Source organism: Amycolatopsis sp. NPDC051102, from assembly GCF_040682815.1.
Classification (GTDB): domain Bacteria; phylum Actinomycetota; class Actinomycetes; order Mycobacteriales; family Pseudonocardiaceae; genus Amycolatopsis.
Window position 1 is genome coordinate 396,662 of the sequence record NZ_JBFBBT010000001.1, and the last position, 55,457, is coordinate 452,118.

Sequence of the window (55,457 nt, forward strand, 5' to 3'; positions counted from 1 at the left end):
GGACATCGTGATCGAGGAGCGGGCCGCGAGCGAGGTGACCGGCTACGGTGGCCTCGCGGTCGCGCCGGCCGGGACCGGGGCGTTCAACCCCGCCTTCGACGTCACCCCGGCCGAGCTGGTCACCGCGGTGGTCACCGAGTCCGGCCTGTTCCACCCGCAGGAGACACTCGGAGAGCTGGCCTCATGAGCACCGACGGCATCGCACTGGCCCGCACGGCTGCCGCGCTCTACGGCCGCGGGTGGATGGAGGGGACCGCCGGGAACATCTCGGTCCGGCTGCCCGGCGCGGAAACCGCGCTGATCACCGCGAGCGGGGTCAGCAAGGGCTCGATGACCGCGGCGGACGTGGTCGAGGTGCGGGTGGACGACGCCCGCCCGGTCCGGGAAGGGGGGCCGCGGCCGTCCGCCGAGACCACCATCCACGCCGCGTTGTACCGGTTGTCCTCCGACGTCCAGGCGGTCGTGCACGCGCACCCGCCGTACGCCACCGCGGTCGCGATCCTGGCCGCCCGCCGGGGAGCCGGCACCGTGCCGTTCGCGGACCTGGAGATCATCAAGGGGCTCGGGCTGCCCGATCCGTCCAAAGTGGTCGTCCCGGTGTTCGACAACCACGCGCACGTGCCCCGGATCGCCGGTGACGTGACGGATCGGCTCACCGCGGACGCGCCGCCGGTCATGCTGATCGGCAACCACGGCGCGACCACCTGGGGGCCGAGCCTGGACGTCGCGCGCAACCGGATGGAGTGCCTCGAGGCGTTGTGCCAGCTGACCCTGTTGCTCGAAAAGCCATGAAGCGAAGGAGGACGCCATGACCTTGCTCCAGGTCATGCCGGCGGACGACGGTGCGAACGTGGTGCTGCGCACCGAGGACATCACCGAGATCGCCGCCGAGCTCGCCCCGTACGGCATCCGGATGGAGCGGTGGGCGACGGTCCCGCTGACCGGCGACGCCGGGCAGGAGCAGGTGCTCGCCGCCTACGCGTCCGAAGTGGAGCGTGTGTCGGCGGAGGGGTCGTACCCGATCGTCGACGTGGTCCGTCTGGTGCCCGACGACTCCGACCCGGAGTGGCCGGCCAAGGCGCAGGCGGCCCGGACGAAGTTCCTCGAGGAGCACACGCACGACGAGGACGAGGTGCGGTTCTTCGTCGAGGGCAGCGGATGTTTCTACCTGCACCTGGACGGCAAGGTCTACGCCGTGGTGTGCACCGAGGGCGACCTGATGTCGGTGCCGGCCGGCACCACGCACTGGTTCGACATGGGCACCCGGCCGTACTTCTGCGCCATCCGGTTCTTCCAGGAGGCGGACGGCTGGGTGGCCGGCTTCACCGGTGACCCCATCTCGAACCGGATGCCGACGCTCGACGAGCTGCTCGCTCCGGCGCCGAGCTGATGACCGGCGCGGTCGTCCTGGACATCGAGGGCACGGTCAGCCCGCTGTCCGCGGTGCACGACGTGCTGTTCCCCTATGCCCGCGACCGGATCGAGGCCTGGGTCCGGCAGGGCCGGGCGGAGACCGTGGTGGCCGAGGTGCTGCGGCAGCTCGATGGGGACGCCGGCCTGAACCACGTGGTGCGTACCCTGCTCGGCTGGCACGACGGCAACGCCAAGCACAGTCCGCTGAAGACGCTGCACGGGCTGATCTGGGAGCAGGGCTTCCTGTCCGGTGAGCTCACCGGCGAGGTCTACCCGGACCTGCCGCCCGCGCTGGTTTCGTGGACCGAGCGCGGGCTTCGGTGCTGGATCTACTCGTCCGGCTCGGTGCTCGCCCAGCGGCTGTGGTTCTCCCGCACGAACTCCGGCGACCTGACCGGGTACCTGTCCGGCCACTTCGACACGGTTTCCGGTGGTCCCAAGAAGGAACCGGCCTCCTACCGGCGGATCGCCGGCGAGATCGGCATCCCGCCCGGCGAGATCCTGTTCTACTCCGACGCCCGGGCCGAGCTGGACGCAGCACGGACCGCGGGCTGGCGGGCCGTCGGCGTCCGCCGGCCCGGCTGCGTGACCGAATTCGGCGCGCACCCGGTGGTCGCCGACCTCGCCGAGCTTGATGTGGCAACGGAGGTGGCCTAGGTGAGCGATCCACTCGTGCCGCGGTTCGCGGGCTTCGGCAGCACGATCTTCACCGAGATGACCCTGCTGGCCCACCGCACCGGCGCGCTCAACCTCGGCCAGGGCTTCCCGGACACCGACGGGCCGCCCGAGCTCCTCGCCGCGGCGGCCGACGCGGTGCGTGCCGGGCACAACCAGTACCCGCCGCTGCCCGGGGTTCCGGCCCTGCACACCGCGATCGCCGAGCAGCGGTCGGCCGACTACGGCACGCCGTACGACCCGGACACCGAAATCCTGGTCACCGCGGGCGCGACCGAGGCCATCGCCGCCGCGATCGCCGCTCTGGTGCCACCGGGCGACGAAGTCGTGGTGTTCGAACCGTTCTACGACTCCTACGGCGCCGCCATCGCCCTTGCCGACGCGCACCGCCGGACCGTGCGCCTCCGGCCCGTGCACGACCGGTTCACCTTCGACCCCGACGAGCTGGCCGCCGCGATCACCCCGCGCACCCGCGCGATCCTGGTCAACACCCCGCACAACCCCACCGGCACGGTGTTCACGGCTGACGAACTGGCTCAGATCGCCGCGATCTGCGTGCGCCACAACCTGATCGCCATCGCCGACGAGGTCTACGAGCACCTGGTCTTCGACGGCGTCCGGCACGTCCCGCTGGCGTCCTTGCCCGGGATGGCCGACCGCACGCTCACGATTTCGAGCGCCGGCAAGACGTTCAACGCCACCGGCTGGAAGGTGGGCTGGGTCTGCGGTCCGTCGCGGATGATCGCCGCGGTGCGCACCGTCAAGCAGTACCTGACCTTCGCCGGCGGTACCCCGTTCCAGCACGCGGTCGCCGCCGTGCTGCCCGACCGGCACGCCTGGCTGGACGACCTCCGCGCCCGGCTGTGCCTCGCCCGGGACACGTTGCGGGATGCGCTGTCCGCCGCCGGCTGGCACTGCTTCTCCTGCCAGGGAACGTACTTCCTGCAGGCCGACGCCCGGTCCGTCGGCTACCGGGACGGCACCGGACTGTGCCAGGATCTGGCGGTACAGGCCGGGGTGGTCGCCATTCCCAGCGCGGCGTTCTACGCCGACCCCGAGGCCGGGCGGGAACTCGTCCGGTTCGCGTTCTGCAAGACCCCCGCGGTGATCTCCACCGCGGCCAGCAGGCTGGCCGCCTTCGCGGCCGACCGCCAGGAAGGAGCTTCGCGATGGAGGCCAGCACGCCGGTCGGCGTAATCGGCGGCAGCGGGCTGTACTCGCTGCTGGAGGACGCTGAGCAGGTCAGTGTCGAGACTCCGTACGGGGAGCCGTCGGATCTCCTGGTGCGTGGCACCGTCGGCGAGCGCGAGGTGGTCTTCCTGCCCCGCCACGGCCGCAACCACCGCCACCCCGCCCACGTGATCAACTACCGGGCGAACCTCTGGGCCCTGCGGTCCCTCGGCGTGCGCCAGGTTCTCGGCCCCTGCGCCGTGGGTTCCCTGCGCCCCGAACTCGGCCCCGGCACCTTCGTCCTCCCGGACCAGCTGGTCGACCGCACCTCCAACCGCGTCGCCAGCTACTTCGACACCGGCGCCGTGCACGTCGGCTTCGCCGACCCCTACTGCCCCGACGGCCGCGCCGCCGTCGTGAAGACCGCCGCCGCGGCCGACCAGTCCCTTGTGGACGGTGGCACCATGGTCGTCATCAACGGCCCGCGGTTCTCCACCCGCGCCGAGTCCCAGTACTACGCCGCCCAGGGCTGGTCCCTGATCAACATGACCGGCCTGCCGGAGGCGTCCCTCGCCCGCGAACTGGCCATGTGCTACACCTCCATCGCCCTCGTCACCGACCTCGACGCCGGCCTGGAAGAAGACCACGGCGTAGCCCAGGACGAAGTCTTCAAGGTCTTTTCGGAGAACATCGAACACCTCCGCAATCTGGTGTTGCGCACCGTCGCCGAACTCGGCCCCCAGCGCGACTGCCGGTGCGCCCACGCCCACGACGGCCTTACCATTCCGATCGAACTGCCGTAAACGTGCGCGGCCGACCTGGAGGAGAAGCGTTGGACTACCGAGAGTTCGTCAAGGCACTCAACGTGCCGGCCGACCACCCGGTGCCCGAGAATCTCAGCTACGAAGACGTGGAAATCCGCGCCATCTCCCGCGCGGACCTGACGGAAGACGTCCGCGGCATCAACGCCAGCCTGGACCTCATCCGCCGCACCCGCGGCGGCGACTGGCCCACCGACCCCGTCACCGAAGACCACAACTACGTCGACCTGGTCTGGCACGAATGCGAATTCCGTGACGGCGGCTCATACACGTACGCGATTTATGACGCCGATAATCGCTACCTGGGCTGCGTCTACCTCTACCCGATGGGCCGCCGCACCCCCCTCACCGAGGAGTTGGTGCACCACGACGTCGACGTCAGCTGGTGGGTCACCCCACCCGCCTACGACGAGGGCTACTACGGCAAGCTCCACCGCGCCCTCCGCCACTGGCTCACCAACGACCTGCCCTTCACCGCCCCCTACTTCTCCAACCACGAAATCCCCACCGGCTGACCAAGCTCGCAGCGACCGGTGATCACGGTTGCCCGGTCCGCCTGCGGTCCTTGGTCCGCACCCGGCCGAGCGAAGGGGCGGCGCGGATCGCTTCGGTGGCCCGCTGCCACGCCGGGTGGCCGTCGTGCAGCGCGGACCACAGGTAGGCCCACGTCATGCGCTGGGTGACCGCCAGCCGTTCGGGGTCTTCGTCGTCGGTCTCGGCCAGGCTGTAGCCCATGACGCCGCCGAGGTAGTGCTTCGCGCCCGGGAGGACCAGCAGCGCGTCCGCGCCGGGGCTGAGGTGGTAGGGCTCGGCGTGCCAGCCGGAGCCTCGGGTGGTGGCGACGGGGTTGTCGTCTTCGTCGCCGTAGACGACGAGAGTCCGCGTGGCCAGGTGGGAGAAGTCGGTTTCGAGTTCGGGGTACCGCGTGCGCATGGTTTCGGTCATGCCCTCGGCGCTGCCGGGCGAGGCGAGCAGCACTCCGGCCTTGATGCGCGCGTCACGCAGGTCGACGCCGGCCCGGGCGCCGAGCAGCGCGCTGACGGTGTTGCCGCCGGCGGAGTGCCCGACGGCCGCGACGCGCGCCGGGTCGAGCCGTCCGGCGACGACTGGCGCCTGGGCCTCGATGGCGGCCAGGTGGTCGAGGATCAGCACGAAGTCGTCGATCCGCGAGCGCCGGAACAGCGGATGGCCCGGTGCGGCCTCGTCGAGGCCGAGCCCGCCGCTGGGCGAGCTCAGGTGGGTCGGCTGGAGGACGGCGAACCCGTGGCTCGCGTAGAAGTCGGTCAGCGGAGCGTAGCCGTCCTTCGACTTCAGGTAGTGCGAGCTCCCGCCGCCGTGGGACAGGAGCACGATCGGCAGGGCGTCACCCCGCAGGGGCGCCGTGACCCGCAGCTCCAGCGGGAGGCCGCGGCCGGGCGCCGGGAGGGTGACGGGGTTGACCGAGACGGCCGGGACCGCGTCGGGAACCGGGATGCGCCGGGCGAGCCGGACGTAGTTGTTCTCCATGGGGTCAGCTTGTGGCCGGAAACCGGGTTCGGGCAGGGCCGGTTCATCCGGGACCGACCCGGTCCTGGACGCGGCCTCGGCCGGGCGAGCATGCTGGGGCCATGATCGACCGGCCCGGCCTCGCCGAATTCCTGCGCCGGCGGCGGGAAGGGCTCTCGCCGTCGGAAGTGGGCCTGCCGGAAACGGTGCGCCGACGGACACCCGGCCTCCGGCGCGAGGAGGTCGCGGTGCTGGCGGGGTTGTCGAGCGACTTCTACGCCCGGCTGGAACAGGCACGCGGTTCCAACCCCTCGGAGCAGGTGGTGGTCGCCCTAGCCCGCGCGCTGCGGTGCACCCCCGACGAGAAGGACCACCTGTTCCGCCTCGCCGGCGTGCCCACCCCGCCGCGCCAGGTCGGACGCCGGCTCGACCCCGGTCTGCGTCAGCTCGTCGCGCACCTCGACGACCTGCCGGCGTGCGTCTGCAACGAGGTCGGCGACGTGCTCCACACCAATGCCCTCGACGACGCGGTGGCGTGCCGTACCGAGCTTCGCCGCGGCGGGGAAAACAACGTCTACCGGCGCTGGTTCACCCGCGAGGAGTCCCGGGCGCACGTTCCGGAGGCCGATCGGGCCCGCCTGTCGGCGGCGCACGTCAGCGACCTTCGCGCCACGTACTCCCGCCGCGGCGAGGACGACGAGATCACGAGGCTGGTCGAAGACCTCGCCGCGCACAGCGAGGAATTCCGCACGCTGTGGGAGCGGCACGACGTCGCCGTCCGGCACGCCGACCTCAAGGACGTCCACCACCCCGCGGTGGGGGTCATCCGGTTGCGGTGCCGGCTGCTCGTGCTGCCCGAGGCGGGGCTGAGGATCCGGATCCTGCTGCCGCTGGAGGGCACGGACGCCGCGGAGAAGCTCGAGCTGCTCCGCGTGATCGGCACCCAGCAGTTCCTCGAGGCCGAGTGACGGCCGGTCAGTGGACGTCGGCGGTGGTGCGGGTGGGCCGTGCACTGCGGAACCGGCCCGGCGAGACGCCGTACTCGCGGCGGAAGGCGGCCGAGAAGGCGAACTCGGTCGAGTACCCGACCCGCGGGGCGATGCTCGCCAGCGAGGCGTCGGTTTCCCGCAGCAGCCGGGCGGCGTGACCGAGCCGCCAGCCGGTCAGGTAGCTCATCGGCGGCCGGCCCACCGCGGTGGTGAACTGCCGGGAGAAGGCGGTGCGGGGCATCCCCGCGACCTCGCTCAGCCGGCCCACCGTCCACGGCCGCTGCGGGTTTTCGTGGATCTCGCGCAGCGCGGCGGCGATCCCGGGGTGGGTGACCTCGGGCCACCCGGCCGCGGTGTCCCGCTCGTGCCACTGGCGGAGGACCTGGACGAGGATCAGGTCCAGCAGCGCCCGCCGCGTCGCGCCGGAACCCGGCCGGGCCGCGGCGACGTCGGCGAGGAGGAGGTCGATCAGGGAGCGCAGCTCCGGGTGGCGGTCGTAATCCGGCGACAGCGCGATGAGGTCGGGCAGCGCGCGCAGGTACTGGGGCGCCTGGCCGTGGTCGAGCCGGTAGGCCCCGCACAGGAACTCGAACGACGCGGGCTCCGGGCCCGTCGGGTGCGCGCCCGGCTCGAAGAGCGGGATGTCCGCCAGCGCGCGGGGCGTGTGGCTGAGCCCGTGCTCGGCGCCGGACGAGGTGAGCACGACGTCACCCGGGCGCAGGGCGACGGGCTCGTCGTGGCCGATCAGCCAGCAGGTGCCGCGCGTGATGATGTGGAACCCGCTGCCGTCGAACGCGGCGAACCGCAGGCCCGCCGAAGGGGGCCGCCCGATCAGGCGAGCGCCGGCGCTCCCGACCCGCACGGTGCGGATCACCTCGCTGATCAGGTCCATACCGGCGATGCTACCGGCGCACAACCGCGTATGAACCGGGGCCGCCGGCGCATGGCACGCCGCGCGCGCCCGGTGATTGAGTCGGTGGAGTGATCGAATACGCGAACGCCGGAACCCTTGACGTCCTGCGCGCCCACGCCGGGAAAGCGGAAGAGAACGAGCGGCCGGCCGGCGAAGGCCTGGCCGCTCTGCGCGAGGACGGCGTCTTCGCCTGGCGGACCCCGCACGCGCACCACGGGGAATGGGCGGACGCGGAGACCGTCGCGCGCCGGCTGACCGGCCTCGGGCGGGCCTGCCCGTCCACCGCGTGGATCGCCGGGACCTGCGTCACATCCAAGAACCTCGCCGCCCGCGCCTTCACCGGTTCCGTGACGTCGGAGTTCTTCGCCGATCCGGATGCGCTGTTCTGCGGGTCGGGGGTGCCCGGCGCGCGGGGCGAGCGGGTACCGGACGGGGTGCGCGTCACCGGCCGCTGGCCGAACGTCTCGGGCTGTGAAGACGCGGTCTGGGCCACGCTCGCGGTGCTGGTCGACGGCGAGTTCTCCTTCGCGCTGGTGCCGACGGCCGACCTCGTCGTCGAGCGCACCTGGGACATGGCGGGCATGCGCGGCACCGGCAGCCACACCTTGGTCGCCGACGGCGTCTTCGTGCCGGCCGAGCGGATCGCGGCGGCGTCACCGTTCCCCCTGGGAGACGCGATGCTGTACGCCAGCACGGTGCTCGGACCGGTGGTGGGTGCCGCCCAAGGGGCGTTCGACGCCGTCACCGCGATGTTCGCCTCGGACCGCAAGCCGTTCATGACGGCGTACTCGCGCATGGGGGAGTCGGCGGGGGCCCGGCATTGGCTGGCGGAGGCCGGCTACCTGGTGGACCGCGCCGAGAAGACGATGCTCGAGGTCGCCCGCGAGGCGAGCTCGGCGGAGCTGTTCCCGGCGGACGGCCCGCGGCTGCGCATGGCCCTCGCCGACGCCGGGCGGGACTGCCGGGCCGCCGTCGAGCGGATGCTCGACCTGCACGGTCCGAGCGGTTTCGCGACGTCGAACGTGCTGCAGCGGTTCTGGCGCGACGTGGCCGTCGGCAGCAGGCACCCGCACCTCAACCCGTACCTCGCGGTGGAAAACCTGGGCACGGCCCTGGTCCCGGCGGACCACTGACCGGCGCGGTCAGCCGGGGATCCTGCCGAACAGGTGCGTCGCGGGGGCGCTCGGGTCTTCGCCGTAGAAGAACTCCATCAGTGCCTGGTGGAATTCGGCTCGATCCAGGCCGCCCGAGCCGTCCAGGTCCAGTGCGGTGAAGACCGCGGCACAGTCCTCCGGGGACACATTGCCCGCCTGGCCGAAGATTTCCGCGAACTCGGCCCGGTCGATCCGGTCGTCACCGTCGAGGTCGATCAGGTCGAAGTAGCAGTCGGCCACCGGGCCGACCTGCTGTGAGTACAGGGCGGGGTCGGCCAGCGCCCGCCGGAACCCCTCGGTCATCTCCCGCAGATCGACTTGGCCGTCGCCGTCCTGGTCCATCGGCGCGATCACGTTGGCCCAGAACGTGTCCAGGCCCTCGGTCAGCCGCCGGGCGGTCGCGGCCTCCGGCACGGCGCCACGGGCGGCGATGTAGCGCTCGCCCATCAACCGGACGTCCTGACGCGTGATCACCCCGTCGCCGTCGACGTCGGCGCCCCTGAACCACTGGCGGTACTTGAGTTCCCTGACTTCGGTCATGGCCACGAAAACTAGGCACGCCGGCAAGTGATGTCCAGCGTTGGACCCGAAGGTGAAAGCGGGTCACGCGTTCGGGTGGCTCCTGGGCGGCACGAGACGTGGGGGTGCGAAGGCGAGCACATCGGGAAGGGGGCCGTCGTAGCGCTCGACGTCGACCAGCGCGCTGAGGGCACTCGGTCCTTGGGACAGCCGCGAGCACGGCCGGTCCGCGGTGAGGACGTTCGGGTTGCCGTGGCGGTCCAGCGTTCCGCTCTGCCCCGGCTGGACCGGATCCCACCACGCCCCGGTGGACAGCTGCACGACACCCGGCATGACGTCGTCCGACAGGATCACGCCCGCGAGGCAGCTTCCCCGGTCGTTGTACACGCGCACGATCATGCCGCTTTCAATGCCGCGCGCCGCGGCGTCCGAGGGATTGATCGTCGCCGGCTCACGGCCGTGGATCTTCGAACCGAGGCTGTGACCCCCGTTGTCGTACTGGCTGTGCAGGCGCGACGCGGGCTGGTTCGAGATCAGGTGCAGCGGGAACCGGTCCGACAGATCGGCACGCAGCCACTCCGCCGGCTCGAACCACTTCGGGTGCCCGGCGCAGTCGTCGTACCCGAACGAGTCGATCTCTTCGGAGAAGATCTCGATCCGGCCTGACGGCGTCGTGAGGGGGAACTGCCGCGGATCGGCGCGCAGGGCTTCGAAACTGCCGGGATACGGTCCGGTAGACGCCGGCAGCTCAGCGGTGGAGCTTCGCCAGAAGTCTTCGAAGCCCGGTAAAGCGGCATCGTCGCCGAGTTTTTCCCGCGTCTGCTCGTAAAGGTGCCGGACCCATTCCATTTCCGAGCGCGACTCCGTGAACTCCCGCTCGAACCCGAGCCGGGCGGCCAAGGCCGCGAAGATCGCGTGATCGGTGCGCGACTCGCCCGCCGGCTCGCGGGCTTTCGGCATCGCGATGAGGTGGGGGTCGGAAAACCCGGCGGCGAAGTCGTCCCGCTCCAGGCTGGTGGCGACGGGCAGGACGATGTCGGCGAACTTCGCCGACGTGTTCCACCAGGCTTCGTGCACCACCACCGTGTCCGGGACCTGCCAGGCGCGGGCCAGCCGGTGGAGGTCCTGGTGGTGGTGGAACGGGTTCCCGCCGCACCAGTAGATCAGGCGGAGCTCGGGCAACGTGAGGCGACGGCCGTCGTAGTCGATCACCTCGCCCGGATGCAGCAGCGTGTCGGCGATCCTCGCGACGGGGATGAAATCCGGGACCGGGTTGGCCACCTCCGGTACCGACGCGACGAAGGCGCGGTCCTCGGCCACGCCGGTCGCGTCCATCGTCGCGTAACCCGTGCCCCAGCCGCACCCGGGCCGCCCCAGCGAACCGGCCATGGCGGCCAGCACGACCGACATCCAGACCGGTTGTTCGCCGTGGTGTCCCCGCTGCACCGCGTAGTTGACCATGACGAGAGAACGTCGGCTGGTGAGACGCCGGGCGAGGTCGACGAGCGCGTCGCGGCCGATGCCCGTGATCTCCGCCGCCCAGGCCGCGTCCTTCCGGACGCCGTCGAGCTCGCCGGTCAGGTAGGCGGCGAAGCGGTCGAACCCGGTGCAGCAGCGGTGCAGGAAATCCTCGTCGTGCCACCCGTTGACCAGCATCGTGTGGGCGATGCCGAGCATCGCGGCAGTGTCGGTGCCGGGGACGACGGGCAGCCACTCGGCGTCGGCGAAGCCGGCGACGTCGCTGCGGAGCGGACTGATGTTCACGAACCGCACCCCGGCCGCGCGGCACCGGCGCAGCAGTTCCTGCGTGCGGTGCTTGACCAGCCCGCCGGGGTTGATCTGGCTGTTCTTCAGGGCCAGGCCGCCGAACGCCACCACCAGTTCACAGTTTTCGGCGATGGCGTCCCACATCGGCATCCGGCTCTGGTAGCTCCACGGATGACCGCCGATCACGTGGGGGAGGATGACCTCCAGCGCCGCGGTGCTGTAGGTGTTGCGGGAGTCGGTGTAGCCGCCGCCCAACGCCAGGAACCGGTGGAGCTGCCCCTGCGCGTTGTGGAACCTGCCCGCACTCGCCCAGCCGTAGGACCCGCCGAACACCGCGCTGTTCCCGTGGCGGTCACGAACTCGGCGGAGTTCCTCGCTCACCAGCGTGATCGCCTCGTCCCAGCTCACCTCCACGAAGGCGTCCGCGCCCCGGGCCGCGCCGTCGGCGCGAGGCTCACCGTTCAGCCAGCCCCGGCGCACCGCGGGGCGCAGCACGCGAGCGTTGTCGTCGGCGGCGGTCACCATTCCGGGACCGATGGGCGACGGCGCGGGGTCGTCGTGCCTCGGCTCGATGCGCACCAACCGGCCGGAGTCGACGACGGCGACGAAACTACCCCAGTGCGTCGCCACCGACACGCGTCGTTCCATCACGCATCAACTCCATTCCCGCCGGAGTGGTGTGTCCCAACGGAAGATACCCCGGCCGGGACGCGGCAGCGTTACTCGTTGCGGCTTCGGACATCACTCGGTCGTGGCGGCTCGGGACCCGTTCGGTGCTTGTCCGGCGGCTCGCGACGGCGGCACCCTGAATGCCGTCCGCCTCCACCGACCACGCCGGGAGAGTTCGTGCCGGTCACCGATCTGCTGAAAGCCAAGATCGAACACGGGTTTTCGCACCTGGACGTCGACGGCGACGGGCTGCTCACCGAACGGGACCACGTCCTGATGGGCCGGCGTGCCGCCGAAGCCCTCGGCCATGGCCCCGGCTCGCCGCAGGAGCAGACCATCATCGACGCCTACCTGCGCATCTGGCGCGAGCTGCACCTGCCCCACATCCCCGGCGGCGGCGACGCCATCTCCCGCGAGCAGTTCATCGCCTCGACCGGTTCGCTGGCCGACGACCCCGATGCCGCGCAGGCCGGCCTCGGCGCGCTCGCCGAGGCGTTCCTGGCCATCGCCGACACCGACGCCGACGGTCGCGTCACCCTCGCCGAATTCCTGGTGTTCCAGCGCGGGCACTTTCCCGGGCTGACCGAAGCCGAAGTCGGCGAGGCGTTCGCGCACCTGGACACCGACGGCGACGGCCACCTCACCGCCGGGGAATTCACCCGCGCCTGCGTGGAATTCTGGTCGAGCACCGACCCGGACGCCCCCGGCAACTGGTGGATGGGCCGCTCCTTCACCTGACGTCGAAGCCGCGTCACGCGCCAACTCCCGGAGACCGGCGGTGGGGTCAGGCCTTGTCCTGCATGCTCGACCGGGCCGGGTTGCCCTGGTCGGCGGCTTTCGGGTCCTTCTCGTCCTGCTTGGCCCGGACACCGGACTCGATCCGGTCGCCGAGGTCCTTGTCGACGTTGCGCCAGTAGCCGAACGCCCGCGTCAGCACCGGCTCGGACACGCCGTTGAGCAGGTGCCCGACGATGTTGTCGACCAGCCGCTCGCGCTGGTCGTCGTCCAGCACCTCGCGGACCATCGTGCCGGCCTGGCCCCAGTCGTCGTCGTCCTCGCGCAGCGTGTACGCCGTCCGGACCATGTCGCCGTCGGTGTGCCAGCCCGCGGGGGTCCCGTACCGTGCCGTGTCGGCGCTCGGGCCGCCCTTCGAGTTCGGGGCGTACACCGGGTCGGAGACCTTGGTGTGGCGCATCGCGCCGTCCTTGCTGTAGCTGTGCACGGGCGCGACGGGGGCGTTGACCGGCAGCTGCTTGTAGTTGGCGCCGATCCGGTAGCGGTGGGCGTCCGGGTAGGAGAACAGCCTGCCCAGCAGCATTTTGTCCGGGCTGGCGCCGATCCCCGGCACCAGGTTGCTCGGCTCGAACGCGGCCTGTTCGATCTCGGTGTGGTGGTCGGTCGGGTTGCGGTCGAGCGTCATCCGGCCGACGTCGATCAGCGGGTAATCGCCGTGCGGCCACACCTTTGTCAGGTCGAAGGGGTTGAAGCGGTAGGTCTTGGCGTCGTCGAACGGCATGACCTGCACCTTCAGCGTCCAGCTCGGGTGGTCGCCGCGCTCGATCGACTCGTACAGGTCGCGGGTGTGGTAGTCGGTGTCGGCCGAGGCCATCTGGTCGGCTTCGTCCTGGGTGAAGCACTCGACGCCCTGGTCGGTCTTGAAGTGGTACTTCACCCAGAAGCGTTCACCCGCGGCGTTGACCCACATGTAGGTGTGCGAGCTGTAGCCGTTCATGTGCCGCCAGGTGCGCGGGATCCCGCGGTCGCCCATCAGCCACGTCACCTGGTGCGCCGACTCCGGCGACAGCGTCCAGAAGTCCCACTGCATGTCGTGGTCGCGCAGGTTGTTGTCGGCCCGGCGTTTCTGCGACCGGATGAAGTGCTGGAACTTCAGCGGGTCCCGGACGAAGAAGACCGGGGTGTTGTTGCCGACCATGTCGTAGTTGCCTTCGCTGGTGTAGAACTTCACCGCGAAGCCGCGCGGATCGCGCCAGGTGTCGGGGCTGCCGCGCTCGCCGGCGACGGTGGAGAACCGCACCAGCAGGTCGGTCTTCGTGCCCGGCTGGAACACCGCCGCCTTGGTGTACGGACTGACGTCGCCGGTCGTCTCGAACCGGCCGAACGCGCCACTGCCCTTCGCGTGCGGCTGCCGCTCGGGGACGCGTTCGCGGTTGAACTGCGCCATCTGTTCGATGAGGTAGTTGTCGTGCAACAGGATCGGGCCGTCGGGACCGACGGTCAGGGAGTGTTCGTCGCTCTCGACGGGGATTCCCGCGTCGGTGGTGGTCGGTTCGGGGCGACTCTGGGTCACTGTGCTCCTCTTTCGCGGCAAGCGTAGGGCGACAGCCGTGCCAACTGCCCAGTTGATCGCGTACCCGATCCCGCCCGGCCGAAACGCTTTGCCCTGTCGACGAACCACAGGTGGCTGACCGTCGCCGTCATGCGGTGCGCTGGTCCGGCTCCAGCAGGACGTCGGCCAGTGAGCGCCGCGGCGTCCACGCCACCGGCCTGCCCCGGCCCAGGCGCAGGACGATCTGCGGCCACAGCCCGCTGCCGAGGAGGTCACGCAGTTCGTTGCGGACGTCGGGGACTTCGACCGGCTGGGAGATGACCGACGCGTCGAGCCCGGCGGCGGTGGCCGTCAGCAGGACTCGCTGCATGGCTTGCCCGGCCCGGATCCGGTCGAGCCGGGTGTCGTCGAAGGAGCCGATGATCACGACGAGCGGGTCGGCTTCGTCGATCCGGCCGCGCGGGGGCGTGGCCTGGGTGCCGAAGTCCCGCAGGATCCAGCCGCCGTCGTCGGCGGGCATCGCGCCGGCGGCGTAGTCGGGGACGCCGCCGCGGCTGGTGCAGTCGCGTCCGGTCCAGTACCGCCACTCGGCGACGAAGGCCGGATCGGCGAGCTGGGCGTGGTGGCTCTTGTTGACCAGTTCCCGGAGCCGGTGCAGCTGGACCGCGTCCATCCGGGGTAGCCAGGCCTGCTCGAGCTCGGCCGCGTGGCGGAGCCTGGTGACCGTGGCGGCGGGGATGACGGCCCTTTCGAACGGGGTGCGGTTGGTGTGCCGGCGGGGGATGGCGTCGGCCAGTTCGACGAGCCGCGGGTCGGGTTTGCGTGCGGAGAAGGGCCGGACGACGGCCAGCAGGTTCGGCTGGTCACGGCGGGGCAGCAAGGTCGTGGCCGGGTGAGCGCCCAGCGCCTGGATGGCGGTGCGCAGGTTGAACAGCGCGGCGCCGCAGGACAGCAGCAGCTCCCGCTGGTCCGCGTCGACGACCGGGAGCGCTCGCTCCGGGTCGGCGTGCAGCTCGAGGCCCACGGGCGTGCAGCGGAACCGCCACGGCTGCGTGTTGTGCGTCGACGGGGCCAGCGCCGCGGCACCGATCACGGATTTCACCTGGTCGGAGTCCAGCAGGCCGATCGGTGTGATGGCTGACGTCATGTTCCCCCCTGCGCCGCGGCGCGGCGCACTGTGGATCAGATGGCTCAGAGGCGAGGATCCGCCAACGGCGCAGGGCACGGAAAGAGCACAAGGTCACCAAGGTGGGCGACGGCCCGGACTCCCCGGCGGCGGGGTGAGGGAACACACCCGTCCCCGCCTGTGGCCGGGGAGGACCAACAGCCCTCCGGAAGAGGACCAACGGCCACCCGTACGACTTCGCCGAGGGCAACCGGGCCATGGCGGACCTGCTCGGCGGCAAAGGCGCGAACCTCGCCGAGATGACGGTGATGGGGTTGCCGGTGCCCCCGGGGTTCACCATCACCACCGAGGCGTGCCGGGCCTACCTGACCACCGGCGCGCCGCCCGAGGGGCTGGCCGCGGAGGTGGGGGAGCACCTGCACGCGCTGGAACGGGCGATGGGCCGCAAGCTCGGGCAGGTGGACGAGCCGCTGCTGGTCTCGGTCCGCTCCGGCGCGCGCATCTCGATGCCCGGGATGATGGACACCGTCCTCGACATCGGGCTGACCGACGACTCGGTGGCCGGGCTGGCCGCGTGGTCGGGGGACGAGCGGCTGGCGTGGGGCTCCTACCGGCGGCTGGTGCAGATGTTCGGCACGACCGTGCTGGGCGTGGCCGACGAGCACTTGAGCGGCGCGCTGCGGGCGGCGAAGCAGGCCAAGGGCGTCACCGGTGACCTGGACGCCGAAGACCTGCGTGCGCTGACCGCCACGTTCAAGGACATCGTCCGCGAGCAGGCGGGCCGGGAGTTCCCGCAGGACCCGCGCGAACAGCTGGACCTGGCGATCCGGTCGGTGTTCGAGTCGTGGAACACCGGCCGCGCCCACGTGTACCGCCGGGCCGAGCACATCCCCGAGGACCTCGGCACCGCGGTCAACGTGTGCGCGATGGTGTTCGGCAACCTCGGGGAGGACGCCGGCACGGGCGTGGCGTTCACCCGGGACCCGGCCACCGGCGCGCCCGGCGTCTACGGCGACTACCTCGCCGACGCCCAGGGCGAAGACGTCGTGGCCGGCATCCGCAACACGCTGCCCCTGCACCGGGTCGCGGACCTGCAGCCCCGGGCTTACGAGCAGCTCATGAGGATCATGCGGACGCTGGAGGAGCACTACCGCGACCTGTGTGACATCGAGTTCACCATCGAGCGCGGCAAGCTGTGGATGCTGCAGACCCGGGTCGGCAAGCGCACCGCGGCCGCCGCGTTCCGCATCGCCGAGGCCCTGCGCGAAGAAGGCGTGATCGACGCCGACGAGGCACTGCGGCGGGTCACCGGCGCGCAGCTGGCCCAGCTGATGTTCCCCCGCTTCGCCGAGACCGCCACCACGCCCGTCGCCACCGGTGTCGCCGCGTCCCCCGGCGCGGCGGTCGGCGAGGCGGTGTTCGACTCGGCCACCGCGGTGCGCCGGGCCGAGCAGGGGGCCGCGGTCATCCTGGTGCGGCGGGAGACCAACCCCGACGACCTCGACGGGCTCATCCACGCCCGCGGGGTGCTGACCAGCCGCGGCGGCAAGACGTCGCACGCCGCCGTCGTGGCGCGCGGGCTGGGGCGGACCTGTGTGTGCGGGGCCGAGTCCCTGGACCTCGACGTGGCGAACCGGCGGTTCACGACCGCGGACGGCACGGTCGTCGCCGAGGGCGACGTGATCTCGATCGACGGGACCGCCGGCGAGGTTTACCTCGGGGAGCTGGCCGTGGTGCCGTCCCCGGTGGCCGACTACTTCGAAGGCCGCCGTGCGCCCGGGAACGACGCCCTGCTGCAGGCCGTCGACCGGATCACCACCCACGCCGATGCCCGGCGGCGGCTGGAGGTGCGGGCGAACGCCGATGGTGACCGGCGAGTCCTGGTCGAGCGGCTGATCCTCGCCGAGACCGCCGCCGAACGCGAAGCCGCGCTCGCGGCATTGCTGCCGCAGCAGCGCGCGGACTTCGTGGGGATCCTCGAGGAGATGGACGGGTTGCCGGTGACCATCCGGCTGCTGGACTCGCCGCTGCACGAGTTCCTGACCGACCGCACCGCGCTGACCGCCGAAGTGGCGGTGGCCCGGGCGCTGGGCCGGCCGGACGCGCCGGAAAAGCTGTTGCGCGCGGTCGAGCGGCTGCACGAAGCGAACCCCATACTGGGCACGCGCGGGGTGCGGCTCGGCTTGGTCGTGCCGGGCCTCTACGAGATGCAGGTGCGTGCCATCGCCGAAGCGGCCGCGATCCGCGTCCGCGCGGGCGGGAAACCGCGGGTGGAGATCATGATCCCGCTGGTCGGCGACGTGCGGGAGCTGGACATCGTGGCCGCCCGCGCGCGGCGGATCCTCGACGGGGCCGCCGCCGGGGCGGAGTTCCCGTACGAGATCGGCACCATGATCGAGCTGCGCCGGGCCGCGGTGACCGCGGGCCGCATCGCCGGTTCGGCGGAGTTCTTCTCCTTCGGCACCAACGACCTGACCCAGACGGTGTGGGGGTTCTCCCGCGACGACGTCGAAGCGTCGGTGTTCCCCACCTACCTCGCCGAAGGCATCTTCGCGGTGTCCCCGTTCGAGACGATCGACCGCGACGGCGTCGGCAAGCTCATCGCGGACGCCGTGGCCGCGGGGCGTGCCGCTCGCCCGGATCTCGTGCTGGGCGTGTGCGGCGAGCACGGTGGCGATCCGGCGTCGATCGGGTTCTTCCACGAGGTGGGGCTGGACTACGTGTCCTGCTCGCCGTTCCGCGTCCCGGTCGTCCGGCTCGAGGCCGGGCTGCGCCGCCGTGGCAGACGCAGCCCGGACGAATTCGCTTCCGCGTGATCGCCTCGACGAGTTGGTGACGACGGTCGTTGCGTGTCGCCCAGCAAGACCGCGCCATGCTCGGTTGTCAGCTGGGTTGCGGCGACATCTGCGGCCGGCGGTCAGCTTGCAGTCGCCGCGCCTGCGGCGTTATCGGCGTGTAGAGATTGATCAGGGCTCCGTCCGGGTCGCGAATCAGGGCCGACAAGTTGCCCCAGGGCATCATGGCCGGGGCTTGGACGACCTCCAGGTCGTCGCCGTACTCGGCTTGGAGCCGGGCGAAAAGGGCTTCGACGTCGCCGACCAGGAACTCGACGATGGCGCTGGCATTGGCCGCCGCCCGGGGCGTGTTCTCGGTGATGAACGCGACCCGGCCTGGAGCGCTGAGGGCGAAGGTGGCGGACGGCGTCACCAGCTCGACGAAGTCGTCGGTCAGGTACTGGCCGGTCGCCCCGGTCACCACCTCATAGAACCTGAGGAGGCGTGGTAGATCCTCGGTGATGACACGAACCGAGGCCAGCTGAACAGTGTTGCTGATGGTCATGGCGCCAAGCTAGAACCCATTCCGGGCAATATCCGCCCGGAATGTGGGGTAAGTTCGACGATGTGGCCCGACCGACCGCCCGGGTGCTGGCCGTGCTGGAGCTGCTGCAAGCCGGCGGCACGCACAGCGTCGCCGAGCTGGCCGAGCAGCTCGCTGTCGACGAGCGCACCGTCCGCCGCTACATCGAGCATCTACGCGATCTGGACATCCCGGTTGAGGGGACGCGCGGCCGGTACGGCGGCTACCGGCTGGCTCGTCACTACCGCATGCCCCCGCTCATGCTGACCGATGAGGAAGCACTGGCCGTGGTGTGGGCGCTACTGCTCACCGAACGGGGGCAGTCGGGGCCGGGGCCGGCGTCTGCGCTGGCGGTCGACAGCGCGGCCGCCAAGGTGCGCCGAGTACTGCCCGCACCGCTTGGACATCGCATTGGCGCCGTCGTCGAAACCGTGGACTTCACCAGCTCCGGGAAAGGTGACCACGATGAGGAGACTGCCAGTGACAGCGTGGCCGCCGTGCTGCTGCCGCTTGCGGAGGCGGCACGGGAGCGGCGACCGGTGGCTTTCGGGTACACGGCCCGGCACGGCCAGGCGGCACAGCGATTCGTGCAGCCCCATGGCGTCGTCGCCCACCACGGACGGCTCTACCTGACCGGATTCGACGTGACGCGGCAGGCGATGCGGACGTTTCGCCTTGACCGGATCGCCGGCGTCCGTCTGCTCGAGGGCACGTTCACCGTGCCGGCCGACGCCGACCCGGTGCAGCAGGTCATCGGCCCGCTGGCACCGTCACCGCAACTGCACGACGTGTCCTTCCGCATCCGCGCGGACATCGCGCATGTGCGTTCTCTGATACCGGAAACGCTGGCGTCGGTGACTCCGGCAAATCCCGGTACTGACGAGACCGCCGGCTGGGTCCGGGTATTCCTGCGGGCCGAACGTCTCGAATGGGTCGCCGGCACCCTGGCCATGCTCGACAGCCCCTTTGTCATCGAGTACCCGCAGGAGCTGCGTGATGTGGTGTCCACCCTGGGGCAACGGCTGATCACCGCGGCCGGCGCGGCCGACGACGACGGGGCTGCGCCGGTCGATCCCATCACCTCGTGATGGCACTTGAAGCCACCTCCCTCAGTCGGCCTGCGCGACCAGCCTCGCCTACCGACAGCAAAGATCGATTACCGGGTCGACGATTCGAGACGAGCCGAGGCGGGGTGGGCGCCGCGGTCGACTGTCGCGTGTGACGAACGGACAGACAGGAGCGCCCGTGACGGCCACGAGACCCGGCCCGATTGCCATCCGACCGCAGGGGGACGCGAACGCGTGAAGGGTGCGTGGCTGCTGCAGCTGCTGCGCACGACCGATCACCAGCAGATCGGCGTGATGTACCTGGTCACGACGTTCGCGTTCTTCCTCACCGGCGGCGCGATGGCGATGCTGATCCGCTCCGAGCTGGCGCGGCCGGGCCTGCAGTTCCTCTCGCAGGAGCAGTACAACCAGCTGTTCACTCGCCCGGGGTCGGGCCCAACCTCTGGATCGTCGGGGTCGCGGTCGGTGGGCCCCAGTACACCGTCGGCCACCAGAACCGGCTCGACCGGATCGAGGCCGGGATGCGCGCCTTGCCGCGGATCCGGGTGACCGGAGCGGCTTACCACGGTGTCGGCTTGGCCGCGTGCGTCACCCAGGCCGAGCGGGTGGCAGCGACGATGTGCAGCCGGTGGAGGATGACCTGACGGCGTTCGCCGCCCGTCATCTGCATGGGCCCGAAGTGCGGCGGCGCACCAGTTCGGTGGGCAGGTCGACGTCGTCCGGCCGCGGATCGCCGCGCAGCAGGGCGAAGAGGAGCTCGGCCGCCAGCTGTCCCTTGTGGACCATGGGCTGGCGGATGGTGGTCAGGCCGTGGGGTTCGGCTTCGGGAGCGTCGTCGAACCCGACGACCGACAGGTCTTCCGGTACGCGCAAGTCCAGCTGCCGAGCCGCTTCCAGCACCGCGATCGCCATCGTGTCCGAAGTGGCCACGACCGCGGTCACGTCGTTGTCCGACAGGAGGCCGAGCGCCGCCGGGACGCCCGCGGCGAGGTCGAACCCGCCCGCTTCCACCAACGGAACGCGGTCGAAGTCCAGGCCCGCGGCTTCGCACGCCTCCTGGTAGCCGGTGATCCGCTCGCGCACGACGCGTTCGGCGCACCTCGCGCGCCGGCCCGCGTCGACCGGTCCGCGGAAGCCGTCCGGGACCAGGCGTTCGGCGATGATCCCGAGCCGGCGGTGGCCCAGGCCCAGCAGGTGCTCGACCTGCTCCCGGGCGGCCGCCCGGTCGGGGATGCCGACGAGCGGGACGCCGGGCAGCCGGGGAGCGTCGACGACGACGATCGGGATGCCGCGCGACCGCAGGGTCAGCAGCGCCGGGTGGTCGTCGGGCAGGCTGTGCACGATCACGCCGTCCACCAGCCCGCGCAGCGCGGCCTGCTCGCCGCCGCGGGGGAGCGGCAGCAGGGTGAGGGCCAGGTCGTCGAAGCGCCGCGTCCGCACGATGCCCTCCAGCAGACAGCGGGTGGACGGGTCGGTGAACGCGTATTGGAGGGTGTCCATCAGCATCACGCCGATCGCCCCGCTGCGGCCGGAGCGGAGGCTGGCGCCGACGGCGTTGGGGCCGGCGTACCCGAGCCGCGCGGCGGTTTCCATGATGGCCTGGCGCTGCCCCGCCGAGAGCTTCTCCGGCCGGTTGTAGGCGTAGGACACCGCGGCCTGCGACACCCCCGCGGCCTGGGCGACGTCCTTCATCGTAACCATCGGCGAAGTCTCCTCGATCCGCTCTCGCAGGAACGCGACGGCTTGACAGGGCTGCCTCGATGCGTACCCTCTGTGTCAAGTTAATCGTATCACCAACTACTCACCGGAGCCGGGAAGAGGTCGAACGTGACCGAATTCGAGCGTGCCGCGCATGCCGTCCTGCTGCCCGTCGCCGGGGAGCTGACGGCCGAGCCGTGGCTTCGTGACCTGGTCGGACGGGGTACGCGAGCGGTTCTGATCGGGGAGACCCGGGCCGAGTACGTCGCCCGCGCGATGACTCCCGAGCGCCGGGCCGCCGAATCGGCCGCGGACTTCGGGGCTTTCACCGCCGAACTGGCCGACGCCGCCGCGGAGCCGCTCCTGTTCGCCGTCGACCAGGAGCCGTGGGGCATCGCGCGGCTGCACGACCTGGTACCCGCCTTCCCGGCCGCCGACGTCCTGAGCGGGCTGCCCGACGAGGAGATCGCCGTGGCCGCGGCCGCCGTCGCGAGCGCCGCCCGCGCGCTGGGCGTCACCGTGTTCCTCGCGCCCGTGCTCGACGTCCTCTCCGGCGAGAACCCGTGGCTGACCGGCCGGACACTGCCCTTCGGCCACGCCGAGGTCGGGCGCATCGCGGCCGCGTTCGTGACCGGTGTCCAGGGCGCCGGGGTGCTCGCGGTCGCGAAGCACTTCCCCGGCCACCCGGAACTCGCCCTCGATCCCGCGCTGCACGACACGACGCTGGCCGCGTCCGTCCCGGCGAACCTGCACCCCTTCCGGCGGGTGGTGGCGGCCGGCGTGCGTGCCGTCATGACCGGACCGGTGGTCGTGCCCGCGATCGACCCGGCCGAACCCGCCTCGACGTCGGCGGCGACGGTCGGGCTGCTGCGGCGCGAACTCGGCTTCGACGGCCTCGTCGTCAGCGACGACCTCGACGCACCCGCCACGACCAGGGGGCGGTCCCTGCTCGAGACCGTCATGGCGGCCCTCGACGCGGGCGCGGACCTGCTCCTGCTGCCCGGCGGCCCGGAACTCGCCGGGCTCGCCGCCCGCATCGCCGCCCGGGCGAGCACCGACGACCCGTTCGCGGCCCGGCTGACCGAGGCCGCGGCGCGGGTCCGGAAGACGGCGGAAACCTTCGCGCGGGGAAGTGCGGGATGGGCGATGTCCTGACCGTCCGGGAGGCGCTCGGCCTCGAGGTCTTCCGCCGGACCGAGGTGGCGGTCCTCGCCGGCGAGGACCGGCTGGACCAGCCCGTCCGCTGGGTCCACACCGGCGAGATCCCGGACATCCACCGCTTCCTCTCCGGCCAGGAGATGCTGCTGACGGCCGGGCTCGGCATGGGCGCGACGGCCGAGCTCCAGCGGGCGTTCGTCCGGCGGATCGCCGACGCGCGCGCGGCCGTCCTCGTCGTCGAGCTGGCCGGGCGGATGTTCTCGGCGATGCCGGCGGCGGTCGTCGACGAGGCGCGGGCGGTGGGGCTGCCGCTCGTCGGGCTGCGCGACGAGATCCCGTTCGCCGAAGCCTCGGCGCAGGTCCACGAAGTCCTGGTGGAACTGCGGGTGAGCCGCCTGATCGCCGAGGAGGCGACGGGCCAGGCGTTCATGGACCTGCTGCTGGCCGGGGAAGACTACGTCGGGATGGTCAAGGAGGTCGCGCGCCGCACCGGCCACCCGGTCGTGCTCGAAGACATCACCCACCGGATGCTCGCCTACGCCGGCGCCACCGCCGAAGCGGACGACGTCGTCGCCGATTGGGGCGTCCATTCGCGGGCGATCCACGAGCGGCACCAACCGGTCCTGCGCGAGGGGCGCGCGGCTCCGACGGCCCGGGCCGGGTCGTTCCGCGACGTCGCGGCCTGCGCCCGGCGCCCGGTCGTGCTGCGCGGGGAGTCGTGGGGCTGGCTGCACCTGCTGCACGGTCCCGTCCCGCCCAGCCCGGTCGAACTGGGGACGCTCGAACGCGCCGCGGCGGCGGTCGCGATCACCCTGCTGAGCGAACGGGAGAGCGGTGCCCGCGCGGCCCAGCGGCAGGGCGCGCTGCTCAACCGGCTCCAGCTCGGCGACATCCCGGGGGAGAAGTTCCTCGACCGGGCGCTGGCGCTGGGCCAGGACCTGCGCCACCGCGACCTGATCGCCGTGGTCACCCGGCGCGCGGGCGACGCCGACCTCGCGCTCGTCCTGCGCGAAGCCGGTCACCCCGCGGTCGTCGGCGACCTCGGTGATCTCGACCTCGCGGTGGTCGGGCTGCCGCCCGGCGCGGGGGACGCCGACCTGCTTGCGCGGCTGGCGAAGCACGGCTTGTGCGGCGGGGTCAGCCGGATCGTCGCCCCCGCCGCGCTGGCCTCGGCGATCCGCCAGAGCCGCAGCGCCGCGGCGGCGGCCGACGGACCGTCCGGGCAGCTCCTGCGGTTCGACGAACTCGGGGCCCTGCGGCTGCTGGTGGCGCTTGCGGAAGGTCCGGAGCTGTCGCGGTACGTCGAGGACGAGCTGGGCCCGCTGCTGGAGCACGACGCGACCGCCTCGAACCCGTTGCTGCCCACGCTGCGCGTCTTCCTCCGGTGCGGGGGAAACAAAGCACGTGCCGCGGAAGAGCTGTTCGTGCAGCGGCGGACGCTCTACCACCGGCTCGACCGGCTCACCGCCGTCCTCGGCTTCGACCTCGCGGACGTCGAAGTCCAGCAACGGCTGCAGCTCGCCGTCCGCGGGCACGACCTGCTCGACCGGCGGGCGCACCGCCGCTGATCCCGGTCCAGTGTGTGCAACTCCGGACCCCGGGGTGGCACGGCTTGTGTCTGTCGCGGGGGTCACGCCTTCCCCAGAATTCACGGTCAAGCCCACCGGGATTCGCGTAACGGCAAGGAGTGCGGAGTGTCCACATCGTCCATGATCGTGAAGAAGCCCGTGGTGGCCGCGGCACCGCGCGCCGGGCGCCAGGAAGTCGCCGATACGGTCGCCGAGATCATCGCGGACGTCCGGGCCAACGGCGACGTCGCGGTCCGGCGCTGGTCGGAGAAGTTCGACTCGTGGAGCCCGGACTCCTACCGGCTCGGGCCGGACGAGATCGCCGCCGTCCTGGCTTCGGTACCGGAAACCGTGCTGGACGACCTGCGGTTCGTGCAGCGCCAGGTGCGCGGGTTCGCCCAGGCCCAGCGGGACTCGCTCACCGACTTCGAGGTCGAGACGCTGCCCGGTGTCTACTTGGGACAGCGCAACATTCCGATCAGCGCCGTCGGCGCGTACGTCCCGGGTGGACGGTACCCGCTGACCGCGTCGGCGCACATGACCGTGGTGACCGCCAAGGTCGCCGGCGTCGAGCGGGTCGCCGCCACCACCCCGCCGGATCGTGGTGGGCCGCCGCCGATCAGCGTCGCGGCCATGCACCTCGCCGGCGCCGATGAGATCTACGTGCTGGGTGGCGTCCAGGCCGTCGCCGCGCTGGCCTTGGGCACCGAGACGGTCGCCGCGGTCGAAATGCTCGCCGGACCGGGCAACGCCTACGTCGCCGAGGCCAAGCGGCAGCTCTTCGGCGAGGTCGGCATCGACCTGTTCGCCGGCCCCACCGAGGTCCTCATCGTCGCCGACGACACCGCCGACCCGTTCACCGTGGCGACCGACCTGCTCTCGCAGGCCGAGCACGGTCCGGACTCCCCGGCGGTGCTGATCACGACGTCGGCGGAGGTGGCCCGGCGCACCATCGAGCACGTCGAGGAACTGCTGCCCGGCCTGCCGACCGGCGAGGTGGCCGGGCGGGCCTGGCGCGACCACGGCGAGGTCGTCGTCGTCCCGGACCTCACCGCGGCGTACGAGCTCGCCGACGGCTACGCGAGCGAGCACGTCCAGATTCTCACCGACCGGCCACGGCTCGCGCTGGACCGCATGCGCAACTACGGCGCGCTCTTCCTCGGCGACAAGACCTGCGTCGCCTACGGGGACAAGGTGATCGGGACCAACCACGTCCTGCCCACTCTGGGCGCGGCCCGCTACACCGGCGGGCTCTGGGTCGGCAAGTACCTCAAAACCGTTACCTACCAGGAGATCCAGGACGCCCGCTCCAGCGCGGAGCTGGGCGAGATCTGCGGCCGCGCGTCGCGCCTGGAGAACTTCGAAGGACACGCCCGCTCGGGCGACGTCCGCACCGCCCGCTTCGGCACGGCCCGGCTCGGCTGGACCGACCACCCCTTCGGCCGCGCCTGACCGGCGCCCCGGAACTCCCCCTTCCCGCCTCGACCGACGGAGGTCGTCATGGCAGCACCGGAAAAAGCAGTCCGCCCACCCGCCACGGCCGCGCCCGCGTCGTCGGCGGAGGACGCGGAACTGCTGGCCGCGCTGGGTTACGAACAGCGCTTCGACCGCAAAGTCAGCCTGTGGGGCAACTTCGCCCTCGGCTTCGTCTACCTTTCGCCGCTCGTCGGCGTGGTGTCCCTGTTCGCGATCGGTCTCTCGACCGCCGGGCCGCCGTCGATCTTCTGGATCGTGGTCATCGGCGTCGGCCAGCTGCTGGTCGCCTTGGTCTTCGGCGAGGTCGTCTCGCAGTTCCCGCTGGCCGGCGGGCTCTACCAGTGGTCGCGCCGGCTGTGGAACGGCCGGTACGCCTGGTTCACCGCCTGGACCTACATCAGCTGCATCACCATCGGCATCACGAGCACCGCGCTGTTCAGCTCGGACTTCGTGGCCAGCCTCTTCGGGGGCACCGCGGCCCAGCCGGGCGTCAGCTCGTCACCCGGGCAGCGGCTGGTGATCGCGCTCGCCGTGACCGCGGTGTGCCTGGTGTGCAACGCCTTCGGCACCCGGGTGCTGGCGCTGATCTCCAAGATCGGCCTGGCCGCCGAGCTCATCGGCATCGTCCTGGTCGGCCTCTACCTGCTGGTGTTCCAGCGACACAACCCGGTGTCCGTCTTCTTCGACGGGATGGGCACCGGCGGCGCCGGCGGCTACTTCGGGGCCTTCATGGCCGCCTCGCTCGTCGGCCTCTTCCTCTACTACGGGTTCGAGGCGTGCGGCGAGGTCGCCGAAGAGGTCCCGAACCCCGCGCGCAGCATCCCGCGGGCCATGCAGCTGACGGTCGTCGTAGGCGGGCTCGCCGCGATCCTGGCCTTCGCGGGGTACGCGCTCGCCGCGCCCGACCTGACCGCGATCGTGTCCGGTGCGGACACCAACCCGATCCCGGCCATCCTGCAGAACTCGATCGGCACCGTGGGCACGAAGCTCGTCCTGGTGGTCACCCTGACGTCGTTCATCGCCGGGGTGCTGAGCCAGCAGGCCGCGGCGAGCCGGATCGTCTTCTCCTTCGCCCGCGACGACATGTTCCCCGGCTCACGCGTGTTTTCCCAGGTCTCGCGGCGGCACCGGGTGCCGGTCAACGCGCTGCTCGCGGTGAACGTCGTGCCGGTGCTGATCTTCGTGTTCGTCTACTTCTCGCCGGACTCGCTGGTGCGGATCGCCGCGTTCCAGGTGCTCGCCGGGTACGCGGCCTTCCAGCTGGTCGTGCTGGCCGCGTTGCGCATGCGCTTGCGCGGCTGGCGCCCGGCCGGTGCCTGGTCGCTGGGCCGCTACGGGCTGGTCGTCAACGTCGCCGCGCTGGTCTACGGCGTGCTCGCGATGGTGCTGCTCGCCGCGCCCACCGGGGACGCCGACACCCCGTTCGTCGACCGGTGGATCGCCCTGATCGGGTTCCTCGTCGTGTCCGCGGTCGGGCTGGTCTACCTCTTGGCGGCCAAGCCGGAACGCCAGTCCACCGCGCCCGAAGGCGACGCGCTCGAAGTCGCCGCCCTCTTGCGGGCCCGGGCCACCGCGAAGGAAGGAATCGGCTCATGACACGCGTGCTCTACCTCTACGGCGGCTGGCCCGGCCACCAGCCGTACCAGGTCGCCGAGGAATGGGCCCGGCCGCTGTTCGCCGAGCTCGGGTTCGACGTCGAGGAGACCAACGACGTCTTCGCCCTCGACGCCGACCTCACCGGCTACGACCTGATCGCGCTCAACTGGAACAACGCCCTGCTGTCGGAAGGGCTGTCGGCGGCCCAGGAGGACAGCCTGCTCGGCGCGGTCGCGGCCGGCACCGGGATCGCCGCGTGGCACGGCGCGGCCGCCGCGTTCCGCACGAGCATCAAGTACCACTGGCTGCTCGGCGGCAGCTTCCTCGAACACCCGGCGGGGGAGGGCGTCAAGCACCCGTACGAAGTGTCCATAGTGGACAAGTCGCACGAGATCACCCGAGGCGTCGGCGACTTCCGCGTCGCCTCCGAGCAGTACTACATGTCCGTCGACCCGAACAACCACGTGCTGGCCGAGACCACCTTCACCGGCGAGCACGTGCCCTGGATCGACGGGTACCGGGTCCCGCAGGCGTGGACGAAGACGTGGGGGCGGGGCCGGGTGTTCTACAGCGCCGTCGGCCACGACCTCGACGACCTGCGGAACCCGGACGTCACCCGGCTGTGCACCCAGGGCTTCGCCTGGGCCGCCCGGGACGCGAAGTAGCCACCACGCGAGAGCGGAGAAAACCATGCCTGTCCTCACCGGCGGCCAGATCGTCGCGCGCACCCTGCGCAACTACGGCGTCGACTACGTGGCCGGCATCCCCGGCCACGGCATCTGGTCCCTGACCGACGCCTTCCTCGACGCCGAATCCGACATCCCGTTCATCCAGACGTTCCACGAGCAGAGCGCCGTCCACCTCGCCGACGGCTTCTACCGCGCCACCGGCCGGCCGATCGCCGCGATCACCTCGATCGGGGCCGGGGCGAGCAACACCGTGATCGGGATGGGCACGGCGTTCACGGACTCGACCAGCGTGCTGGTCATCACCGGCGGCCCGCCGACCCACATGCGCGGGCACGGGCTGCTGCAGGAGCTGGACCGCTACACGGCCAACGACTTCCCGAAGGTGGCCGAAGCGGTCAGCAAGCGGCACTGGGTCGTCACCCGGGTCGAGGAGCTGCCGTTCGTGATGCACCGGTGCTTCAACTCGATGCTGACCGGCCGTCCCGGCCCGGTCCACCTCGAAGTGCCGATGGACGTGCAGGCCGAGGCGGCCGACGTCGACCTGCACGACCTCGCCCGCCGGCTGCCGGTCGGCCGCCAGCACCCGGACCCCGAGGCGGTCGAGCGTGCCGTGGAGGTGCTGCGCGCGGCCCGCCGGCCGGTGCTCGTCGCCGGCGGCGGCGCGATCACCTCCGGCGCGTCCGACGACGTGGTCGCGCTCGCCGAGCACTGGAAGATCCCGGTCGTGACGACCTGGAACGGCAAGGGCGCCTTCCCCGAGGACCACGAGCTGTTCGCCGGGAGCGTCGGGCAGACCGGCACGATGACCGGCAACGCGATCGCGAGCTCGGCCGACGTCGTCGTGTCGGTCGGCTGCCGGTTCACCGACTGGTCGGCGTCCAGCTACGCCAAGGGGGTCAGCTTCTCGATCCCGCCCGCGAAGCTGATCCACATCGACATCGACCCGCACGAGATCGGCAAGAACTACCCCGCCGAGGTCGGGATCGTCGCCGACGCGCAGCGCGCGGTCGGCGCGATCGCGGCGTCCCTGCCCACCACGGCCGCCGACCGGCCGGAGTACCTCGCCGAGCTGGCCTCGCTCAAGGCGGACTGGGAGGAGAAGCTCGCGGGCCGCCGCGACAGCGACCGCTTCCCGTTCACGTCCCAGCGGCCGCTGGGCGCGCTGCGCTCGGTGCTGCCGCGCGACGCGATCATCGTCGCGGGCTCGGGCAACACCCAGGGCGCCGTCAAGCAGACGTTCCCGGTCTACGGCCCCCGCACGCACCTGACGTCCGGCGGGTTTTCGTCGATGGGCTGGGCGATCCCGGCGGCGATCGGCGCCAAGCTGGGGCAGCCGGACCGCCCGGTGGTGTGCGTCGTCGGCGACGGCGACTTCCTCATGACGGCGCAGGAGATCGCGCTCAGCGTGACCACGGGCGCGCCGGTGGTGTTCGTGGTGCAGAACAACGCGGGCTACATGTCGATCCGCGGCGGCCAGCGCAAGCAGACGTCCCGCCACATCGGCACGGAGTTCTCCCGCCCCGACGGCACCCCGTACAGCCCCGACTTCGCCGCGCTCGGCGCGTCGTTCGGCATCGAGTCGTGGAAGGTCTCCGACGCGGATTCGCTGGAGCCGACGCTGCGCAAGGCCGTCCAGTCCGGGGCTCCCGCGCTGGTCGAGGTCCCGACGGACCGCGACGTGGCCGGGCCGTGGGTGCCGGGCTGGTGGGACTTCCCGGTGCCGGCCTACGTCACCGACGAACGCCAGGACGAGTACCGGCGCACCCGCGCCACCGAACAACACCTCTGAGGACGATTGTGGACTACGGAATCAAGCTGGACGGCTTGCCCGCCGAGGACGTGCGCGGGCTGGCCCGGCCGATCGACGGCTCCGGCCTCGACGAGCTGTGGGTCGTGGAGGACCTGGGGCTGGCCGGCGGGTTCGCCCAGGCGGCCACGCTCCTCGCGGACACCTCGGCGGTGCGGGTCGGGCTCGGCATCAGCCCGGCGGCCGTGCGCAACCCGGCCTACCTGGCGATGGAGATCGCCGCACTGGCCCGGATGCACCCGGGCCGGTTCCGGGCCGGGATCGGGCACGGCATGCCCGGCTGGCTCCGGCAGGTCGGCGCCCACCCGGCGAGCCTGATGACCGCGCTCGAGGAGGTGACGGACGCCGTCCGGCGCCTGCTGGCCGGGGAGACGGTGACGCTGCACGGCGGCCACGTCCGCCTCGACGAGGTCGCGTTGACCCATCCGCCGCGGCTCCCGCCCACGCTGCACCTCGGCGTGCGGGGCCCGAAGGGGGTGGCGCTCGCGGCCCGGGCGGCCGACGGCGTCATCCTGGCCGAGGGTTCCGGTCCGGCCTACGTCCGCTCGGTGCGGGACGCGGTCGGTCCCGGCCGGCGGATCACGGTGTTCGCCTGGCTGTGCCTCCGGCCCAATCGCGACGCCGCCCGGGCCGCCCTCGGGCCCGTCGTCGAGCGGGCACTCGGGCAGGAGTTCATGCGGTTCCAGCTGGGGACCGCTCGCGGTGCCGAGGAAGCATTGAGCGAGGTGACGGTCTCGGGCGACCTCGCCGACTGCGTGCGGCAGCTCGAGATCCTGGAGGAGGCAGGAGCGGATGTCGTCGTCTTCGCGCCGCTTCCGGGCGAAGAGCGGGACCAGATCGATGCCCTGCGCGACACGCTCCTGCCGTCGATCCGGCGCTGAACCGCGAAAAGGCCGCCCCTCCCGAACCCGGGAGGGGCGGCCCTTTCGTGTTCGTCAGGCAGTCAGCCCGGCGACGACCGACGGCGCGATGCGCAGGGCGTTGGCCGCGATCGTCAACGCCGGGTTGAGCGCCGCCGACGACGGGAAGAACGACGCGTCCGCCAGCCACAGGTTCTCGACGTCGTAACTGCGGCAGGATGCGTCGAGCACGCTGTCGGCCGGGTCGTGGCCCGCCACCGCCGTGCCGCACATGTGCGAGTTCGTCTCGATGCCCATGCGCTGGGTGAAGATCAGCGGGTAGCCGGCCTTGCGGACCAGCTTCGTCACCCGGCGGACCAGCTCCCGGTGCGGCGCGACGTTGGTGGGCGTCCAGTCGATCAGGATCCGCTCGCCGTCGACGCGCACCCGGTTGTCCCGGGACGGCAGGTCCTCGGTCGTCAGGTAGATGTCCAGGCTGCGCGCGGACATGAAGTCCAGCGCCCACATCGGCGCCCACGCCCGCGCGGGCTTGAGCATCGGGGCGCGGAGCTTGCCGAGCATCTGCAGGTTGCCCAGCGGAAACGGCGTGCCCGGACCCGCCTCGTAGAAGTCGTTGACCCCGAGCGTCTTCTGCCACTGCGTCGGGTTGGTGCGCAGCGGGTTCACCCCGACGAAGAACGTGCTGTTGTGAACCATGTAGTTGCGGCCCAGCAGGCCCGAGGAGTTGCCGAGCCCCTCCGGGTGTTGCGGCGTCGCCGAACGCAACAGCAGGGCCGCGGAGTTCACCGCGCCCGCCGCCAGCGCCACCCGCTTCGCGGTGATCCGGACCTCGCGGCCGTCACGGAGCGCTTCGGCCGCCACGATCCGGCGTCCGTCCTCGGACGTCACCAGCCGGGTGACCTCGGTGCGCACCATGATCTTCACCCCGGCCGCCAGCGCGGGCCGCACGACCCGGTTCTCGGCGTCGGCCTTGCGGCCGGTGCCGTCCGGGCAGCCGTCCGCGGTGCTGACGGCGGCGCGGTCCGCCTGGGTTTCGACGTGGAGCGCGTTCGGGGTGTGGAACGGGTGCAGGCCCTGGGCGGTCAGCGAGTCCGCGAACCGCTGGATCGCAGGCTCGTGCTCGAGCGGCGGGAAGGGGTACGGCGCCGAGTGCGGGGGTTCGGTCGGGTCTTCGCCGACCTGGCCGTGGACGTCGAACAGCCGTTCCGCCCGGCTGTAGCCGGGTTCCAGGTCGTCGTAGGAGAACGGCCACGCGCGCGAGCGCCCTTCCTGGTGCTCGACCTCGGCGAAGTCGCTGCGCCGGAACCGGGGGAGCGAGGCACCGTAGAACTTCGTGTTCCCGCCCACCCAGTAGTAGACGCCCGGGGCGAACGGCTCGCCCGTGCGGCCGTCGAACCAGCGCCCGGCGTTCTTGTAGCGGCCCTTGAGGTACATCTGCTCGGGCTGGGAGTTCTCCGGCTCGCGGGGGAGGAAGTCCCCGCGCTCGGCGATCAGCACGCGCGCGCCGGAGTCGCGCAGGGCCCAGGCGAGGGTGCCGCCGCCCATGCCCGAGCCGATGATGAGGACGTCGGTGTCGATTTCGCCGGTGGCGTCGGGGGTGACGACGGACGGGTCGGTCATGAGGCGCGGTCTTCCTGGTCGGGTGCGGTGCCCCGGATGAACGCGGCGGCGCGTTCGCCGATCATGATGGCCGGGGCGTTGGTGTTGCCGGTGACGAGCGCCGGCATGATCGAGGTGTCCGCGACCCGGACGTTGGCCAGGCCGTGCACGCGCAGTTCGGCGTCGACGACCTTGCCCATCATGCAGGTGCCGGACGGGTGGTAGAACGAGAACGACTGGGTGCGGATGTAGTCGTCGATGTCTTCGTCCACATCGGACCGCGGGGCGAGCCCGGCGTCGGCCGCGGTCCGCAGGTCGCCGTCGAGCAGCGAGGTGAGCCGCCCTTGCCGGGCGATCTGCATGCACATCCGGACGCCTTCGCGCAGCCGGGCGCGGTCGTCGGCGTCGTCGAGGTAGTTGTGGACGATCCGCGGTTTGGCGTACGGGTGCGAATGCCGCAGCCGGACACTGCCCCGGCTCGCGGGCCGGGCGACGTACGGGCCGAACGACATCCCGGGCTCGAGCGGTGCGGCCAGCCCCTGGTCGCGGACGATGCCCAGGGCGGCGTGCACCTGGATGTCAGGCGCCGGGACATCGTCGGACGACCGGAGGAACCCGCCGACCTCGGTCCAGGCCATCGGCCCGGTTCCGTTGTCGCGCAGCCGGTTTTCCTCGGCCGAGGTGTCGGGCCCGACGATCGGCGGGGTGCTGCTGAAGAAGCTGAGGAAGCAGCCCGCGTGGTCCTGCATGTTCCGGCCGACGTCGGGCAGGTCGTGCAGCGGGGTCACGCCGGCGGCGGTCAGCTCGTCCGCCGGGCCGACGCCGGACTGCAGGAGCAGGTGCGGCGAGTTGTACGCGCCCAGCGACAGGATGATCTCCCGGGTGACGCCGATCGTGCGGACGTCGCCCAGGTGGTCGACCTCCAGGCCGGTGGCCCGGTCGCCGTCGAAGCGCAGCCGGAGGGCGAGCGTCGAGGGCAGGACGGTCAGGTTCGGCCGGCCGGCGGCCGGGCCGAGGAACGCGACCGCGCTGCTGCACCGCAGGCCGTGGCGCTGGGTGACCTGGTAGTGGCCGACTCCGTCCTGCTCGGCGCCGTTGAAGTCGGGGTTCGGCCGGTGCCCGGCGTCCTGCGCCGCCTCGACCCAGCCGCGCAGCAGGGGGTGCACGGACACCGGGTCGCTCACCGTGAGCGGGCCGCCGACGCCGTGGAAGTCGTCGGCGCCGCGCTGGTTGTCTTCGGAAAGCTTGAAGAACGGCAGGACGTTGTCGTAGCCCCAGTTCTTGTTGCCCAGCTCCGCCCAGGTGTCGTAGTCGTGGCGGTGGCCGCGGACGTAGAGCATCGTGTTCATCGAGCTGGTGCCGCCGATCGCGCGGCCGCGCGGCAGGTAGGCGCGCCGCCCGCCGAGGTGCGGCTCGGGTTCGGTTTCGAAGTCCCAGTCGTAGGCCGTCTTGAGCTGCTGCGAGAACAGGGCGGGGATCTCGAAGAGCCGGCCCCGGGCGGGCGGGCCGGCTTCGACGAGCGCGACGGTGACGTCCGGGTCTTCGGACAGCCGGGCGGCGAGCGCGCACCCCGCCGATCCGGCGCCCACGACGACGTAGTCGTAGTGCTCCTGGGCCATGTGTCCTCCTGGGCGGCTGTCCTCTGTGGTCAAGGTGGGCGGATTCCGGCCACGCTAGCCAGCCCGGCCCGGGTGGCGGGATGCACGAAGTGAGCAACGAACGGGGCCGGCACTGCACGCACCGCGACCGAGGGCGGTTGGAGCAGCGCACGCCGGCGCCGGAGGAAGTCCGCGGCTCAGTTCCGCTGGTCGGCGAGGCCGTCGAGGAACACCCGCATCAGCCGCTCCGCCGGTTCCGTCGGCTCCCTCGCCGCCAGTTCCGACACCAGCGCCGCCTCGTGCATCTCGAACAGCAGCGTCAGGTCCGCGGGTTCGATGTCCGAGCGCACGGTGCCCCTGCGCTGGGCCTCCTCCAGAGCCGGGCGCAGCAGCGAAACCAAGGCGTCGGCGTGTTGGCGCCGGCTGCGCTCCGGCAGCTCGCGGAACAGCCGGACGAGCGGGCGGCGCCGGGCCTGCATGGCGAGCACCGATCGCAGCAGCTCGCGGAACGGCTCCTGGCCGCGGACCTGGTGCTTGAGCGCGGCGAGGTGGTGTGCGGCGACGGCGAGGGCGAGCGCCGTGCGGTCGGGGAAGTGGCGGTAGACGGTTGCGCGGCCGAGGCCGGTGCGGCGGGCCACCTCGTCTAGCGCGACGTCGGCGTGTTCGCTGAACGCTTCGTCGGCGGCGCGCAGGATCGCCTCGCGGTTGCGCCGGGCGTCGACGCGCCGGGGTACGGCCGCGGACGGTCGCACTGCGCGCATGAAGCCTGACCCTACTCGCGAGTAGTGAGACGGGCAATCCGTTCCATCTCTCGGTTCGGGTTCCTACAGTCACCGAGGGTCACGATCATCGCCGGAGGAGCTCGCCCATGCGCACCCTGAACCGCCGTTCCGTCCTGCAGGGCGCCGTCGCCGTCGCCGGGGTCGCCGCGCTCGGCGCGGGCCGGGTGCCGGTCACCCGGGAGGAGCACCGGGTCGTGATCATCGGGTCCGGGTTCGGCGGCGGGGTCACCGCGCTGCGGCTCGCGCAGGCCGGGGTGCCGGTGCTCGTGCTCGAACGCGGCCGGCGCTGGCCGACGGGGCCGGACGCCGAGACGTTCCCGCACGTGACGTCGGCGCCCGACAAGCGGATCTTCTGGCTGGGCTCGGCGCCCGCGTTGCCGGGCCTGCCGTCGCTGCCGCCGTTCGAGCGCTACACCGGGCTGCTGGAGCAGGTCACCGGCCAGGGGATGAGCATGATGTGCGCGGCCGGTGTCGGCGGCGGCTCGCTGGTCTACCAGGGCATGACGCTGCAGCCGACGGCCGAGCTGTTCCACGCCTGCTTCCCCGAGCAGCTCGACTACGCCCGGCTGGACGCCGAGTACTACCCGCGCGTCGCCGCGATGCTCGGCATCGCCACGGCCCCGGACGCCCTCGTCGAGAGCACGCCGTACAAGGCGTCGCGGATCTTCGCGCGCAACGCCCGCAACGCCGGCTACGCCGTCGAGAAGATTCCGATGCCGATCGATTGGGACTACGCGCTGCGCGAGCTCGACGGCGAGATGAAGCCGTCCTACACCAACGGCGACTGCGGGCTCGGGGTGAACAACGGCGGCAAGCACTCGGTCGACGTCACCTACCTGGCGGCCGCCGAGGCCACCGGCCGCTGCACTGTCGCGCCCCTGCACAACGTGACCGGCGTCGCGCTGGCGCCGGACGGCCTGTGGGAGATCCGCGTCGACCGCATCGACACCGGCGGGACCGTGCTGGAGAAAAAGGTCCTGACCGCGAAGGCGCTCGTCATGGCGGCCGGCACGGCGAACACGACCCGGCTGCTGATGCGGGCGGGCGCCAGGGGCGACATCCCCGACCTGCCCGACGGGCTCGGCGCCGGCTGGGGCAGCAACGGCGACCGCATCTACACGTGGACGAACCTCGCCGACGACTTCGGCACCCCCCAGGGCGGCCCGGTCGTCTACGGCAGCAAGGAGTGGGACGACCCCGCGACGGCCAACACCGTCATCCAGGCGTCGCTGCCGCCGCTGCCGGACCTGCGGACCACGATGCTCGTCGGGTACGGCATCAGCGAAGGCCGCGGCCGGTTCGTCTACGACGCGGCGAAGGACGACGCCGTCCTGCACTGGCCGTCCGGTGCCGACTCGAAGCTGAGCGCACGCATCCACGAGCGGATCTCCCGCATCGCCGGGCCGCTCGGGGTGCTGCTCGACACCACCGCCGTCGTGCCGAGCACCTGGCACCCGCTCGGCGGTGCCGCGATGGGCTCGGTCTGCGACCTGGACGGCCGCGTGCTCGGCCACCGCGGCCTCTACGTGCTCGACGGTGCCCTGATGCCCGGCACGACCGCAGCCTGCAACCCGTCGATGACCATCGCCGCCCTCGCCGAGCGCGCGCTGGACAACCTGATCGTCCGAGACGTCGACCGCGTCTTCTGAAACCCGAGTCGGACTCAACGAGGAGTTCCCGTGCGCCGAAGTCCTGTTTGGACGGTCTTGCTGGCCGTCGTCGTCACCCTGCTGTCCACAGTGGCCGCGAGCGCCGCGACCGCGGATCCGCCGCGCGGCCCGGACGGTGACGCCTTCTACGCGCCGCCGAGCCCGCTGCCGGACGGCGCCGACGGCGACGTCGTCTGGTGGCGGGCGCTCCCGGACTCCGGCGGCGCCAAGGGTTATCTCGTGCTGTACCGGTCGAGGTCCGCGACGGACACGCCGATCGCGGTGTCGGGCCGGGTCTTGGTGCCGGCAGCGCCGTGGCCCGGCGCCGGCCCGCGGCCGATCGTCTCGGTGGCCAGCGGCACCCGCGGCATCGGCGACCGCTGCGCGCCGTCGAAGTTCCAGCCGGACTACGAGAAGCCGCTGTTCGTCGACGCCATGCTGAGCCGCGGCTGGGCCGTCGCGATCACCGACTACGAGGGCCTCGGCACGCCGGGCCGGCACACCTACGTCGTCGGGCGCTCGGAGGGCCACACGGTGATCGACGCGGTCCGCGCGGCCACCCGGCTCCCGGCCGCCGGCCTGGCCGCCGGTGGGCCGGTCGCGTTCTCCGGGTACTCCCAAGGCGGCGGGGGAGCGGCCTGGGCGGGCGAGCTGGCGCCGTCGTACGCGCCGGAGCTGCACGTCGCCGGCATCACGGCCGGCGGCACACCCGCGGACCTGAACGTGGTGGCCAAGAACCTCGACGGCGGCGTCGGGTTCGGCTTCCTGCTGCTCTCGGCACTCGGCCTGGACGCGGCCTACCCCGAGCTGGACCTGCCCGGCTACCTCAACGACCGCGGCCGCACGCTGTACGCGACGCAGCAGGACGCGTGCGTCGACGCGGTGTTCGGCTACGCCTTCGGGCACATCGCCGACTACACGACGTCGAACCCGCTCACCACCGCGAAGTGGCAGGCGCGGCTGGCCGAGAACGAACTGGGCGCCCGTCCGCCGCAGGCACCGATCTTCCTCTTCCACGGCAGCCTCGACGAAATCATCCCGCTGTCACAGGCGCAGACCCTGCGGCGCGAGTACTGCGCGGCCGGGGTCGACGTCACGTGGGGCACCTACGTCGGCGAGCACGTGACGACGCTGGCGTTCTCCGCGGGCGATGTCGTGCGCTACCTGGCCGACCGGTTCGCGGGCAAGCCTGCCCGCTCCGACTGCTGACCGATCTCCGCCCGGTCCGCCGGCGTCAGTCGCGATCACCGGCTGGGTGAGGCTGGAGCGGGTGGCTGAGGAGGTGGCGGCCGTCGTCCCGGAAACCGCGGGCGAGGTAGTAGGCGAACAGGTGCCCGGCGTCGCGGCCGTTCGGCGCGATGACGAGCTCCAGGTGCCGGCAACCTCGCCCGCGTGCCCAGGCGACGCTGTCCCCGATGAGCCGGCCGGCCACGCCACGGCGGCGGGCTGCCGGGAGCACGAACAAGTCCTCCAGTTCGGCGATCAGGCCGTTCTCCAGCCCGAAACCGGTGGTGGTGACGGCGAAGCCGAGGAGCCGGTCCGGCGAGTGCACCACGGCGACTCGCGCCGCGGGGGAGGCGAGCAGCGCCGCGAGGTTGTGCCGCAGCGCCTGCTCGCCCGTGGCGAAACCCTCCTCCGCGTAGAACTCGACGGCCAGCGGTAACACCGCGGCCAGATCGCCGGGACGGGCGACGCGCAGCGTGCGAGGTGTGATGGTCATACCGTCAGTACATCCGCACCGACCTCGATCGGATACCGGTTTTCACACCATGCGAGGTGTAACCCCGGCGCGTATTGCGTGTCGACGCACTGACGTCGATATCCAGGGAGGAATTTCGATGCGTAAGCGTTTACCGGCGACCGTATTGGCCGCCGCCGCGGTGACCGCGGGTGTCGTTGCGGCCGCGCCCGGTGCGGCCGCCGCGACCGCCCCGCAGTACAGACTCGTGCTCGGCTCCGCGCACACCTTGGAATACCGGGGGATCAACGCGCGCGGCGACATCATCGGCGTCGGGCAAGACCCGGCGCGCTTCGGGCGGGAGGAGGGCTTCGTCGTCAAGGCCGGGACGACGACGCCCCTTTTCCTGGCCGACCCCGGCACGGGCAACCAGAACGCCGTGCCACGGTCCATCAACGACCAGGGTGTGAACGTGGGGAACTACCTGCAGAACCTGGCGTCTCCCGCGAGGGAGATCACCCGGCCGGCGATCTGGCCGGGCCCCGGCGGCGCCGGATCGGATCTCGGCGTGAATCCCACCGGGTCGGCGGATGCCTTCGGCATCAACGACAACCAGCAGATCGTGGGCTGGCAGGGTGGCCGCACCTCGATCACGCCGTGGCTGCGCAACGGCACCACGGTGACCAACCTGCCGCCGCTCGGTGCCTCCACCGACACCGAGGCACTCGGCGAAAACGGCAACGGAGTGGTCGTCGGCCGGGCCGCGGTCGCCGGCGGCACCCTGCCCGGCGGCAACCAGGCGGCCGTGGAGTGGGTCAACGGGAAGATCAGCACCCTCGGCCAGCTCGGCGGTGGCGCCTGGAGCGAGGCGCTGGCCATCAACACCGCCGGCCAGGCCGTGGGTTCGGCGTCGCCCGCGGGCAGCTCGCTGCTCGACTCCCACGCGGTGATGTTCAGCGGTGGCAAGGCGATCGACCTGAACGTGCCGCGTGGCGCCAACCCGGGGACAGCGCACGCCACCGCGATCAACACCGGCGGCGTGATCGTCGGCGACGACTCCGTCTTCCCCGACGTGTCGGGCCTCGGCAACGGCTTCGTCTACCGCAACGGCCACGCGACCGAGCTCAACGCGCTGATCGCACCGACCCCGAACGTGCGGCTGGCGGGCGCCACCGGCATCAACGACGCCGGAGACATCGTCGGCACCGCCGTGCTCACCCAGCCGGACGGCTCGCTGTCGACCGTCGGCTACGAACTGCTGCCCGTCTCGACCACCTAGCGGCCGCACGCGTACGAGAAAAGTCCGGGCCCCGGCGCGATGACGTTGTTCGCGCCGGGGCCCGGCCTGTGCCGTGAAACCGCGATCAGGTGGTGATGAACTCGTTCGCGAAGGTCCGCAGCGTGTCGGTGTCGAGCGCATTGCCGAACCCGACGATCAGCTCGTCCACGCCGGCGGCGCGGTAGCCGTCCAGGCGCTTGCGTATCGTGTCGATGGTGCCGATCAGGCCGTAGTCGGCCAGCACGCCCGGGAACACCAGCGGCGCCCAGGGCGGAACCGCGGCCCGGGCTTCCTCGTCGGTGTCGGCGATGATGCAGTAACTCGTGGAGGTCTTGGTGATCTCCGAGAAGTCACGCCCGGCCGTCTCGCAGTGACGGGCGAGGATCTCGTACTTGCGGTGCACCTCGTCGGGCGGCTCCTGCACGTTGCAGAGGTCGCCGTACATCGCGACCAGCCGCAGCGTCACCTTTTCGCCGCCGCCGGCGATCATCACCGGCGGGTGCGGCACCTGGACCCCGGTCGGCCGGCTGACCGCGCCGTCGGTGCGGAAGTACCGGCCGTCGAAGGTGGCCGGGTTCCCGGTCCACAGGGCCTGGATGATCTGCAGCGCCTCTTCCAGCCGCCGCAGGCGTTCGCCGGGGCCGGGGAAGTCGTAGCCGAACGCCTTGTATTCGTCTTCGTACCAGCCGGCGCCGATCCCGAAGGTCAGCCGGCCGCCGGAGACGACGCCGAGGTTGGAGGCCATCTTGGCCAGCAGCGCGGGGTTGCGGTAGCCGTTGCCGGTGACCAGCTGCCCGAGCCGGGCGGTGCCGACTTCGCGGGCCAGCGCGGCCAGGGTGGTCCAGGCCTCGAACACGTACGACCCGGCCGGGCCGAAGGGGATGAAGTGGTCGGGCGCCCAGATGGTGGTGAACCCGGCCTCGTCGGCGACTTTGGCCAGGTCCAGGAGCTTGGCGAACGCGGCGATCGGGTCGGTGTAGCCGGCGAACTCGTGGGTCGTGCCGGTCGGCAGGTAGTAGCTGAGTTTCATGGCCGGTCTGACCGGCGGCGGCCGGCGAAGGAATCGGGGCCGGACCGATTCCTTTCCGGACCGGGCCCGGTCTGACCTCCCATGACGATGCACTCTTCGCGGCGGCTGGTGCTCAGCACCCTGGTGTCGCTCAACGGCGTGATCAGCGAACCGGTGGCCTGGGCCGGTCCCTACTTCGGCCCGGGCAGCGCGGCAGCGTCGCTGAGGACGCTGCAGGGGAGCTCGGCGATGCTGATGGGCCGGCGGACCTACGACATCTTCTCCCGGCAGTGGCCGGACACCCCCGGTGACTACGCCGCCCACCTCAACGCCATGCCGAAGTACGTGTTCTCCTCGACGCTGCGCGATCCGAGCTGGTCCAACACCACCGTGCTCGGCACCGACGTCGCCGGTACCGTCGCGCAGATGAAGCGGGAGCCGGGTGATGACCTCATCGTCTACGGGCACGGCCGGTTCGGGCGGACGCTCACCGAGGCCGGGCTGGTCGACGAGCTCGTGGTAACCGTCGTGCCCGTGATCGTCTCCGACGGCGACTTCCTTTCCGGCCCCGGCGGCGCGTCGAGCACCTGGGAACTGCTCGACGCGGGGCCGGGCGCCGACCCGGGTCTGGCGTCCCTGCGCTACCGGCCGCGACGAGGATGACCGGCATGCCCGACATCTGGGCCGGCCTCGAGGACTACCGGCCGGAACTGGCGGCTCTGTGCTACCGCATGACCGGTTCGGCGCACGAGGCCGAAGACCTGGTGCAGGAGACCTACCTGCGGGCCTGGCGCAGCCGCGCCTCCTTCGAAGCACGCTCGTCGGTGCGCACCTGGCTGTACCGGATCGCCACGAACGTGTGTCTCACGGCGTTGCAGGGACGGGCCCGCCGCGTCCTGCCCGCCGGACTCGGCGCCCCGGGCGACGACCCGGACGTTCCGTTGCCCGCGGCCGAAGTCCTGTGGCTCACCCCGTGGCTCGGCGACCCGGCGCAGGTGGCCGAACAACGCAGGATGCTGCGCCTCGCCCTGGTCGCCAGCGCTCAGCACCTGCCGGCGCGGCAACGCGCGGCGTTCCTGCTGCGCGAGGTGCTGGCCATGCCGGCCACCGAGATCGCCGAGGTGCTGGGCACGAGCGTGCCGGCGGTCAAGAGCGCCCTCCAACGCGCACGAGCCCGGCTCGACGAGTCGACGCCGACGCCCGAGGACGTCGCCGAGCCGGACTCGCCCGCGGCACGCGAGGTCCTGAACTCCTACATCGCCGCCTTCGAAACCGCCGACATCGCGATGCTGACCCGGCTGCTGAGCGACGACGCGACCCTCGAGGTGATCCCCTCCGGGCTGTCCTTGGCCGGGAAGCGCTCGTGCGTCCCGTTCCTGGCCGAGCACGTGCTGACCGCACCTGGGCTCTACCGGATGTTCCCGACCGTCGCGAACGACCAGCCGGCCGCCGTGGCCTACTACCGCGAGCGGACCGGCACGCCGTTCCGGCCCTTCGGGCTGGCCGTGCTGACCACCGACGCCACGCACCTGACGTCGATCACGACCTTCCTCGACCCGGAACTGGTCGCCGTGGCAGGCTTCCCCGACGATCCGGGCCGGATGCGGTGACCACGGCGCGTCGCTGTGCCGTCACGGCCTGGCCATCCGGTCGATCGCATCCATGTCGTGCTCGTGGGTCAGCAACGCATCGAGAAGACCGGGGAAGCGTTTCTCCACGTCTTCCTTGCGGACACGCACGGTGCGCGTCCGGCCGTCGACGACGGTGCGGGTCAGGCCGGCTTCGCGCAGCGTGCGGAAGTGGTGCGAGACAGTCGGCGGGGTCAACCCGAGGTTCGCGCACCACGTGCTCGCGCTGCAGTCGAACGGTTCCGTGCCCCGGTACATGACCGTCATGATCGTCCGGCGAGCCGGGTCGACCAGCGCACCGAGGATCGCCGTCAGGTCCAGTTCGTCGACCGACGGCTCCGGCAGCTTTCGCGACATCGAGACTCCTTCGCACGGAACGGGCAGCAGACTTTGACGCTCGTCGAAGTCTAGTCTACCGTTGCCGCCATGATTCGATCTCCATCGAAGTCTCTCTCCTCGTCCCGGCTGGTGGTGCTCGCCGTCGGCACGTTCGTGCTCGGGGTCGACAGCTTCGTGCTGGCGGGGCTGCTCCCGGCGGTCGCCCAGGACCTGCACGTCAGTCTCGCCCAAGCCGGACAGCTGACCACGACGTTCGCGCTCACCTACGCGATCGGCTCGCCGCTGATCGCGACCGCCACCGGCCGGTTCGACCGGCGCATCGTGCTCGGCGGCGGCATGGTGGTCTTCCTGCTCGGCATGGTCGGCCAGGCGCTCGGCCCGACATACGGGGTGGTCTTGGCCGGGAGGATCCTGGCGGCACTGGGAGCGGCCGGGTTCCAGGCGAACGCCTACGCGGTCGTCGCGTTCCTTTCGGCGCCGGAGCGGCGGGCGCGCTCGCTGGCGGTGGTCGGCGCCGGATCCAGCCTGGCCACGGTCATCGGGGTGCCGATCGGCGCGCTGGTCGGGCAGCACCTCGGCTGGCGCGCGGCGCTGTGGTTGATCACCGGCGGGGCGGTGGCGGCCGCGGCGCTCTGCCTGACGCTGCCCGGCGTCCGGCTGCCCGTCGCGTCCCTGCGCGAGCGGGTCCGCATCCTCGGCACGCCCAGTGTGCTCCTGCTGCTCCTGGGCACCGCACTCCAGCTCGTGCCGCTGTACGCCGTCATCAGCTACGTCGCCCCCATCATCGGCGCGCAAGGCCAGACGGCCACCTCGGCGGTCGTCGCGCTGGTCGGGTTCGGCGCCGCCTTCTTCGCCGGGAACCGCCTGGTGGGGCGGCTCGCCGATCGCTGGGGCGGGCTCCGGGTGATCACGGTCGGCCTGACGGTCAGCGCGCTGGCGCTCGTCGCGCTCTGGATCGTGCGGCTGGATCTCGTCCCGGCGATAGCCGCACTCGCCGTGCTCGGCCTGGTCGGTTCCTTCCAGGTGACGCCGCAGCAGACGCGGGTGTTCGCGGCCAGCGGCGCGGCGGCGACCGTGGCCCTCGGGCTGAACGGCTCGATGATCTACGTCGGCAGCGGGGGTGGGGCGGCGCTCGGCGGTGGGGTCATCACCTGGGCCGGAGTCGGCTTCGTGCCCCTCGTCGCCGCCGGCATGGCCCTCGTCGCGCTGGCGTTCCTGTGGGCCACCGCGCCGGAACGCAGGGAGGCTCGCGCTGACCTTCATCACGAAATCGAAAAGGAGACGATCTAGATGTCCTCGACTGGCACAGTCCGGTTCACCCACGAGGTGACGTCGGCCGGCCCCGCCCAGGGAATGACGTTCACCGGCCGGCGGCGAACCGCCGAGGGCAACGAGGACACCCCGTTGGTCATCGCGGTGCACGGCGGCGGGTACTCCTCGGCCTACTTCGACGTTCCCGGCTACTCACTGCTGGACCGGGCGGCGGCGTCGGGGGTACCGACCATCGCGATCGACCGGCCCGGGTACGGCGGCAGCAGCCCGGTACCGGCCGGCGGTTCGGTCTTCCTGGCGAACGCGGCGGCGCTGGCGCACCTGATCGGGGAGTTGTGGCGGGCGCACGGAGCCGACGCCGCGGGTGTCGTGCTCATCGGGCACTCCATCGGGGTGCCGATCTCGCTGGCGATCGCCGCACACGCGCCCCAGTGGCCGCTGCTCGGTGTCGCGGTGTCGGGCTGTTTGCTGCGCGAACCCGAGCACTTCGCCGCCATCTGGGCGTCGATCCCGGACTCGACGCTGCGGTCGCCGGACGAGGAGAAGGCGAAACGGATGTTCGGCCCGGACTGGACCCGGCGCGACGACATGCCGGAAGCCGCCTACTTCGCCAACGAGCCGGTGCTCAAGGCCGAACTGGTCGAGAGCTCCGGCGGCTGGCACAGCCTCTTCCACGACCTGGCGCCGAAGATTTCGGTACCGGTCCACCTGCGGGTGGGCGAGTTCGACAAGCTGTGGATCGTCGACGACGAGCAGATCGCCGAGTTCGCCGCCGCCCTGACCTCGTCCCCCTCGGTCGACGCGGCGTTGTTCCCTTCGGCCGGGCACGCGATCGACTACCACCGGGTCGGCGCCGCATTCCAGACCCAGCAGCTCGCCTTCGCCCTGCAAGTCGCATCGCAGCGGCAACCGGCACGCCGTTGACCGCGCGGCACGTGAGTGCGTCAATGCGCTTCGTGCTTCCTCGGATCGCGGCCGAGCCGTTCGGCGAGGAAGTCCAGGATCTCGTCCCTGGCGCGCAGCGTGGGGTGTCCGTGCTGATCGACGAGGTGGGCCGTGACGACGCTGTGGGGGCAGCCGACGACATCGCGGAAGAAGGGGGGTGGCGCGGGGTTGGCCGTCTCGCCCGGGATGACGCGTCCGTCGAACGCGTCGCCCAGGAGTGACCGGTAGGCGGCGAACCGTTGGCCGGTGCACCACCGGTCGTTGTCGAACCGGTAGGCGAGGACCTTCAGTCCGTCGCGGTCGATGCGCTCGCGCACCATGGCAGCGTCCTCGTCGCCGATCTCCAGCCCGGCGGGGTCGTCCAGCGGCAGCGAGGGATGGTTGACCACCGGCGCGATGACAGCCGGTTCGAGTGTCATGGTGAGCGCGAAGTTGCCGGTGAAGCACAGCCCGATCGCGCCCACGCCGGGGCCGCCGCACTCGGCCAGCGCCGTCCGGGCCAACCCGCGAAGCCAGACCGTGACCGGGCTTGTGCCGCCACCGGCGAAGGCGCGGAACTCGGCGCTGACGCAGGCACGGCGGACGACCTTCTCCCCGTCGGCGGCGGTGGGGAAGGCGCCGTCGACGCCGAACAGCGACGGCAGGTAGACGGTGAAGGCCGCGTCCCGGATCCAGCGCGCCAACCGGAGGACGTCCGGGCTGATGCCGGGCATCTCCGGCATCAGCACGACGGCCGGCCCGGACCCACCGACGTAGACGGTCTTGCTGACACCCCCGATGTCGATGGTCCGCTTCGAGAAGTCCGCCAGAGCGTCGTCCGGTTGCGGTTCAGTGATCGCCATAGCGGGCATCGTCGGGCCGCGGTGGCCGGTCCGGCCAGTGGCGAAATCGCCACGTGCCCGGGTAATCTCGCCACCATGGTGGCTCCGCTTCGGGTCGGTGTGCTCGCCTATCCGGGCTGCTTCGCGTCGGAAGTCTTCGGAGTCCCCGACCTCCTCACGATGGCCTCGCACCTCGCCGCGCCCAACGGGACCGGGGAGCCGCTGTACGACGTGTCGATCCTGTCGCCGCGCCGGCGCGTGGTCGCCTCCGGCGGCGCGGTGATCACGGTCGTGCCGGTGCGGCAGGTCGATGTCCTGGTCGTCCCCGGGTTCGAGCTGTACCCCGGGCTCGACCTGGACGCGACACTCACCTCGCTCAGGCCGGAGATCGAAACCATCAGATCCCATGCACAATCGGGAGCCGCGCTGGTTTCGATCTGCGTCGGCGCGTTCCTGCTGGCCGACGCCGGCCTGCTCGACGGGCGGGAATCGACGACCTCGTGGCTGTTCGCCGACCGGCTGGCAGACCGGTGCCCCGGCACCGACGTCAGAGCGGAGAAACTCGTGCTCACCGACCGTGGGGTGACCACGACAGGCGCGTTCAGCGCGATGTACGACTTCGCCCTAGGCCTCATCCGCGAGCACAACGGCAGCCGCGTCGCCCGCGCCACCGCGCGTCTCGCACTCGTCGACGACGCGCGACCCAGCCAGACGCCGTACGTCGACAGGGAACTGCTGCCGGCCACCGGCAGCCAGTTCTCCCAAGGCGTCAAACGCTGGCTGGACCAGAACATGGGCGAGCGCTACGACCTAGGGCTGCTCTCCGCAGCCTTCCACGTCAGCACGCGAACCCTCCTGCGGCGGTTCCGCGCCGAGACGGGCCAGACCCCGCTCGGACACCTCCAGGCGGAACGGGTCCGCAAGGCGAAACACCTGCTCGAAACCACCGACCGGACGATCACCGCCATCGCCGCCGACGTCGGCTACCGCGACCCGGGAACGTTCAGCGCGATCTTCACCCGCCTGGCCGGCCACCGCCCACGGGACTACCGCGCGACATTCGGAACACAGGCCGAACCGGCCTCCTGACGAAACCGCACCACGGCGTCCGCCTTTCGGCACGACAGGACCCCTCATCGATCGCTCTGCGGCGGGAGGGACAACAGAGCCTGGCATCGTGCGATCGACCGTGTGTCGTTGTAGTGCTGGAGGGTGACGAGGGCTTCTTCGATGGACGTACGATCGGAATCCGGGTTGCCGTGGGCGGCAGCCAACTCGGCGAGATCGAGCCGGCTCAACGCCTCGTAGCGAGTATCCCCGAGGTCACCGAAAGTCTTCAGTGCAGCCCGGAAGCAGCGTTCTGCCTTTGCCTGGTTCGCCTGCCGGGCGTGGCACTGTCCCAACGTTCGAAGGGAACGTGCGACCCACAGTTCGTCACCGAGCCTGCGGAACGTCGTGATGCAGGCGTCCAGGCAGCGGACAGCGTCATCGATGCGGTCCAATGCGGTATAGACGCCGCCGAGCGTACGTAGCCCGCGTGCTTCCCAGCGCACGTCGTGGAAGTTGCGCAGGATCGGCAGGCTCGCCTCGAGAGACTGAGTCGCAGCCGTCAACTCTCCCGCGTCCCAGTATGCGCCACCCATTCTGCGCAGTGTGCGTGCGTGCCATAGCTCGTCGTTGTCACGTACGAACATCGTGTCCGCCTGGGCGAGGAGGTCCAGGGCCTCGGTCAACCGTCCCTCGTCGCGCAGAACGCCGCCCATGCTGTGCAGCACCCGGGCCCTCCAGTGGTCTTCACGGCATTCGGTGAAGATCTGCAGAGACTCGGCGAAAAACCGTTGCGCGGACGCCCACTGCGCCTTGTCCCAGTGGAGGGTGCCCAAACCGTAGAGCGTGTGGGCGCGCAGAAGAGGTCGGTCGCCCGCTACCGGGAGGGCCATCTCGTGGGTGTGCTCCCACGCGGTCCAGTCAGAGGTGATTTCGAAGAGACCCTGGCATGCGATCACCAGCTCGACGGCCGTGGCGTCGCCCATGGTCTCCAACGCCTGGGTCGCGATGCTCAGCACGCTGCGGCGTTCCGCCGAGTACCACGTGACTGGTCGTTCGACGGCCGCGGCGACGACCGGCTGGTCCGGGCTGATCCACACCTGGGTCTGCACCACTATGTCCCGCCGGGCATCCGCGTGCGCCTCCGCGGTCCGGGTGAGATCCCGATAGCCTCTCAGCACCCGCTCGAATGCGGCGTCTCTGTCATGGGCGGCGTGGTTCTGAAGCGTGTCTCGGGAATAGTCACGAATGAGGTCGTGGAAACGGTACCTCGCCTGGCCGACCGCGTCGTCGCCGTCCACGTCCAGCAGTTGGGCGCGGACGAGGCTGTCGAGCGCGTCCTCCGCCTCGTCGGCGTGGACCTCCAGCAACGCAGCGGCCACCCAGACCGGGAAGTCCGCCGAACGCAGGCATCCGAGCAACGAGAACAACCTACGCTCGCGTTCCGGGCAGGACAGGTAACTGAGGGCGAGACTGGCCCGTACCTCCAGATCGCCGGCGACCAGTTCGTCGAGCCTGCGGTGTTCGTCACGCAGCCTGCCCTCGATCGCCTCCAACGTCCGGTGGGGCGCCTCAGCGATTTTCGCTCCCGCGATCCTGATCGCCAGCGGCAGGCAGCCGCACAACCGTACTATCCGCCCGGCGGCGGCCGAGTCCGCCGCCACGCGCTCGTCGCCCGCGATCCGTGCCAGGAGGTCCACCGCCCGTGCCTCGTCAAGCACGTCCAGGGGCAGACCGGTCGCACCCTCCAGACCTGTCATGCGCCGACGGCTGGTGACGACGACAGCGGCCGTGGGCGAGCCGGGGAGCAAGGGACGTACCTGGGCTTCGTTTTCCGCATTGTCAAGCACCACGAGAACGCGCAGGCCGTGCAACTTGCTGCGGTACAGTGTCGAACACTCTTCTACGGTGTCAGGGAGAGCCTCGCCCGGCACGCCCAGCGCACGTAGGAACTCCACCAGCACCGTCGCTGGATTCCGGCTCTCGGCCTCGGCGCCACGCAGGTTCACGTACAGGTGGCCATCCGGGAAGTGGTCCCGCAGCAAGTGGCCGGCATGGATCGCGAGCGCGGTCTTCCCCACGCCTCCCTTGCCGTTGATGGCAGACACCACCACCGCGGTGTGGCGCCGCGCAGTCAACAGGCGCGTCAGCCTGCCGAGCACCGCTTCCCGACCGGTGAAGTCCGCGATGTCCGGCGGCAACTGGTGCGGCATCGCCGACGCGACCGCCGGGTTGAGGTGAACTCCACCGTAAATCGCGGACGCCTGCACCACAGGTCCGAATACCGCACCCGCCATGCTGTTGCCAAGGACAGGCTCGTTCACGTGAAGGACCCTAGTCGAGGGTGACCCAGGGCACATCCTGCCAAGAGAGCGATCCAAGAACGATCCGCTCGAGCCTCGACGGGGCGCGATCGGCCTGAAGCCGCCACCGTGTGCTCGTTACGGACTCGGCCGACATCGGCGCCGAACATCTCCTCATCGGCATGTGCGGACGTTCGGGAACGGGTAGTCACGTCCGCAGGAACGTGTCCTGCAAGGTGAGGTTCGGCCGGGTTCGTACGACTGTCCGGCCGCTACATCCTCCTGCGTGGTACTCCACCAAGACGAGAGGCTCGCTGTTGTGGTCGTCCACCGTGAGACGGGTCGTTTGCTCGCGGTAGACGTCGACGATGGTCCTTGACGCCTGTTTCCACCGGAGGCGGACACTGCGCTCGACCACGTCCCAGGAGACGTGGAGTTCCTCGGTCGCGGAGACGGGTATCCGCACTTCCCGCACCCACTTCTCACCGGACGCCTCCTCGGCTTGCGGGGCGATACCGAACACGGAAAGCCAGACCTCGTCATCGGCGACTGCGAACTCCACGTGAGCAGGCTATCGACTTGCTCGGCGACTGCTCTCCGCGGCTACTTGACGCTGGGCGGCAGGATCGGGTCCGGCCGATGTGCAGGCGGGCCCGCCTGACGTCCTGAACTCTTGCCATGTTCGAGTACCACGGGTGGATAACGCTTCGCCCGACTGCTGAAGTGCTTGACGACGAACCTCCCCTCCGTCTCGGCGAGATCCAGGCTCTGGCTGAGGAGTTCGCTGACTACGCACTGATGGATCTTCGGCCGATGAATGGCACGTACCACCTCCATCTCGGTGGGAACCCGAATCACCGCGGGCAGCATGGTGAAGCGGTAGTCGATTTGTTCGCCAAGGTCGGGCAGCTCGCCCCGGGGTCATACGGGCTGCTGTACGTCCACGACGACGAAGACCCGCAGCACACGCTGGACTTCCGTGTCTTCCGGCTGTCCGCGGCACGGTCACCGAGCACGCAGACCACTTTCTGTCTCCGGTGATCCCCACGTTGGAAGATGAGGATGTGAGCTGACCCGACGACCACACGCCAGCGATCCAGCCCGGCGGCCACATCGCCGCAGCCGTCAACCTTTCCGGCATCGTAAGTTTATGGCAAATCCCGCAGATCCGCCTTCTGGCCACACTCACAACGGATACAAGTGCTCTAGCGTCCCTTGCCTTCAGTCCCGACGGCCATCTGCTGGCTGTAAGCGAGGCCACTCATTCGACACGCCTGTTCGATGTGGCCAACCCTCGCAGCCCGATAGAACTTTCGTCAGTTCCCAACGACGGAGCCTCGGCATTCAGGCCAGACGGCACCCTGCTAACAGGCCATCCGTCCCACGAAGGCGCCACCACGGGGACCTGGGACATCACCAGGCCATGCCAACCTCGCGAGGTGACCGGGCTTCCCGAGAAACCGGACGCACTCATTCTCGGCTCAGCGGGAACCCTGTTCATCAGGCAGGCTAGCAATCGCGGCTACCAAGTGTGGAACCTCGCCATCCAGCCCCCTTCGAGGGGCAACCGCGAACTTCCGCGCTCGCTCGGAGAGGTCAGCGCCGTTAGTGGGGATGGTCAAACCTTGATCACGAGAGATGGTTCCGGCGTATCAGATCGACGATATTATTTATGGGACGCGCGCGACATCTTCCATCCACGTCAACTCACTCAATTACCCGTAGCACCAGGCGGCAACCGTCCTCAATTTAGCGGCGACGGGAACCTTGTAGTGTTCAGCTCATTCAATACCGTGCAGCTCATCGACATCTCGGACAGGAATGTGTCCCGCGCGATAGCAACACTAACGACTCACGACTTTCCCAAGTCGGTAGTTCTTGGAGAAAACCGACACTGGCTTATATTGGTGGATATAAACAACAGGGTTAACCTCTGGGATATTGACGTCGAGACAGTTGTGCAGCGTGTGTCGCCAAACAGTCGCTGAAATGACTTGATCGCGCCAGGTAGAACTCTCCGCACTGAACCGCACGCTCATCGGCATGTGAGTGCGTATAAGGCGGGCCGCCCTCGGCCGCGGCTACCGGCGGTTGGCCGGTTTGTCGCATCGCTTCACTTGGGCCTCGCGCCACCGGCGAGGAACTCGATCGCCTTGCTCCTTTCAGAGCCGCGAGACCTGGTAGTGGGCGATCAGCCAGCGGTCGCCGGCGCGGCGGACGACGACGCTCAGGTGCACCGGGAGCGTCGGCCGGTCGGTGAAGGCGAACTCGACGCCGGCGTACCCGAGGACCACGTCTTGGGCCAGGCGGCGGGTTTCCACGATCCGGTAGTCCGCCGTCATGCCGCGTGGCTGGGCGTCGTAGTACGCCGCCACGCCGTCCCGGCCCACGCTGTACGGGTGGAGGCCCTGGAAGATCGCGTCTTCGGTGAAGAGCTCCGCGACGCGCTCGGGCTCGTGCGCGTCGACCGCGGCCTTCCAGGTGTCCAGCACGGTGCTGAGGATGTCGGTGCTCATGGGTCAGTGCCCCGCGCTCTGGCCGCCGTCGACGTGCAGGATCTCGCCGGTGACGAACGGCGCGCCCTCCAGGTAGACGACCGCGTCGACGATGTCGCCCGGGTCGCCGATCCGCCCGACCGGGTGCAGGGCCGCCAGGGCCTCGTGCGTCGAAGCCGGGTGCATCGGGGTGCGGATGATGCCCGGCGACACCGCGTTCACGCGGACGCCGCGCGTGGCGTACTCGACGGCCAGGGACTTCGTCACCGAGTTCAGGCCGCCCTTGGTCAGCGCCGCCAGCGCCGAGGGCACCGCGCTGTTCGCGTGGTCGGTCAGGCTGGTGGTGACGTTGACGACGTGCCCGCCGCCGACCTCGAGCATCGCGGCGATCGCCCGCTGGGTGACCTCGAAGAAGCCACGCAGGTTGACGCCGGTGACCAGGTCGAAGTCGGCGCCGGTGTAGTCGGTGAACGGCTTCGCGACGAAGACGCCGGCGTTGTTGATCAGGGTGTCGACGCGGCCGAACGTGGCCAGGGCCTGGTCGATCACGCGGGCGCCGACGGCTGGGTCGGCGATGTCGCCCGCGACAGCCAGGATCCCGGCGTCGCCCGACGGGGTGATGGACCGCGAGTTCGCGACCACGGCGTAGCCGAGCTTGCGGTACGCCTCGACCAGGGCCGCGCCGATGCCCTGCGAAGCGCCGGTGACGACCGCGACCTTCTGGGTGCTCATTTCTGTGGACCTCCTCGAAGTGGTGCTTCCGAAGCCGATGGTGGGCCGGACCCGGGCGCTTCGCCACGACCGGTTCGCTTCCACTTGGGAGGCGCAACCTCCCACCGCATTAAGCTGCCGCCATGGAGCTACGCCAGCTTCGGTACTTCGTGGCCGTCGCCACAGAGCTGAACTTCGGCCGGGCCGCCGAACGGCTGCGCATCGCCGGGCCGTCGCTGTCCCAGCAGATCAAGGCGCTGGAGCGGGACCTCGGCGTCCGCCTCTTCGACCGTGACCGCCGTTCGGTCACGCTGACCGAGTGCGGGGAATCGCTGCTGCCCCAGGTCCGGGCGCTGCTGGAGCAGGCGGACGAGCTGCGCCGGTCGGCCGCGGGGATCGCGGCACGCGAGCCGGTGCGGCTGGGCTACGTGAACTGGCGCCCGGCCGACCTGCTCGATCGGGTGGCGGGCGTCGCGCACCTGCACGTCGACACGTGGGTGCTGCCTTCGCACACCCAGTTGCGCCGGGTGGCCGACCGGAGCATCGACCTGGCGATCTGCTGGGCGCGGGCCGCCGACCTGGCCGAACTCGGGCTGGAGGCCCGCCTGATCGGTGCGGACCGGCTGTACGCGGTCGGCACCGGCACCGCCGAGGTCGCGGCCCGGGACGTCGTCGTGCTGGTCGACGCCGACACGGCCAGCTGGGCCTCGTGGAACGCCTACGCCGAGGAGTTCGCCCGGGCGACGGGCGCCGAGGTGGTGCACACCGAGGACGGGGGATCCACGGGCCCGGCGCTGTTCGACCACGCCCGCCGGCTGCGGCGGCCGGTGCTCAACAACCCGAAGGGCCAGACGACGCCGGTGCCGCCGGACCTCGGGCGGCGGCCGGTGGTCGACCCGGCGCCGTTCTGGACGTGGTCGCTGGTGTCCCGCCGCGACGAGACCCGCCCGCCGGTGCAGGCGACCATCGCGGCCCTCACCCGGGACGTGGGCTCCCTGGACCTCGCCACCGGCTGGCTCCCCGCCGACGACCCGTACGCCGCCGCGCGGGATCCTGCCGGATAAGAGCACCCGTCACGGCGAAGCGCGCTATCGGCGGCACGAGCGGATGTCCGCGCGGCATGAAGCTCGCCTATGTTTTCTACGGACGAATGTGCTTGGACGCTGCTGGTTCACTCGCCTGCTCGGCGGTTCTGGATGCGGGTAGTTGGCCGGTGGCTGGAGGCCGATGTTGGCATCGGAGCGAGAGTGAGCAGGCGTTGTGGCCTTACCAGACGCCGAAAAATGGGGTGAGCCGCACACGGTCGCGGGGGTAGCGTTTGCAGCCGTGATCAGCGATGCGGGCACGGGAGATGACCCGAGGGACGGTTGGTTCCCCGAGAGCGTGGCCGCGGGCTACGACGCCCCGGGGGGCGCGAACGCACCCGCGGTGGTCACGCCTGCGGTGGACGTCCTCGAAGACCTGGCCGACGGCCCGGTACTCGAGTTCGCCGTCGGGACTGGGCGGATCGCCGTGCCGCTGGCCGCTCGCGGCGTGGCGGTGAGTGGCATCGAACTGAGCCATGCGATGGCGGCGCGAATCGCGGGCAAGGCAGGCGGCGAGGCGGTCGAAGTCACGATAGGCGATATGACGACGACGCGGGTGACCGGTCGGTTCTCGCTGGTTTATCTGGTGTACAACACGATCAGTAACGTGGCCACCCAGGGTGGGCAGGTCGACGTCTTCCGCAACGCGGCAGCGCACCTGCGTCCGGGCGGATTGTTCCTCGTCGAGGTGGGTCTGCCGGACCTGCGTCGCCTACCGCCCGGGCAGGACACTGTCCCGTTCACGGTGGCGCCCGGCATCGGCGGCGGGGGCTATGTCGGGTTCGATCAGTACGACGTCGTCACGCAGCAGTTCACGTCGAACCACGTGACCGTGTCACCGGACGGAACGGGACGGTTCCGCCGTATTCCCTTTCGATATGCCTGGCCGGCCGAGATGGACCTCATGGCGCGCATCGCCGGGATGAGCTTGAAGTACCGCTGGGCGGATTGGGACCGTTCCGAGCTAACCGCTGAGAGCACCAAACACGTGTCGGTCTGGGAGACAGACCGGAGCACGTGATGGCATCCGACCCGCCACAACGGGCTCTCGGTAACTCGACCGTTCGTATCGGATTGGTCCCGGCCGCACGTTAACACTGTTTCGTGGCTGAACACACCCACGAGTACTCCAGCGCTGCGTGACTGGTCTGGTGCTGTCAAAAGGTCGGCTGGCTGCGACTGCGGGGACGGGCCGCGATTGCTCATCTGTGGTGACCGCGGTGAACGCCTTAACCTATGATCACGCTCGATCGGCGGGTCGTGGCGACATGTGCCGCGCATTGCGCCGGCTCTTACGTGACGGCCGAGTCCACCGTCGGTGGCCGTGTTCGACGCCACCGTTGCACCCGGCGGTGCCTGCTGCGCGCAGTCCCACTGCAGGCATTTGTCCGCAGTTGCCGCCGTGACCGGACTCCGAGCCAGGCGACGAGCCGGAGTCGGCGGTGATCGACTGCGACCGTGATCGTCCCGACGCCGCCTCGGTCGTCCGCTCATCGGCTACTTAAGACTGGGCGGCAGGACCAGGGTCCGGCCAGACCCTGGTCCAGGTGCTCGGTGAGTCGCTCCCTCACGTCGGCTGCCCGCCGGTGTCATTGGTGTGGCTCTCTCATGGCATGCGTCTCGCCGGGCACCGCGCGAGGAGTGGCTGGAAAGGGGTCTGCTCGGCTCGAAGTAGCGGTGCCCTCCTGGCTGACATCGTCGCGTTGAGGCAAGGGAGAACCGCATGCCGGTGATCATCGGGATGGACCCGCATAAACGCTCGGCGGCAATCGAGGTGATCGACGAACTCGGCGAAATACTCACGACGGGAAGGTTCGGCACAGACCAAGTCGGCTATGCCGAAATGCTGGCGGCCTGGGCGCAGGTTCACCGACCGGGTATGGGCGGTGGAAGGCTGCAACGGCGTCGGCCGGCATATCGCCCACCGGCTGGTCCACGAGGGCGAGACCGTGCTGGATGTGCCGGCGAAACTGTCTGCGCAGGTGCGGGTGTTCGCCACCGGCAACGGCCGCAAGACTGATCCCGTGGACGCGCACTCCGTCGCGCTGGCTGCGCTGCGCGCCCCGGACTTGACCCGCGTCCAGGCCGACCCTGAGCTGGTCGTGATGACCATGCTCGTCGACCGTCGTGATGAGCCCGGTCGCGCGCGAACGCAGACGGTTAACCGCCTTCATCGCCTGCTGCTGGAGCTGTTTCCTGGTGGAGCGAAGAAGTTTCTGTCCGCGGCGCAAGCACGTGCGCTTGTGGCGACGATCGAGCCGCGGGACATCGTGGGCAAGACCCGACGCCGGCTGGCGGTCGAGCTCATCGCGGAGCTGGAAACCATCGACAAGAAGATCAAGGCTGCGGACAGAGATCTCCGCGAGCTGGTGATCGCCCGCGGCAGCACGCTGCTCGACTTGCACGGCATCGGGCCGTCTGGTGCCGCGCGGCTGCTGGCCGATGTCGGTGACATCCACCGGTTCGGCAACCGGGATCGATTCGCGTCGTGGAACGGCACCGCGCCGTTGGACGCGTCGTCGGGTGAACAGCAACGGCATCGCTTGTCCCGAGCAGGCAATCGCCGAATCAACCGGACACTGCACATCATGGGAATCGTCCAGCTCCGTAATCCCACCGCTGGCCGAGTCTATTTCGATGGGAAGAGGGCGGCCGGCAAGACCTCGATGGAGGCGATGCGTTCGCTCAAGCGGCGCTTATCGAACGTCGTCTACGTCCGCATGCTCACTGATCAGAAACGCCGTGAGGCGGCAGGTTCGGGAGGGCACTCGGGGACGACTCTGCGATCCAGCGTGGCCGGCCTGACCCCGGACACCGGCCCTTCGGACAAGCCACAACCCGAACCTGCCACTAGCCAGCCTACCCCCGCCAGAGCTACCCCTTGACATAAAGGGGAGCCATGAGCGGACGTCGACGGCGTTCGTGTCGACCGCCGGTCAGTGCCGGGCAGGTA

51 protein-coding genes and 1 pseudogene (1 of these 52 cut by a window edge) are annotated in these 55,457 nt (G+C 70.8%); 33 read left to right on the forward strand and 19 right to left on the reverse strand.

The window, feature by feature from the left end; translation table 11 throughout:
• The 7 genes in view from mtnA to AB0M93_RS01790 are tightly spaced (at most 29 nt apart) and all read left to right on the forward strand, a layout consistent with a single transcriptional unit that may run on beyond the window.
• Positions 1-187 carry the end of an S-methyl-5-thioribose-1-phosphate isomerase gene (mtnA, locus tag AB0M93_RS01760; protein WP_364267103.1) on the forward strand. Its footprint begins 830 nt before the window's first position, so only the last 187 of its 1,017 coding nucleotides appear in the window; its start codon lies beyond the left edge, outside the window; the stop codon is at positions 185-187.
• On the forward strand, positions 184-792 hold the full coding sequence (mtnB, locus tag AB0M93_RS01765) for a methylthioribulose 1-phosphate dehydratase (protein ID WP_364267106.1): 609 nt from the start codon (positions 184-186) through the stop codon (positions 790-792). Before mtnA ends, mtnB begins: the two co-directional genes overlap by 4 nt.
• Positions 793-808: 16 nt before the next feature.
• Positions 809-1,390 carry a cupin gene (locus tag AB0M93_RS01770; protein WP_364267109.1) on the forward strand — a complete coding sequence of 194 codons (582 nt, stop codon included), beginning with the start codon at positions 809-811 and terminating at the stop codon, positions 1,388-1,390.
• A complete protein-coding gene (mtnC, locus tag AB0M93_RS01775; protein ID WP_364267112.1) occupies positions 1,390-2,070 on the forward strand; it encodes an acireductone synthase in 681 nt (226 codons plus the stop codon). The genes AB0M93_RS01770 and mtnC overlap by 1 nt, the downstream gene beginning before the upstream one ends.
• Entirely contained in the window at positions 2,071-3,285 is a 1,215-nt protein-coding gene (locus AB0M93_RS01780; protein WP_364267115.1) for a pyridoxal phosphate-dependent aminotransferase, read from the forward strand. It begins immediately after the preceding gene.
• Positions 3,258-4,061, forward strand: a complete 804-nt coding sequence (locus AB0M93_RS01785; protein ID WP_364267118.1) for an S-methyl-5'-thioadenosine phosphorylase — start codon at positions 3,258-3,260, stop codon at positions 4,059-4,061. Before AB0M93_RS01780 ends, AB0M93_RS01785 begins: the two co-directional genes overlap by 28 nt.
• A 29-nt stretch (positions 4,062-4,090) precedes the next feature.
• On the forward strand, positions 4,091-4,594 hold the full coding sequence (locus AB0M93_RS01790) for a GNAT family N-acetyltransferase (protein ID WP_364267121.1): 504 nt from the start codon (positions 4,091-4,093) through the stop codon (positions 4,592-4,594).
• Between the two features lie 22 nt (positions 4,595-4,616).
• On the opposite strand, the gene AB0M93_RS01795 is transcribed toward AB0M93_RS01790, so the two are convergent.
• Entirely contained in the window at positions 4,617-5,585 is a 969-nt protein-coding gene (locus tag AB0M93_RS01795; protein ID WP_364267124.1) for a chlorophyllase, read from the reverse strand.
• A 101-nt stretch (positions 5,586-5,686) separates the two neighbouring features.
• Here AB0M93_RS01795 and AB0M93_RS01800 point away from each other — a divergent pair, with 101 nt between their 5' ends.
• Entirely contained in the window at positions 5,687-6,532 is an 846-nt protein-coding gene (locus AB0M93_RS01800) for a helix-turn-helix transcriptional regulator (protein WP_364267127.1), read from the forward strand.
• 7 nt (positions 6,533-6,539) lie between these two features.
• On the opposite strand, the gene AB0M93_RS01805 is transcribed toward AB0M93_RS01800, so the two are convergent.
• Positions 6,540-7,445: an AraC family transcriptional regulator gene (locus AB0M93_RS01805; protein WP_364267130.1), complete on the reverse strand. Its 906-nt coding sequence runs from the start codon at positions 7,443-7,445 to the stop codon at positions 6,540-6,542.
• A gap of 89 nt (positions 7,446-7,534) precedes the next feature.
• On the opposite strand from AB0M93_RS01805, the gene AB0M93_RS01810 reads away from it, so the two are divergent.
• Positions 7,535-8,599 (forward strand): acyl-CoA dehydrogenase family protein, encoded by a 1,065-nt coding sequence (locus tag AB0M93_RS01810; protein WP_364267133.1) that lies wholly within the window; start codon positions 7,535-7,537, stop codon positions 8,597-8,599.
• A 9-nt stretch (positions 8,600-8,608) separates the two neighbouring features.
• Here the strand turns inward: AB0M93_RS01810 and AB0M93_RS01815 are convergent, their stop codons facing one another.
• Positions 8,609-9,160, reverse strand: a complete 552-nt coding sequence (locus AB0M93_RS01815) for an EF-hand domain-containing protein (protein ID WP_364267136.1) — start codon at positions 9,158-9,160, stop codon at positions 8,609-8,611.
• A gap of 63 nt (positions 9,161-9,223) precedes the next feature.
• Positions 9,224-11,554 carry a molybdopterin-dependent oxidoreductase gene (locus AB0M93_RS01820; protein WP_364267139.1) on the reverse strand — a complete coding sequence of 777 codons (2,331 nt, stop codon included), beginning with the start codon at positions 11,552-11,554 and terminating at the stop codon, positions 9,224-9,226.
• A gap of 198 nt (positions 11,555-11,752) precedes the next feature.
• Here AB0M93_RS01820 and AB0M93_RS01825 point away from each other — a divergent pair, with 198 nt between their 5' ends.
• Positions 11,753-12,313 (forward strand): EF-hand domain-containing protein, encoded by a 561-nt coding sequence (locus tag AB0M93_RS01825; protein WP_364267142.1) that lies wholly within the window; start codon positions 11,753-11,755, stop codon positions 12,311-12,313.
• Between the two features lie 46 nt (positions 12,314-12,359).
• Here AB0M93_RS01825 and AB0M93_RS01830 read toward each other — a convergent pair whose 3' ends face one another.
• Together AB0M93_RS01830 and AB0M93_RS01835 are read right to left on the reverse strand one after the other, a co-directional pair.
• Positions 12,360-13,883 (reverse strand): catalase, encoded by a 1,524-nt coding sequence (locus AB0M93_RS01830; RefSeq protein WP_364267145.1) that lies wholly within the window; start codon positions 13,881-13,883, stop codon positions 12,360-12,362.
• 127 nt (positions 13,884-14,010) lie between these two features.
• Positions 14,011-15,009: a hypothetical protein gene (locus AB0M93_RS01835; protein WP_364267148.1), complete on the reverse strand. Its 999-nt coding sequence runs from the start codon at positions 15,007-15,009 to the stop codon at positions 14,011-14,013.
• A gap of 236 nt (positions 15,010-15,245) precedes the next feature.
• On the opposite strand from AB0M93_RS01835, the gene AB0M93_RS01840 reads away from it, so the two are divergent.
• The gene (locus AB0M93_RS01840; RefSeq protein ID WP_364267151.1) at positions 15,246-17,804 is read left to right on the forward strand and encodes a pyruvate, phosphate dikinase; all 2,559 of its coding nucleotides are present in this window, start codon (positions 15,246-15,248) and stop codon (positions 17,802-17,804) included.
• A 67-nt stretch (positions 17,805-17,871) separates the two neighbouring features.
• Here the strand turns inward: AB0M93_RS01840 and AB0M93_RS01845 are convergent, their stop codons facing one another.
• A complete protein-coding gene (locus AB0M93_RS01845) occupies positions 17,872-18,327 on the reverse strand; it encodes a VOC family protein (RefSeq protein WP_364267154.1) in 456 nt (151 codons plus the stop codon).
• A gap of 41 nt (positions 18,328-18,368) precedes the next feature.
• Here AB0M93_RS01845 and AB0M93_RS01850 point away from each other — a divergent pair, with 41 nt between their 5' ends.
• Positions 18,369-19,433, forward strand: a complete 1,065-nt coding sequence (locus tag AB0M93_RS01850; RefSeq protein ID WP_364267157.1) for a YafY family protein — start codon at positions 18,369-18,371, stop codon at positions 19,431-19,433.
• Positions 19,434-19,590: 157 nt separating this feature from the next.
• A pseudogene (locus AB0M93_RS01855) lies at positions 19,591-19,832 on the forward strand (cytochrome ubiquinol oxidase subunit I); the annotation flags it as partial.
• Positions 19,833-20,072: 240 nt separating this feature from the next.
• Here the strand turns inward: AB0M93_RS01855 and AB0M93_RS01860 are convergent.
• The gene (locus tag AB0M93_RS01860; RefSeq protein ID WP_364267160.1) at positions 20,073-21,113 is read right to left on the reverse strand and encodes a LacI family DNA-binding transcriptional regulator; all 1,041 of its coding nucleotides are present in this window, start codon (positions 21,111-21,113) and stop codon (positions 20,073-20,075) included.
• A gap of 126 nt (positions 21,114-21,239) precedes the next feature.
• Here AB0M93_RS01860 and AB0M93_RS01865 point away from each other — a divergent pair, with 126 nt between their 5' ends.
• The 7 genes from AB0M93_RS01865 (at position 21,240) to AB0M93_RS01895 (ending at position 30,285) form a co-directional block, all read left to right on the forward strand.
• A complete protein-coding gene (locus AB0M93_RS01865) occupies positions 21,240-22,265 on the forward strand; it encodes a glycoside hydrolase family 3 N-terminal domain-containing protein (protein WP_364267163.1) in 1,026 nt (341 codons plus the stop codon).
• Entirely contained in the window at positions 22,250-23,836 is a 1,587-nt protein-coding gene (locus AB0M93_RS01870) for a PucR family transcriptional regulator (protein WP_364267166.1), read from the forward strand. The genes AB0M93_RS01865 and AB0M93_RS01870 overlap by 16 nt, the downstream gene beginning before the upstream one ends.
• Before the next feature lie 126 nt (positions 23,837-23,962).
• Positions 23,963-25,288 carry a histidinol dehydrogenase gene (gene hisD, locus AB0M93_RS01875; protein WP_364267169.1) on the forward strand — a complete coding sequence of 442 codons (1,326 nt, stop codon included), beginning with the start codon at positions 23,963-23,965 and terminating at the stop codon, positions 25,286-25,288.
• Between the two features lie 48 nt (positions 25,289-25,336).
• Complete coding sequence (locus AB0M93_RS01880) at positions 25,337-26,908, forward strand: amino acid permease (RefSeq protein WP_364267172.1); 1,572 nt, start codon at positions 25,337-25,339, stop codon at positions 26,906-26,908.
• Positions 26,905-27,573, forward strand: a complete 669-nt coding sequence (locus AB0M93_RS01885) for a ThuA domain-containing protein (protein ID WP_364267175.1) — start codon at positions 26,905-26,907, stop codon at positions 27,571-27,573. Before AB0M93_RS01880 ends, AB0M93_RS01885 begins: the two co-directional genes overlap by 4 nt.
• Positions 27,574-27,598: 25 nt before the next feature.
• On the forward strand, positions 27,599-29,386 hold the full coding sequence (locus AB0M93_RS01890) for a thiamine pyrophosphate-binding protein (protein ID WP_364267178.1): 1,788 nt from the start codon (positions 27,599-27,601) through the stop codon (positions 29,384-29,386).
• 8 nt (positions 29,387-29,394) lie between these two features.
• Positions 29,395-30,285, forward strand: a complete 891-nt coding sequence (locus AB0M93_RS01895) for an LLM class flavin-dependent oxidoreductase (RefSeq protein ID WP_364267181.1) — start codon at positions 29,395-29,397, stop codon at positions 30,283-30,285.
• Between the two features lie 54 nt (positions 30,286-30,339).
• On the opposite strand, the gene AB0M93_RS01900 is transcribed toward AB0M93_RS01895, so the two are convergent.
• From AB0M93_RS01900 to AB0M93_RS01910, 3 genes are all read right to left on the reverse strand, one after another.
• A complete protein-coding gene (locus tag AB0M93_RS01900) occupies positions 30,340-31,884 on the reverse strand; it encodes a GMC family oxidoreductase (protein ID WP_364267184.1) in 1,545 nt (514 codons plus the stop codon).
• Complete coding sequence (locus AB0M93_RS01905) at positions 31,881-33,482, reverse strand: GMC family oxidoreductase N-terminal domain-containing protein (RefSeq protein WP_364267187.1); 1,602 nt, start codon at positions 33,480-33,482, stop codon at positions 31,881-31,883. Before AB0M93_RS01905 ends, AB0M93_RS01900 begins: the two co-directional genes overlap by 4 nt.
• A 176-nt stretch (positions 33,483-33,658) precedes the next feature.
• Positions 33,659-34,222 carry a helix-turn-helix domain-containing protein gene (locus tag AB0M93_RS01910; RefSeq protein ID WP_364267190.1) on the reverse strand — a complete coding sequence of 188 codons (564 nt, stop codon included), beginning with the start codon at positions 34,220-34,222 and terminating at the stop codon, positions 33,659-33,661.
• Positions 34,223-34,329: 107 nt separating this feature from the next.
• Here AB0M93_RS01910 and AB0M93_RS01915 point away from each other — a divergent pair, with 107 nt between their 5' ends.
• Entirely contained in the window at positions 34,330-35,892 is a 1,563-nt protein-coding gene (locus AB0M93_RS01915) for a GMC oxidoreductase (RefSeq protein ID WP_364267193.1), read from the forward strand.
• Positions 35,893-35,922: 30 nt separating this feature from the next.
• Positions 35,923-37,101 carry a lipase family protein gene (locus tag AB0M93_RS01920; protein ID WP_364267196.1) on the forward strand — a complete coding sequence of 393 codons (1,179 nt, stop codon included), beginning with the start codon at positions 35,923-35,925 and terminating at the stop codon, positions 37,099-37,101.
• Positions 37,102-37,126: 25 nt separating this feature from the next.
• Here AB0M93_RS01920 and AB0M93_RS01925 read toward each other — a convergent pair whose 3' ends face one another.
• Complete coding sequence (locus AB0M93_RS01925; protein WP_364267199.1) at positions 37,127-37,612, reverse strand: GNAT family N-acetyltransferase; 486 nt, start codon at positions 37,610-37,612, stop codon at positions 37,127-37,129.
• Positions 37,613-37,730: 118 nt separating this feature from the next.
• Here AB0M93_RS01925 and AB0M93_RS01930 point away from each other — a divergent pair, with 118 nt between their 5' ends.
• Positions 37,731-38,849, forward strand: a complete 1,119-nt coding sequence (locus AB0M93_RS01930) for a hypothetical protein (protein WP_364267202.1) — start codon at positions 37,731-37,733, stop codon at positions 38,847-38,849.
• 85 nt (positions 38,850-38,934) lie between these two features.
• Here AB0M93_RS01930 and AB0M93_RS01935 read toward each other — a convergent pair whose 3' ends face one another.
• Positions 38,935-39,879: a TIGR03560 family F420-dependent LLM class oxidoreductase gene (locus AB0M93_RS01935; RefSeq protein WP_364267205.1), complete on the reverse strand. Its 945-nt coding sequence runs from the start codon at positions 39,877-39,879 to the stop codon at positions 38,935-38,937.
• 81 nt (positions 39,880-39,960) lie between these two features.
• On the opposite strand from AB0M93_RS01935, the gene AB0M93_RS01940 reads away from it, so the two are divergent.
• Positions 39,961-40,521 carry a dihydrofolate reductase family protein gene (locus AB0M93_RS01940; protein WP_364267208.1) on the forward strand — a complete coding sequence of 187 codons (561 nt, stop codon included), beginning with the start codon at positions 39,961-39,963 and terminating at the stop codon, positions 40,519-40,521.
• 5 nt (positions 40,522-40,526) lie between these two features.
• A complete protein-coding gene (locus AB0M93_RS01945) occupies positions 40,527-41,468 on the forward strand; it encodes an RNA polymerase subunit sigma-70 (RefSeq protein WP_364267211.1) in 942 nt (313 codons plus the stop codon).
• A 21-nt stretch (positions 41,469-41,489) separates the two neighbouring features.
• Here AB0M93_RS01945 and AB0M93_RS01950 read toward each other — a convergent pair whose 3' ends face one another.
• Positions 41,490-41,843 carry a helix-turn-helix transcriptional regulator gene (locus AB0M93_RS01950; protein WP_364267214.1) on the reverse strand — a complete coding sequence of 118 codons (354 nt, stop codon included), beginning with the start codon at positions 41,841-41,843 and terminating at the stop codon, positions 41,490-41,492.
• A 69-nt stretch (positions 41,844-41,912) separates the two neighbouring features.
• Between AB0M93_RS01950 and AB0M93_RS01955 the strand changes: the two genes are divergently transcribed.
• Together AB0M93_RS01955 and AB0M93_RS01960 are read left to right on the forward strand one after the other, a co-directional pair.
• Positions 41,913-43,115, forward strand: coding sequence for an MFS transporter (locus AB0M93_RS01955; RefSeq protein ID WP_364267217.1), 1,203 nt, complete (start codon positions 41,913-41,915; stop codon positions 43,113-43,115).
• Positions 43,116-44,021 (forward strand): alpha/beta hydrolase, encoded by a 906-nt coding sequence (locus tag AB0M93_RS01960; RefSeq protein ID WP_364267220.1) that lies wholly within the window; start codon positions 43,116-43,118, stop codon positions 44,019-44,021. It abuts the gene before it with no gap.
• A gap of 20 nt (positions 44,022-44,041) precedes the next feature.
• Here the strand turns inward: AB0M93_RS01960 and AB0M93_RS01965 are convergent, their stop codons facing one another.
• Positions 44,042-44,884 (reverse strand): dienelactone hydrolase family protein, encoded by an 843-nt coding sequence (locus tag AB0M93_RS01965; protein WP_364267223.1) that lies wholly within the window; start codon positions 44,882-44,884, stop codon positions 44,042-44,044.
• Positions 44,885-44,959: 75 nt separating this feature from the next.
• Here AB0M93_RS01965 and AB0M93_RS01970 point away from each other — a divergent pair, with 75 nt between their 5' ends.
• Positions 44,960-45,952 (forward strand): helix-turn-helix domain-containing protein, encoded by a 993-nt coding sequence (locus AB0M93_RS01970; protein WP_364267226.1) that lies wholly within the window; start codon positions 44,960-44,962, stop codon positions 45,950-45,952.
• 44 nt (positions 45,953-45,996) lie between these two features.
• Here AB0M93_RS01970 and AB0M93_RS01975 read toward each other — a convergent pair whose 3' ends face one another.
• Positions 45,997-48,234, reverse strand: a complete 2,238-nt coding sequence (locus AB0M93_RS01975; protein WP_364267229.1) for a tetratricopeptide repeat protein — start codon at positions 48,232-48,234, stop codon at positions 45,997-45,999.
• A 187-nt stretch (positions 48,235-48,421) separates the two neighbouring features.
• A complete protein-coding gene (locus AB0M93_RS01980) occupies positions 48,422-48,775 on the reverse strand; it encodes a hypothetical protein (protein ID WP_364267232.1) in 354 nt (117 codons plus the stop codon).
• Between the two features lie 116 nt (positions 48,776-48,891).
• Here AB0M93_RS01980 and AB0M93_RS01985 point away from each other — a divergent pair, with 116 nt between their 5' ends.
• Together AB0M93_RS01985 and AB0M93_RS01990 are read left to right on the forward strand one after the other, a co-directional pair.
• The gene (locus tag AB0M93_RS01985) at positions 48,892-49,254 is read left to right on the forward strand and encodes an Imm7 family immunity protein (protein ID WP_364267235.1); all 363 of its coding nucleotides are present in this window, start codon (positions 48,892-48,894) and stop codon (positions 49,252-49,254) included.
• A 398-nt stretch (positions 49,255-49,652) separates the two neighbouring features.
• Positions 49,653-50,201 (forward strand): hypothetical protein, encoded by a 549-nt coding sequence (locus tag AB0M93_RS01990; RefSeq protein ID WP_364267238.1) that lies wholly within the window; start codon positions 49,653-49,655, stop codon positions 50,199-50,201.
• Positions 50,202-50,375: 174 nt separating this feature from the next.
• On the opposite strand, the gene AB0M93_RS01995 is transcribed toward AB0M93_RS01990, so the two are convergent.
• Both AB0M93_RS01995 and AB0M93_RS02000 read right to left on the reverse strand, forming a co-directional pair.
• A complete protein-coding gene (locus tag AB0M93_RS01995) occupies positions 50,376-50,729 on the reverse strand; it encodes an SgcJ/EcaC family oxidoreductase (RefSeq protein WP_364267241.1) in 354 nt (117 codons plus the stop codon).
• Between the two features lie 3 nt (positions 50,730-50,732).
• On the reverse strand, positions 50,733-51,440 hold the full coding sequence (locus tag AB0M93_RS02000; protein WP_364267244.1) for an SDR family oxidoreductase: 708 nt from the start codon (positions 51,438-51,440) through the stop codon (positions 50,733-50,735).
• Between the two features lie 122 nt (positions 51,441-51,562).
• Here AB0M93_RS02000 and AB0M93_RS02005 point away from each other — a divergent pair, with 122 nt between their 5' ends.
• From AB0M93_RS02005 to AB0M93_RS02015, 3 genes are all read left to right on the forward strand, one after another.
• Positions 51,563-52,483 carry a LysR family transcriptional regulator gene (locus tag AB0M93_RS02005; protein WP_364267247.1) on the forward strand — a complete coding sequence of 307 codons (921 nt, stop codon included), beginning with the start codon at positions 51,563-51,565 and terminating at the stop codon, positions 52,481-52,483.
• Between the two features lie 262 nt (positions 52,484-52,745).
• The gene (locus AB0M93_RS02010) at positions 52,746-53,525 is read left to right on the forward strand and encodes a class I SAM-dependent methyltransferase (RefSeq protein WP_364267250.1); all 780 of its coding nucleotides are present in this window, start codon (positions 52,746-52,748) and stop codon (positions 53,523-53,525) included.
• Between the two features lie 865 nt (positions 53,526-54,390).
• Positions 54,391-55,389 (forward strand): IS110 family transposase, encoded by a 999-nt coding sequence (locus AB0M93_RS02015; RefSeq protein WP_364267253.1) that lies wholly within the window; start codon positions 54,391-54,393, stop codon positions 55,387-55,389.
• The last annotated feature ends 68 nt before the right edge of the window (positions 55,390-55,457 follow it).

What these genes read in the sequence shown, in the direction of transcription:
- mtnB (WP_364267106.1), top strand. Translation starts at nt 184, where the DNA reads ATGAGCACCGACGGCATCGCACTGGCCCGCACGGCTGCCGCGCTCTAC.
- AB0M93_RS01770 (WP_364267109.1), top strand. Translation starts at nt 809, where the DNA reads ATGACCTTGCTCCAGGTCATGCCGGCGGACGACGGTGCGAACGTGGTG.
- mtnC (WP_364267112.1), top strand. Translation starts at nt 1,390, where the DNA reads ATGACCGGCGCGGTCGTCCTGGACATCGAGGGCACGGTCAGCCCGCTG.
- AB0M93_RS01785 (WP_364267118.1), top strand. Translation starts at nt 3,258, where the DNA reads ATGGAGGCCAGCACGCCGGTCGGCGTAATCGGCGGCAGCGGGCTGTAC.
- AB0M93_RS01795 (WP_364267124.1), bottom strand. Translation starts at nt 5,585, where the DNA reads ATGGAGAACAACTACGTCCGGCTCGCCCGGCGCATCCCGGTTCCCGAC.
- AB0M93_RS01800 (WP_364267127.1), top strand. Translation starts at nt 5,687, where the DNA reads ATGATCGACCGGCCCGGCCTCGCCGAATTCCTGCGCCGGCGGCGGGAA.
- AB0M93_RS01805 (WP_364267130.1), bottom strand. Translation starts at nt 7,445, where the DNA reads ATGGACCTGATCAGCGAGGTGATCCGCACCGTGCGGGTCGGGAGCGCC.
- AB0M93_RS01815 (WP_364267136.1), bottom strand. Translation starts at nt 9,160, where the DNA reads ATGACCGAAGTCAGGGAACTCAAGTACCGCCAGTGGTTCAGGGGCGCC.
- AB0M93_RS01820 (WP_364267139.1), bottom strand. Translation starts at nt 11,554, where the DNA reads ATGGAACGACGCGTGTCGGTGGCGACGCACTGGGGTAGTTTCGTCGCC.
- AB0M93_RS01835 (WP_364267148.1), bottom strand. Translation starts at nt 15,009, where the DNA reads ATGACGTCAGCCATCACACCGATCGGCCTGCTGGACTCCGACCAGGTG.
- AB0M93_RS01840 (WP_364267151.1), top strand. Translation starts at nt 15,246, where the DNA reads ATGGCGGACCTGCTCGGCGGCAAAGGCGCGAACCTCGCCGAGATGACG.
- AB0M93_RS01845 (WP_364267154.1), bottom strand. Translation starts at nt 18,327, where the DNA reads ATGACCATCAGCAACACTGTTCAGCTGGCCTCGGTTCGTGTCATCACC.
- AB0M93_RS01850 (WP_364267157.1), top strand. Translation starts at nt 18,369, where the DNA reads ATGTGGGGTAAGTTCGACGATGTGGCCCGACCGACCGCCCGGGTGCTG.
- AB0M93_RS01860 (WP_364267160.1), bottom strand. Translation starts at nt 21,113, where the DNA reads ATGGTTACGATGAAGGACGTCGCCCAGGCCGCGGGGGTGTCGCAGGCC.
- AB0M93_RS01870 (WP_364267166.1), top strand. Translation starts at nt 22,250, where the DNA reads ATGGGCGATGTCCTGACCGTCCGGGAGGCGCTCGGCCTCGAGGTCTTC.
- AB0M93_RS01880 (WP_364267172.1), top strand. Translation starts at nt 25,337, where the DNA reads ATGGCAGCACCGGAAAAAGCAGTCCGCCCACCCGCCACGGCCGCGCCC.
- AB0M93_RS01885 (WP_364267175.1), top strand. Translation starts at nt 26,905, where the DNA reads ATGACACGCGTGCTCTACCTCTACGGCGGCTGGCCCGGCCACCAGCCG.
- AB0M93_RS01890 (WP_364267178.1), top strand. Translation starts at nt 27,599, where the DNA reads ATGCCTGTCCTCACCGGCGGCCAGATCGTCGCGCGCACCCTGCGCAAC.
- AB0M93_RS01900 (WP_364267184.1), bottom strand. Translation starts at nt 31,884, where the DNA reads ATGACCGACCCGTCCGTCGTCACCCCCGACGCCACCGGCGAAATCGAC.
- AB0M93_RS01905 (WP_364267187.1), bottom strand. Translation starts at nt 33,482, where the DNA reads ATGGCCCAGGAGCACTACGACTACGTCGTCGTGGGCGCCGGATCGGCG.
- AB0M93_RS01910 (WP_364267190.1), bottom strand. Translation starts at nt 34,222, where the DNA reads ATGCGCGCAGTGCGACCGTCCGCGGCCGTACCCCGGCGCGTCGACGCC.
- AB0M93_RS01915 (WP_364267193.1), top strand. Translation starts at nt 34,330, where the DNA reads ATGCGCACCCTGAACCGCCGTTCCGTCCTGCAGGGCGCCGTCGCCGTC.
- AB0M93_RS01925 (WP_364267199.1), bottom strand. Translation starts at nt 37,612, where the DNA reads ATGACCATCACACCTCGCACGCTGCGCGTCGCCCGTCCCGGCGATCTG.
- AB0M93_RS01930 (WP_364267202.1), top strand. Translation starts at nt 37,731, where the DNA reads ATGCGTAAGCGTTTACCGGCGACCGTATTGGCCGCCGCCGCGGTGACC.
- AB0M93_RS01935 (WP_364267205.1), bottom strand. Translation starts at nt 39,879, where the DNA reads ATGAAACTCAGCTACTACCTGCCGACCGGCACGACCCACGAGTTCGCC.
- AB0M93_RS01940 (WP_364267208.1), top strand. Translation starts at nt 39,961, where the DNA reads ATGACGATGCACTCTTCGCGGCGGCTGGTGCTCAGCACCCTGGTGTCG.
- AB0M93_RS01945 (WP_364267211.1), top strand. Translation starts at nt 40,527, where the DNA reads ATGCCCGACATCTGGGCCGGCCTCGAGGACTACCGGCCGGAACTGGCG.
- AB0M93_RS01950 (WP_364267214.1), bottom strand. Translation starts at nt 41,843, where the DNA reads ATGTCGCGAAAGCTGCCGGAGCCGTCGGTCGACGAACTGGACCTGACG.
- AB0M93_RS01955 (WP_364267217.1), top strand. Translation starts at nt 41,913, where the DNA reads ATGATTCGATCTCCATCGAAGTCTCTCTCCTCGTCCCGGCTGGTGGTG.
- AB0M93_RS01960 (WP_364267220.1), top strand. Translation starts at nt 43,116, where the DNA reads ATGTCCTCGACTGGCACAGTCCGGTTCACCCACGAGGTGACGTCGGCC.
- AB0M93_RS01965 (WP_364267223.1), bottom strand. Translation starts at nt 44,884, where the DNA reads ATGGCGATCACTGAACCGCAACCGGACGACGCTCTGGCGGACTTCTCG.
- AB0M93_RS01970 (WP_364267226.1), top strand. Translation starts at nt 44,960, where the DNA reads ATGGTGGCTCCGCTTCGGGTCGGTGTGCTCGCCTATCCGGGCTGCTTC.
- AB0M93_RS01985 (WP_364267235.1), top strand. Translation starts at nt 48,892, where the DNA reads ATGTTCGAGTACCACGGGTGGATAACGCTTCGCCCGACTGCTGAAGTG.
- AB0M93_RS01995 (WP_364267241.1), bottom strand. Translation starts at nt 50,729, where the DNA reads ATGAGCACCGACATCCTCAGCACCGTGCTGGACACCTGGAAGGCCGCG.
- AB0M93_RS02000 (WP_364267244.1), bottom strand. Translation starts at nt 51,440, where the DNA reads ATGAGCACCCAGAAGGTCGCGGTCGTCACCGGCGCTTCGCAGGGCATC.
- AB0M93_RS02005 (WP_364267247.1), top strand. Translation starts at nt 51,563, where the DNA reads ATGGAGCTACGCCAGCTTCGGTACTTCGTGGCCGTCGCCACAGAGCTG.